This window comes from Streptomyces catenulae, from assembly GCF_000718015.1.
GTDB lineage: Bacteria > Actinomycetota > Actinomycetes > Streptomycetales > Streptomycetaceae > Streptomyces > Streptomyces catenulae.
In genome coordinates, this window is sequence record NZ_JODY01000029.1 from 1 (window position 1) to 57,671 (window position 57,671).

Sequence of the window (57,671 nt, forward strand, 5' to 3'; positions counted from 1 at the left end):
GCCCCGCCCCTCCCCCGCACCACCTCGCCCGTCGGCCCCAGGGCCGTACGCTGGCCGGGTGACGAACTCGTACGCGGAGAACGCGCAGGACGGCCGGGACGGAGCCGACGCCACGGGGGCGGCGGATGCCGCCGATTCCAGGGGGGCGGCGGATGCGACGGATGTGCCGGGGGCGTCCGATGCGGACGGTGCGGCCGAGGCGGCGGCTACCGCGCGGCTCGCGGTGGCGGTGCGCGCCGCGGAGCAGGCGTTGATCGAGTTCGAGATTGCGGTGGAGACGTTCCGGGTGGAGGTGGAGAACTTCTCCCGCCTGCACCATCAGCGGCTCGGCCCGATGTATGCCCGGCTCGACGAGTTGGACGCGCAGATCGCGGAGGCGGTCGCCGCGCGGTCCGGTGACCCCGAGGACGTACGGAAGGCCCAGGAGGCGCGGGCGGCGGTGTTGCCGATGCCCGAGGTGGAGGAGTTGTTCCACGGCTGGATGGGGTCGGACGGGCTGTTCCCGGAGGCGCAGGCGATGCTCACCGAGCAGCCGGTGCAGCCGCCGCAGAAGGTGCGGCCGAGTGAGGAGGCGCGCCGGGCGTACCGCGATCTGGTGCGCAAGGCGCATCCGGATCTGGCGCGGGACGAGGCGGAGCGGCTGCGCCGGGACGAGTTCATCGCGCGGGTCAACGCCGCGTACGCCGCGGGGGACGAGGCGACGCTGGGCGCGCTGACGCGGGAGTGGGAGGCCGGTCCGGCCCCCGCCGAGGAGCGGCTGAGCGCGAGCGAGGAGCTGTACGCGCGGCTGGAGTGGCTGGCGGAGCGCAAGGAGATGCTGGCGGCGGTCGCGTCCGAGCTGGAGGAGAGCGCGATCGGCGCGATGATCAAGATGGCGCCGCAGGATCCGGACCGGTTGCTGGACGAGATCGCCGAGAAGCTGCTCGCCGATGTCGCCGAGCGGGAGGCGCACCTCTCCCAGCTGGTCGGGTAGCGTCGGGGGCATGCACACAGGTTCTCTGCCCACGGTTGGTGTCGACGCGCTCACGTCCGAGGATTTCCTGCTGGACGTCCGTGAGGACGACGAGTGGGCGGCGGGGCACGCCGAGGGCGCCCTGCACCTTCCGATGAGCGATTTCGTGGCCCGTTACGGCGAGTTGACCGAGGCGGCGCCGGCCGACGGCAAGGTCTATGTGATCTGCCGCTCCGGTGGACGTTCCGCGCAGGTCGCGCAGTATCTGATCCAGCAGGGCATCGACGCGGTGAACGTCGTCGGCGGGATGCAGGCGTGGGAGTCCGCCGGTCGTCCGGTCTCGGACGGCAAGGGCGGCACCGGCTCCGTCATCTGAGGTTCATGGGCGGGCCGGGCACTGTGCTCGGCCCGCTTTTCGGTTTTCCGGCCGTTCTTGTCCGGCCGTTTTCGGCCACGGCGGTTGCCCTCGGTCAGCTGCCCTCCCGTAGCGGGTGGGTGGCGAGGAGGTCGCCGAGGGTTTCCTCGTGGGCGGCGGCGGGGCCGAGGGCGAGTTCCAGCTGTTTGGCCCAGGCGTGGTAGCGGTGCAGTGCGTAGTCGGTGTCCGCGCCGAAGCCGCCGTGCAGATGCTGGGCGGTCTGCACGGTGCGGCGGATGCCGTCCGACGCCCAGATCTTGGCGACCGCCACGTCTCCTTCCGGCGGCAGTGCGCCCGCCGTGTCCGTTCCGATGCGCCAGGCGGCCTGCCAGAGGGTGGCGGCCATCGCGCGGAGGTCGATGAACCGGTCGGCGGTCTGTACCGCGACCGCCTGGAACGTGGCGAGGGGGAAGCCGAACTGTTCGCGTTTCCCGGTGTAGTCGGCGGTCATCGCGAGCACCGCCTCGCCCAGGCCCAGTGCGAGGGCGCAGGTTCCGCAGGTCAGCAGCTGTTGCAGCGCCTCGGCGGCGCCGGGGGCGGTCAGTACGTCCGAGGCGGTGAGCCGTACCGAGGTGAGCCGTAGTTCGGCGTGGCGTTCGCCGGTGGTCGGGATCTGCTCGTGGCGGGTGAGTCCGGGGGCGGTGAGCGGGGCGAGGGCGAGGACCGTTCGGCCGTCGGGGGTGTGGGCGGGCAGCAGGACCCGGTCGGCGCCGTAGGCCCAGGGGACGGCGGTCTGGACGCCGTCGAGGAGCCAGTCGTCGCCGTCCTGGTGTGCGGTGATGGCGAGGTGTGCCGCGTCGTGGCCGGTGCGTCCGGCGGAGGCTGTGGTGATCACGAGTTCGCCGCGGCCGATGCGGGGCAGCAGGTCGGCGCGGACCGCTTCCGGCGCATGGTGTTGCAGCAGGTGGGAGGCGGCGGCGCACTCCAGGAGCGGGACCCGGGCGAGGACCCGGCCGGCTTCGCGGAGCACCAGGCAGAGGGCGATCGGGTCGAGTCCGGCGCCGCCGTGTTCGGGTGCGGTGAGCAGGCTCAGCAGGTCGGCGTGGGCGAGGGTGCGCCACAGGTCCCGGTCGAAGTCGTCGGCTACGGCGCCCGCGGTGAGCGCCGGGCTGGGGACCGCGTCGGGCGCCACGTGCGCGAAGACGGCTTTTGCCGCCTCGGTGGCGGCCTGCTGCTCCTCGGTGAAGGTGAAGTCCACTGGTTGTCCTTCCGCGGGCGGCGACCTGACGGAGCGTCAAGGTAGAACAGGTTGCAGGAATTGGGAATGCGTACGGCCGCGGGGTGCGGTTCCCGGCCCGGTGGGGGCGGGGTGCGTACGGGCGGATGCCCGACAGGTGTGCGGCGGGTCCGGTCCCGGGCGTCGGCCCCGGGCCGCGTCCGGGGCGTCGTCGGCCGGGGGAAGCTGTGCCCGGTCGGGGTCTCTGGGTACGGTTCCGGGGCGTAGTGGGCCGATCGGGAATCTGGGAACGGGGCGGGAATGCAGTCAATCGGGGACGAATCGCGGCCGGTGGCCGCGCTCTCGCTGCCCTCGCGGATCGTCATATGCATGGCGGTCAGCGCCGTGGCCGTGGCCGTGGCGGTTCATCTGGCCATGATGTTTCTGCACATCGCGCCGGAGAACACGCTCACCAAGGCGCAGGGTTCGGCGATCAGTGAGTACGTCTACCCCGAGTACGAGCAGAACTGGAAGCTGTTCGCGCCCAATCCGATGCAGCAGAACGTCGCCGTCCAGGTGCGCGCGGAGCTGCGGACCGGCGACGGTGGGCTGCGGACCACCGGCTGGACCGATCTCACCGCGCGCGACAGCCGGGCGATCCACCACAATCCGGTCCCCAGCCACACGGAGCAGAACCAACTGCGGCGTGCCTGGGAGTACTTCGGCAGCACGCACAATGCGCAGAACGTCCCGATCGGGGTGCGCGGTGAGCTGTCCGAGCAGTACATCCGGCGGATCACGGTGCGGCGGATGGAGCCGGAGTGGTCGCGGCTGGGGCGCCTCGAACGGCTTCAGGTCCGCTCGGTGACGACGCCGGTCGCCCCGCCGCACTGGAGCAGCGAGAAGATCAGCGACAAGCCCGCGTTCCGTGTGCTGCCCTGGTGGCCAGTCACCACGGCCGACCTGCCCGAGGGGACGGAGAGCAAGTGACCGCAGCACCTGACGCACCACGGGATCAGCAGGACCGGCGGGAGCAGGAGCACCGGGAGGACCGGGACCGGCGGGTCCCGGCGGCGCGGGAGGAGGCCGCACCGGCTTCCGGGGCCGCACCGGCTTCCGGGGTCGCGCCCGCCGCCCCGGCCTCGTCCCCGCCCGCCGAAACCCGTATCGAACGCCTCGTGGGGCACGGATTCCGGCTGGTCACCGGGCGGGCGATGGCGCCGTACCAGACGGCGGTGGTCCGGATCGGGTTCGCGGCGACATGGCTGCTGTTCCTGCTCCGGGAGTGGCCGCACCGCGCGGAGCTGTACGGGCCGGACAGTCCGTTCAGCCTGGACATGGCGCGGCAGTTGCTCGACGGCAACCACGCCTTCTCGGTGCTGCCGTGGTCGGACGGGCGCGGCTGGTTCGAGGTGGTCTATCTCCTCGCGGTCGTCTCCGCCGCGCTGCTGATGCTGGGCTGGCGTACCCGCACCATGTCGGTGCTGTTCATGCTCGGTGTGCTGTCGCTGCAGAACCGCAGCATTCTCATCGGCGACGGCGGCGACAACATCATCCATCTGATGTCGATGTACCTGGTGCTGACCCGGTGCGGGCAGGTGTGGTCGCTGGACGCCCGGCGTGCCCGGCGCGCGGCCGAGCGGGGCGAGGGCGCCGGGCGTGATCTGCCGGGTGTCGTGCTGTGGGCCGTTCTGGGGCTGGCGCTCGCTGTGGCGCAGCTGTTCGGCTGCTCCGGTCTGAGCTGGTTCGGGCACGGCCCGTTCCCGTACGTCGGCTGGGGGCTGGCGCTGTGGCTGCTGTGGGCCGCGCACGGGCTGCGGTGGGTGGTGGACCGGCGGGCGCCCGGGGAGCCGCGGATCGTGCTCGATGTGCTGGGCGCGGTGCTGCACAACGGCGCGCTGCTGGTGATCATGGCCCAGGTCTGTCTCGTCTACGCGACCGCCGGCTGGCTCAAGATCCAGGGCTCGCGCTGGCAGGACGGCACCGCGGTCTACTACCCGATGCATCTGGACTACTTCTCGCCGTGGCCGGAGCTGTCCGTGCTGCTCGGCACCAGCGGGCTGCTGGTGCTGCTGATCACCTACGGCACGGTGATCGTGCAGGTCGCCTTCCCGTTCACCGTCTTCAACCGGCGGCTGAAGAACGTTCTGCTGGTGGTGATGGTCTGCGAGCACCTGTCGATCGCGTTCCTGCTGGGGCTGCCGTTCTTCTCCCTGGCGATGGTCGCCGCCGACCTGGTGTTCCTGCCGACGCCCTTCCTGACCTGGATCGGCGGCCGGATCTCGGAGCTCCGCGCCCGCCGCACCGGGCGGGGCGGTCCGGCGGAGCCGTCCGCCGCCGAGGAGGGGGAGCGGGCACCGGCCGGTACGTAGCGCTCCGGCGGGGTTCTACGCTCGTGGGGTGAGCAGCGAGACAACCATCCCGGCCGAGCAGGGCCCCGACGCCGCGGCGGAGCCGTCCGCCGCGGCCGAACCGCTCCAGTACGACGAGGGCTACGGCCCGAAGATCGGCGTCGGGCCGCACCCCGAGCCGTGGCCGGAGGACGACCGGTACGACCCGGAGCTGCTCGCCGGGGGCGACCGGCGCAATGTCGTCGACCACTACCGCTACTGGACGCGGGAGGCGATCGTCGCGGATCTCGACACCCGGCGCCACGACTTCCATGTCGCGGTCGAGAACTGGGGCCACGACTTCAACATCGGCTCCGTGGTGCGGACCGCCAACGCCTTCCTCGCCAAGGAGGTCCATATCGTCGGGCAGCGGCGCTGGAACCGCCGCGGTGCGATGGTGACCGACCGCTATCAGCACGTCCGGCACCACCCGGGCACCGAGGAGCTGACCGCCTGGGCCGCCGCCGAGGGGCTGCCGATCATCGGGATCGACAACCTTCCGGGCGCGGTGCCGCTGGAGACCACCGCGTTGCCGCGCCGCTGTGTGCTGCTCTTCGGCCAGGAGGGTCCGGGGCTGACGGATGAGGCGCGGCGGCACGCCTCGGTGGTCTGCTCGATCGCGCAGTTCGGCTCGACGCGGTCGATCAACGCGGGCGCCGCCGCGGCCATCGCCATGCACGCCTGGATCGGCCGCCATGCCGTCATCGAGCCGCCGGTCGCCCCCTGACGCGGAAGCGCCAACGCCCCGGCCGGAGGCGAACGGTGCCTCCGGCCGGGGCGTCGGGGTGCGGGCCGCGGACGGGCGGCCCGGACCGGTTCGACGTTTCACGTGAAACATGACCGGCGGACCGCCCCGCCCGCCGGGCTTCACGCCGGGCGCCGTACCTCCACCGTCCGGAAGCGGTTGGCGACGAACGCGCCGTCGCACAGGGCCGCGTTGGCGGACGGGTTGCCGCCGGAGCCGTGGAAGTCGGAGAACGCCGCGGTCTGGTTCACATAGACCCCGCCGGTCAGGTTGAGCGACAGCTGGGCGCACTCGTCCAGGCAGACGTCCTGCACCTGGCGCTCCACCTCGGGCGAGGTGGTGTACGCGCCGACCGTCATGGCGCCCTGCTCGCGGACGGTGTCCCGGAGCAGCGCCACCGCGTCGTCCGCCGAGTCGACGGCGACCGCGAAGGAGACGGGGCCGAAGCACTCCGTCCGGCAGACCGCCTCGGACTCCGGCTTCGCGCCGTCCAGCTTGATGATCGCGGGGGTGTGTACCGTCGCCCCGGGGAACTCCGGATGTGTCACCGTCCGGGAGGCCAGCGCCACCTCACCCAGCTCGCCTGCGCCGTCCAGACGCGCCTTGACCTGCGGGTTCACCAGCGCGCCGAGCAGGGCGTTGGCGCGGGCGTCGTCGCCGAGCAGCCCGCTGACCGCGCCCGCCAGATCCGTGACCACCTCGTCGTACGACTTCGGTCCGGCGTCCGTGGTGATGCCGGCCCGGGGGATGAGGAGGTTCTGCGGGGTGGTGCACATCTGGCCGCTGTAGAGGGAGAGGGAGAAGGCGAGGTTGCCGAGCATGCCCTTGTAGTCGTCGGTCGACTCGATGACGACGGTGTTGACCCCGGCCTTCTCGGTGTACACCTGCGCCTGGCGGGCGTTGCTCTCCAGCCAGTCGCCGAAGGCGGTCGAGCCGGTGTAGTCGATGATCCGGATCTCCGGGCGCACGGCGAGTGTCTTGGCCAGGCCCTCGCCGGGACGGTCCACCGCCAGGCATACCAGGTCGGCGGGGAACCCGGCCTCGGTCAGCACCTCGCGGGCCACCCGCACCGTGAGGGCCAGCGGGAGCACGGCCTGGGGGTGCGGCTTGACCAGGACCGGGTTGCCGGTCGCCAGGGAGGCGAAGAGGCCCGGGTAGCCGTTCCAGGTGGGGAAGGTGTTGCAGCCGATCATCAGGGCCACACCGCGCGGTACGGCGGTGAACGCCTTGGTCAGCTCCAGCGGATCGCGCTTGCCCTGCGGCTTCGACCAGGGCGCCTGCTCCGGGACGCGCGCCTGCTCGGCGTACGCGTACGCCACCGCCTCCATGCCGCGGTCCTGGGCGTGCGGCCCACCGGCCTGGAACGCCATCATGAACGCCTGCCCGCTGGTGTGCATCACGGCCTGGGCGAACTCATGGGTGCGGGCGCTGATCCGGGCCAGGATCTCCAGACAGACGGCCGCCCGCGTCTCGGGGCCCGCGTCCCGCCAGGTCGGCAGCGCCGCGCGCATCGCGGGCAGCAGCACCTCGGGGTCGGGGTGCGGGTAGGTGATGCCCAGCTCCGGGCCGTACGGGGAGACTTCCTCGCCGACCCAGTCGTCGGTGCCGGGCTGGTCGAGGTCGAAGCGGGTGCCGCGCAGCGCCTCGAAGGCGGCGAGGCCGTCCGGCGCCGCGGTCTCGCCGTACGCCTTGGGGTGCTCGGGGTGCGGCGACCAGTAGGCACGGGTGCGGATGGTCTCCAGCGCCTTGTCGAGCGTCGGGCGGTGCTTCTCGATCAACTGCGCGGGGGTCATGTCGGCGGCCATCGAAGACCAACTCCTCGTCGAACCGGGCGGAGGGGGAACAGGGTGCGGAGCGCAAAGGCTGGGCGGACGGAGTAACGGAGTTAGAGTAACCGAACGATCGGTCGGGGCAAGGGGGTCCGATGAGCCTGTGGAGAACTCGGCCGGGAAGCGCCGGGCGGTGGACGGCGCGCGGCGCGTGCCCGTACGGAGAAAACGCCGGTCAGGCGGGTGCGGCCCGCCCGCGCGGGGCCGGTCCCGGGGGCCCGGCGGGAATTCCGCACGCCGTCGGCGGCCTGCGGAAACGGCCGATTGGTGCCGTCCGGTTTCCGAGGCGCCGTGCGCGGGCGGCGGAAGGGGTGCTGTAATCATGACCATGGCCAAGCGCGACACCTACACGCCCGATTCGCTGCTCGCGGTCGCCGTCGAGGTGTTCAACGAGCGCGGGTACGACGGCACCTCCATGGAGCACCTCTCCCGGGCGGCCGGTATCTCCAAGTCCTCGATCTACCACCACGTCCGCAGCAAGGAAGAGCTGCTGCGGCGGGCCATAAACCGTGCGCTGGACGGGCTCTTCGGCGTCCTGGAGGAGCCGGGTGCCACCGGCGGCCGGGCGATCGAGCGCCTGGAGTACGTCACCCGCCGGGTGGCCGAGGTCCTGCTGGACGAGCTGCCCTATGTGACGCTGCTGCTGCGGGTGCGGGGCAACACCGACACCGAGCGGTGGGCCATGGAGCGCCGCCGTGAGTTCGACCACCGGGTCGCCGCACTGCTGAAGGAGGCCGCCGCCGACGGCGACCTCCGCCCGGACGTCGACATCCCGCTGGCCACCCGGCTGCTCTTCGGCATGATCAACTCGATCGTCGAGTGGTACCGCCCGGGGCGCGGCGCCGGTCGGGACGAGGTCGCCGAAGCCGTCGTCCGTACCGCCTTCGCGGGGCTGCGCACCTCCTGACGGGGCCGCTCACCCGCTCTGCGGGCCGAGCCCGGTCTCCTCGAAGACCAGCAGGGTGCGGGTGCTCAGCACCTCCGGCATCGCCTGGATCCGGGTCAGCACCAGCTCCCGCAGCTCGCGGTTGTCCTTGGTGTGCACCAGCAGCAATACATCGAAATCCCCGCTGACCAGCGCGATGTGGGAGGCGCCGGGGAGCGCGGTGAGCTGTTCGCGCACGGTGCGCCAGGAGTTCTGGACGATCTTCAGCGTGATGTAGGCGGACGCGCCCTGGCCCGCCCGTTCCTGGTCGACACGGGCGCTGAAACCGCGGATCACACCGTCGTCGATCAGCCTGTTGATGCGCGCGTACGCATTGGCGCGCGAGACGTGGACGCGCTCGGCGACCGACCGTATCGAGGCGCGTCCGTCGGTCTGCAGCATGTGCAGGATCGACCGGTCGATGGTGTCCAGCGGGCGGGCCGGGGGCGCCGTCGGCAGGGGTGGCGGGGGCGGTCCCGTCGCCCCCGACGGCGCTGCGCCGGGATGGGCCATCTGTTCGTCCGGCATATGGTCCCGCCTCCCCTTCGTGGACGCCCTGTCTTCATCTGAAGCTGTGGAGAACCGTTTGTCCACAGGCTGGGCCCGCCTGTAGCCAAAATGCATCAGCGACCGAACAATCGGTAGGGAAGGGCTGCGCGCCCCGACCCGTTTCATCCTGCCCACCCGTCGCCCGCCCCCATCCCACGAGGCGCTCCGCGCCACCCCTTCGATTCGAGGAGGTGCTCGTCATGACGGTCCTTGAGCAGCCCGGCAGCAGCAGGCGCAAGGGCGAGCTGCCCGGCCCGCCGCCCGCCTGGCACCCCCGCGTCGCCCCGGCGCCGCTCCTGCCCGACGCGGAACCCCACCGGGTGCTCGGCACGGACGCCGCCCGGCAGCTCGACGCCGCGCTCCTGAAGCGGCTCTACGTCCAGCTCGTGCGTGGCCGCCGGTACAACACCCAGGCCACCGCCCTCACCCGCCAGGGGCGCCTCGCGGTCTACCCGTCCTCCACCGGCCAGGAGGCGTGCCAGGTCGCCGCCGCGCTCGCCCTCCAGGAGCGGGACTGGCTCTTCCCCAGCTACCGCGACACCCTCGCCGCCGTCGCCCGCGGTCTCGACCCCGTCGAGGCGCTGACCCTGCTGCGCGGCGACTGGCACACCGGCTACGACCCCCGCGCCTGCCGCATCGCCCCCCTGTGCACCCCGCTCGCCACCCAGCTCCCGCACGCCGTCGGGCTGGCCCACGCCGCCCGTCTGAAGGGCGACGACGTGGTCGCGCTCGCCCTGGTCGGCGACGGCGGCACCAGCGAGGGCGACTTCCACGAGGCGCTGAACTTCGCCGCCGTGTGGCAGGCACCGGTCGTCTTCCTGGTGCAGAACAACGGCTTCGCGATCTCCGTCCCGCTCGCCAAGCAGACCGCCGCGCCGTCCCTGGCCCACAAGGCCGTCGGTTACGGCATGCCGGGCCGCCTGGTGGACGGCAACGACGCCCCCGCGGTGCACGGCGTGCTCACCGAGGCGGTCCGCCGGGCCCGGGAGGGCGGCGGACCCACCCTCGTCGAGGCCATCACCTACCGCGTCGAGGCCCACACCAACGCCGACGACGCCACCCGCTACCGCACCGCCGACGAGGTCGAGACCTGGCAGGCGCACGACCCGATAGCCCTGATGGAGCGCGAGCTGACCGCCCGGGGTCTGCTCACCGACGACTTCGCCGCCGAGACGCGGGACGGCGCCGAGGAGATGGCGGCCGACCTGCGCGAACGGATGCACCAGGACCCGCCGCTCGACCCGGACGACCTCTTCACCCATGTCTACGCCGAGCGGACCAGCCAACTCCGGCAGCAGTCCGACCAGTTGCGCGCCGAGCTGGCCGCCGCAGCCGCCACCGACGAGCCCGCCCAGGAGGCCCGGCCATGACCCCGACCGCCGCCACCGCGCGCAAGCCCGCCACCATGGCGCAGGCACTCACCCGCGCGCTGCGCGACGCCCTGGCCGAGGACCCGACCGTCCATGTGATGGGTGAGGACGTCGGCACGCTGGGCGGCGTCTTCCGCGTCACCGACGGACTGACCGCCGAATTCGGCGAGGACCGCTGTACGGACACCCCGCTCGCCGAGGCGGGCATCCTCGGCACCGCGGTCGGCATGGCCATGTACGGCCTGCGGCCGGTGGTCGAGATGCAGTTCGACGCCTTCGCCTACCCGGCGTTCGAGCAGCTGGTCAGCCATGTCGCCAAGATGCGCAACCGCACCCGCGGCGCCCTCCCGATGCCGCTGACGATCCGCATCCCCTACGGCGGCGGCATCGGCGGCGTCGAGCACCACAGCGACGCCTCCGAGGCGTACTACCTGGCGACTCCGGGGCTCCAGGTCGTCACGCCCGCCACGGTCGAGGACGCGTACGGACTGCTGCGCGCCGCCATCGCCTCGGACGATCCGGTCGTCTTCCTCGAGCCGAAGCGCCTCTACTGGTCCAAGGCCGACTGGTCGCCCGAGGCGCCCGGCGAGGTGCCGCCCCTGGGACGCGCCGCGGTACGCCGCCGGGGCGCCGACGCCACGCTGATCACCTACGGGCCGTCGCTGCCGGTCTGCCTGGAGGCGGCGGAGGCGGCGCGGGCCGAGGGCTGGGATCTGGAGGTCGTCGATCTGCGGTCGCTGATGCCGTTCGACGACGAGACGGTCTGTGCGTCGGTGCGGTGTACCGGGCGGGCGGTCGTCGTCCACGAGTCCAGCGGGTTCGGTGGCCCGGGCGGCGAGATCGCGGCGCGCATCACGGAGCGCTGTTTCCACCACCTGGAAGCCCCGGTGCTGCGGGTGGCGGGATTCGACATTCCCTATCCGCCGCCGATGCTGGAGAGGCATCATCTCCCTGGAGTGGACCGCATTCTCGACACCGTCGCCCGCCTCCAGTGGGAGTCGGACTGGACCGAAGGGAGGGGCGTGTGATGGCTGTGGTCCGTGAATTCACCCTGCCCGACCTGGGGGAGGGCCTCACCGAGGCCACCATCGTGCAGTGGATGGTCGAGATCGGCGAGGTGGTCTCGGTCGATCAGCCGGTCGTCGAGGTCGAGACGGCCAAGGCGATGGTCGAGGTGCCCTGCCCGTACGGCGGTGTGGTCACCGCGCGCTTCGGGGACGAGGGCACCGATCTGCCGGTCGGCGCCCCGCTGATCACCGTCGCGGTCGGCGCGTCCAGCTCGGTGGCGGAGCCCGCGGATCTGTCCCCGGACGCGGCGCCGGAGGCCGCCCCCGCCGCGGAGGAGACCGTTCCGGCGGAGTCCGGCGAGGGCTCGGGGAACGTCCTGGTCGGCTACGGCACGAGCGCGGCGGCCGCCCGCCGACGCCGGGTCCGGCCCGGTGGCGCCACCAGGAGCGGCAGCACGGCGGACGGTTCCGCCGCCGCCCGGCCGGAGACCGCCGCACCCGAGGAGCCCCGGGACCCGGAGGAGTCCGACGCGAGCCGTACGGTGGCGGTCATCTCCCCGCTGGTCCGCCGGATGGCCCGGGAACACGGCCTGGACCTCGCCACACTGCGCGGCACCGGGCGGCACGGGCTGATCCTGCGGACGGACGTCGAGCGCGCGGTCCGCGAACGGCAGGCCCCCGCGGTCACCGCTCCCGCAGGTCCGGTCGTCGCGGACGCCGGGCGGGCCCGGGCCGAGGGCGAGCGGATACCGCTGCGGGGGATGCGCGGGGCGGCGGCCGAGAAGTTCAGCCGCAGCCGCCGGGAGATCCCGGACGCCACCTGCTGGGTCGACGCCGACGCCACCGAACTCCTCGCCGCCCGCCGGGCGATGAACGCACCCGGCGCCCCCAAGGTGTCGCTGCTGGCGCTGCTCGCCCGGATCTGCACCGCGGCGCTCGCGCGCTTCCCGGAGCTGAACGCCACGATCGACACCGAGACCCAGGAGATCGTCCGGCTGCCCGAGGTCCATCTGGGCTTCGCCGCGCAGACCGACCGTGGCCTGGTGGTGCCGGTGGTGCGCGACGCCCACACCCGTACGGTCGAGGGCCTCTCCGCGGAGATCGCCCGGCTCACCGAGAGCGCCCGCTCCGGCGGACTCTCCCTCGCCGATCTGACCCGCGGCACCTTCACCCTCAACAACTACGGCGTCTTCGGCGTGGACGGCTCCACCCCGATCATCAACCACCCCGAGGCCGCGATGCTCGGAGTGGGCCGGATATCCCCCAAACCCTGGGTGCACGACGGTGAACTGGCGGTACGCCAGGTCGTCCAGCTGTCCTTCACCTTCGACCACCGGGTGTGCGACGGCGGCACGTCCGGCGGTTTCCTGCGCTACGTCGCGGACTGCGTGGAGCAGCCGGCGGTGTTGCTGCGCGGCCTGTGAGCCGACCCTCCGGGAGCCGGGCGGCGCCGCGGCTCCCGGAGCGGTGAGGACGGGCGAACCGGGCGCCGGGTTCCGGCCGTCTCCCGGTGGCCGGAAGGGGCCGCGGGGTGCGGCCGGTCCGTGCCGGGGGCCGCTCCCGGGCGGTGTGCGCGCCGCGGACCTGGCGATACTCAAGAGGTGAGCGATACGCGACGGCCGCCCGCGGGCCGCACCGGGGCACCCGAGGCCCTCCCCGTCCATGACGTCCTCGTCCTGGCCGGGGGCGCCGCCCGACGGCTCGGCGGCGCGGACAAGCCCGCGCTCTCCGTCGGCGGCCGACCACTGCTCGACCGGGTGCTGGCCGCCTGCCCCGCCGCGGCGACCACCGTCGTCGTCGGGCCCGTACGCCCGACCACCCGCACCGTGGTGCACGCCCTGGAGGACCCGCCGGGCGGCGGCCCGCTGGCGGCACTCGACGCGGGCCTGCGGCACACCACCGCCCCGACGGTGCTGGTTCTCGCCGCCGACCTGCCCTTTCTCACCCCGGCCACGGTGCGCACGCTGCTGGCGGCGGTGGCCGGTGCGCCCGCGGACGGCGCCGCCCGTGTGGACGGCGCGCTGCTGCGGGACGCCGGGGGCCGCGATCAGCCGCTGGTGGCGGCGTACCGACGGGCGGCGCTCCACCGGGAGTTGACGGCGCTGCGCGCGTCCCACGGCACGCTCTCCGGGCTGCCGCTGCGCGCGGTGACGGCCGCTCTGGCGCTGGAACGCGTCACGGACGTACCGGCCGAGGCGTCCTTCGACTGCGACACCTGGGAGGACGTCGGCGCGGCCCGCGCCCGGATCAGGGAGCATGGAGGCGTGTTGGACGAATGGATCACCGCAGTCAAGGCCGAACTGGGCATCGAGCTGGATGTCGACACCAAGGCGCTGTTGGACCTCGCCCGGGACGCGGCACACGGTGTGGCCCGTCCGGCCGCGCCGCTGACGACGTTTCTGATCGGGTACGCGGCGGGCCGTCAGGGGAGCGGCGGTGATGTGACGGACGCGTCCCGGCGGATCGCCGCGCTCGCCGAACGCTGGGCGGCGGAGAACGCGTCCGGCGACGCTCCCTCCGGCGGCGCGGGGCGGCCCGAGCCGAAGTCCGCTCCATGACCGAGGGCGATTTCGACGACGCCTTCGCCGACGCCCTGGCCGTCGCCAACGGCGACCGGTACGCGCCGACGGCAGCCGGTCCGGACGGCGGCGTGGGGGGCTCCGGCTCTCCGGACAACGGTGATTCCGCAGAAGACGAGGAGCCTCGGGCGGCTGCGGCGGACGCGTCATTCGCGGCGGCGGACGGGGACGGGCCGGGCCCGGCTGCGGCCCCTGCCGCGGCCACCGCTTCGGCTCGCGCCCCGAAGCGTGCCCGGTCCACGGCGGCGAAGCGGGCACGGGCGGCGGATACGCCCCCGGCTTCCGCCCCGGAAGCGGCCGGGGCCCCGGCCGCCGATCCGGACCTGGCCACGCCCCTGCCCTCCGCCTCCGTCCCGGCCCCGTCCCCGGCGCGCGAACCTGCCTCGGACCTGGATCTTCTCGTCCGGCTGGTGGGAGAGGCGGGCACGGCACGGCGGACGGCGCCGGAGCGGGCGACGGTCCGGGTCCCGGGCCCCGCGGAGCCCGTTCCGGTGGAGTGCGGCGCCGCGGTTTCCCGTGCGTCCTCCGGCGTGCCGACCGCCGCGGCCGTCAGCCGGAGCGGCGACGGCCCGCTGGACTCCTGGGTGTCGGTCCTCGGCCCGATGGCACTCGGCCCGGCGCAGCCCGGCCGGGCGGGGCACGGCGGCGCCGGTGCGGCGGCTTCGGCGCCGGTGGCGTCGGACGGTTCCGCCACGGGCGGCCCGGGGGCGGCGGGGCACAGCGGCTCCGGCACGGCTTCCGGGCCCGCGGCCACCGGCGGTTCCGGTACGCGGCCCGGCGGTGCGGCACCGGGCGGCACCGCGTCTCCGGCGGCGGACGGCCCGGTCTCCGGCCGCGCCACCGACGCTCTCACCGGCAGCGCCGACGACAGCAACGCCGCTTCCGCCGGGAACGCGCGCACCGGGAACGGCGCGGACGGCCCCATGCCGCCCGCGGACCGCCCTGCCTCCGGCAGCTCTTCCGCCGCCGACGCCCTCCCGACCTCGGGCGACGGCCCCACGCCCGGCACCCGTCGCCCCCGGCGCCGGACGGCCGCCCCTGTCCCCTGGCCGGTCGCCCGGGAGCGGGCCGCGCGGGCGGCCGACGGACCCCGGGCTCCGGAATCCTGTGTGCCGGAGGACGCGCTGGGGCGGACGCTGGCGGAGCCGCTGACCGCGCTGACCGACCTGCCGCCGTTCGACACCTCGGCCATGGACGGCTGGGCCGTCTCCGGACCCGGGCCCTGGGACCTCGACCGCGCGGCCGGTGGCGACGGTTCCGACCGGGGAATCCTTGCCGGTCACGCCGCCACGACGCTGGCCGACGGGCACGCCGTCGCCATCGCCACCGGGGCGCGGGTCCCGGACGGCGCCACCGCGGTGCTGCGCAGTGAGCACGGCGAGGTGCACGACCGCGGCGACAGGCGGGTCCGGCTCGCCGCATCGCGTGCCGTCCCGCTCGGCCAGGACATCCGGCCCCGCGGCCAGGAGTGCGGCCACGGCGAACCGCTGCTCCCGGCGGGTGTGCCGGTGACGCCCGCCGTACTCGGGCTGGCCGCGGCCGCCGGGTACGACCGGCTGACGGCCCACCCCCGCCCCCGCGTCGAGGTACTGGTCCTGGGCGACGAACTGCTCGGGCACGGGCTGCCGCGGGAGGGCCGGATCCGGGACGCCCTCGGTCCGATGCTCGGCCCCTGGCTGCGGGCACTGGGCGCCGACGCCCTCGCACCCCGGCCGCTCGGCGACGACGCCGACGCCCTCCACGCGGCGATCACCGGCTCCACCGCCGATGTCGTCCTCACCACCGGCGGCACCGCTTCCGGCCCCGTCGACCACGTCCACCCGGCGCTGCACCGGATCGGCGCCGAGGTGCTGGTCGACGGTGTGGCGGTCCGCCCCGGGCACCCGATGCTGCTGGCCAGGATCGCCCCGGGACGGCACCTCGTGGGGCTGCCCGGCAACCCGCTCGCCGCGGTCTCCGGACTGCTGACCCTGGCCGAGCCGCTGCTGCGGACCCTCGCCGCCCGGCCGCCCGCGACGCCGTCCCGTGCCCCGCTGGGCGCGGCGGTGGCCGGGCATCCGCACGACACCCGGCTCGTCCCGGTCGCCTACGCCGACGACCCCCGCCACGGCCGTACCGCGACGCCGCTGCCGTTCCACGGACCGGCCATGCTGCGCGGTATCGCCGCCGCCGACGCGCTGGCCGTCGTCCCGCCCGGCGGCGCCGACCGGGGCGACCTGGTCGACCTACTGGAGCTGCCCTGGCCGACGGGGAGCGCGGCGTACGGCCCGGAGGGTGCCGGGCCGTCGTACGGACCCGGCGCACACCCCGGCGACGGCCGTCCCGTACGCTCCACCTTTTCCGCACCCCCGACCGGAGGCGCCGCGTGAAGCTCCCCTCCTACGACGCCGCGGCGCGCGAGGTCCCCGAGGACAACTCCCGCCGGGTCATGCTGCCACGCCGGACACCCGTGGAGCCGATCCGGCAGGTCGCCAGACGGCTCCTGATGGCGCTGCTCGTCCTCATCGCGACGGTCTTCATCGTCTGGATAGACCGCGACGAGTACCACGACAGCGCCAACAACACCGTCGACTTCCTCGACTGCGTCTACTACGCCACCGTCACGCTCTCCACCACCGGATACGGCGACATCGTCCCGTACGGCGACACGGCACGGCTGCTGAACATCGTGCTGATCACGCCGCTGCGGGTGCTCTTTCTGATCATCCTGGTCGGCACCACACTGGAGGTGCTGACGGAACGCACCCGTGAGCAGTGGCAACTGAAACGCTGGAGAAGAACCTTGCGTGACCACACCGTCGTCGTCGGATTCGGCACCAAGGGCCGGTCCGCCGTCCAGACTCTCTGCGCCACCGGACTGACCCGCGAGCGCATCGTCATCGTCGACCCGAGCCCGAAGGTGATCGACTCCGCCGTCGCCGAGGGGTTCGTGGGCGTGGTCGGCGACGCCACCCGCAGCGATGTCCTCGTCCGCGCGGAGATCCAGCGTGCCCTTCAGGTCGTCATCGCCACCCAGCGCGACGACACCGCGGTGCTCGTCGCGCTCACCGCGCGGCAGCTGAACAAGAAGGCCAACATCGTCGCCGCGGTACGGGAGGAGGAGAACGCCCCGCTGCTGCGGCAGTCCGGCGCCGACTCCGTGATCACCTCGGCCAGCGCCGCCGGGCGGCTGCTGGGCCTCTCCGTCCACAGCCCCAGTGCCGGAACGGTCATGGAGGACCTCATCCAACAGGGCAGCGGTCTCGACCTGGTCGAGCGCCCGGTCGTGAAGTCCGAGGTCGGCAAGTCGGTACGGGAGACCGATGACCTGGTCGTCTCCGTGCTGCGCGGCCACCGGCTCCTCGGATACGACGACCCGGCGGCCAGCCCGCTGCAGGCCGCCGACCGGCTGATCACGATCGTCCGTGCCGCCGCCGCGGAGGAGAGCGATCTGTCGGGCAAGCCGGGTGCGCCCAAGGCGCCGCTGCCGGGCTCCGGCGTCTCCCCGATGCGCCGCGCCGACGACTGACCGCTCACCCCTCCGGCCGGGTTTCCGGCTTGCGATCCGGCTCGTTTCACGTGAAACGAGCCGTTTCACGTGAAACACGGTGGGCCGGAGGGCCTGTCAACTCCCTTACCGCTCGGCCTGTTTCACGTGAAACAGGCCGAGCGGTTTCGTCGTGGGGCGTCCCTTCGGGGGCCGTACGGGCGTCGGCGGTGCGTGCACTGTCGCTGCGGGCACCCTCGGCGAGTAGCCTCGCGGCCATGCGAGCGATCACCATTCCCGAACCCGGTGGCCCCGAAGCCCTCGTCTGGGCCGAGGTGCCCGATCCGCAGCCCGCCGAGGGCGAGATCCTGATCGACGTCGCGGCGAGCGCCGTCAACCGCGCCGATCTGCTGCAACGCCAGGGCTTCTACGACCCGCCGCCCGGCTCCTCCCCGTACCCCGGACTGGAGTGCGCGGGCCGGATCGCGGCCCTCGGCCCGGGCGTGCACGGCTGGGCGGTCGGCGACGAGGTCTGTGCGTTGCTGGCCGGTGGTGGTTACGCGGAGAAGGTGGCGGTCCCGGCCGGTCAGGTCCTGCCGCTGCCGGACGGTGTCGACCTGGTGACCGCTGCCGCGTTGCCCGAGGTCGCCTGCACCGTGTGGTCCAACGTTTTCATGATCGCGCACCTGCGTCCCGGCGAGACGCTGCTGGTCCACGGCGGGTCCAGCGGTATCGGCACCATGGCGATCCAACTCGCCAAGGCGGTCGGCGCCCGTGTCGTGGTCACCGCGGGGAACGCGGAAAAGCTGGCGCGCTGTGCGGAGTTGGGCGCCGATGTGCTCATCGACTACCACCAGCAGGACTTCGTGGCGGAGGTGCGTGAGGCCACCGGTGGCAAGGGCGCCGATGTCATCCTCGACATCGTCGGCGCGAAGTACCTGGAGCGGAATGTGAAGGCGCTGGCCGTCAACGGCCGCCTCGCCATCATCGGTATGCAGGGCGGGGTGAAGGCGGAGCTGAACATCGGCGCCCTGCTGGCCAAGCGCGCCGCGATCACCGCTGCCGGACTGCGCGCCCGTCCGCTGCAGGAGAAGGCGGCGATCGTGGCGGCGGTCCGCGAACACGTCTGGCCGCTGATCGGTAACGGCCAGATCCGCCCGGTCGTCGACCGCACCCTCCCGATGGCGGACGCCGCCGAGGCCCACCGCGTGGTCGACGCGAGCAGCCATATCGGCAAGGTCGTCCTGACGGTCTGAGCGACGGCCGCAGCGGCAGCGCTATCGCGACGGGCGGCGGCGCGGCCGGTTCCTGAGCCCGGTGCCGGTGCCGGTGCCGAACCCCCTGGCACCGGCACCGGACGTATCGGTGCCAGGGCTCCGGCCTCGGCGTGGGTCTCCGCCCGTACTCCGTCCCCGGCGCACGGCCCGCCGCCCGCCGTCACCCGGCTGCCACCGCCCGATGGCCCGCCTCCCGGCCCGATCCGGGCCGGTCCATGCCCCGCCCCTCCCCCACCCGGACCGCCCGAGATGCCGGAATTGTGGTGACGTGTGACGCTGAGTTGGTCACATGGCGGCTCGGCACGGGAGGGGCACATCCGTGGCTCGAATCCCTACGCGTATCCCCGGCGGCCTGCTGGTGGTCACGGTGGTCCTGCCCTTCTCCCTGGCGCTCGGCACGGTGACGGCCCATGCAGCCGCGCCCCTGGGGCAGGGAGCGCTGCGCACATCCCGGGCCCTCGCGCCCGGGACACCGGAGGTCCGGGACCCCCAGCTCGCCGAGCGGAGGCACCTCCCGGGTGAGAGGCCCGGCCTGTTCGGCCTCCCCGACGCCTTCGGGGCCACCGGCATCGGAGACCTCGCGTCGGACTTCACCGAGCTGCCCGGACAGGACGCGCTGCCCGGCGGACCCCCACGGCCACACCACCCCGCCAAGGACACGGCAGGCCCACCACGGCCACACGTACCGCCGCACAAGCCGCACCGGCCACCAGCTCCCACGCCACCCGCCCCGCCCGCGCCGGGCTCCGCCGCCCCACACCCACCAGCCCCGCCCACGCACACACCCGCCCCCCCCCGCCCCCCGGACGACCGCCCGGCCAGCGCCACCCCGCACCACGAAGCAGCCCCGTCGCACCACCCCACACACCGCCGCCCCGCCGCCCCGCCACACCGCCCGAAGCGGGTGCCGGTCTCCGTACCGCGTCCGGTCCCGGCGGAGGAGCCCCCCGCGCCGAGCTCCCGGACGGTCCAGGAGGCGGACGACCACCAGGCGCCGGACGCCCAGGCCGAACCGCAGTCCGACGGCAGCACGTACCCCTTCGCCGGGACGGGCACCCACGCCGAGCGGGTGCTCCCGATGGGCGCGGGGATGGCGCTCACCGGCCTGGGGCTGGCCTTTCTCGGGCTCCGGCTGCGGCGCGGCTGACCCGGCGGCCCGGACCGGTACGCCGTTTCACGTGAAACACCACCGGCGGCCCCCGCCCCGACCGGCCGCGCACCCCCGAAACGCGCTCTCCCCCGCACACCGGCCCGCGCTCACCGCCGCTCCCGCAGCCCCGGCCCGGCGCCCCGGCCGACCGTTGCGGCGTGGTGGGGTCACCGCCTCCGGCGTACCCGTGTACGAGAGAATGGCGGTATGGATATGCCGATGAACGAACGGTCGCAGGAGAACCAGCACGTCCTGGTAGTCGGCCCGGACGGCATGGCGCTGGGCAGCGCCGCCGCCGGAGGCGGCGAGGGCGACGGGGAGTCCCGGGAGACCCCCGTGACGGACATGGTCGAGCAGCCCGCCAAGGTCATGCGGATCGGCAGCATGATCAAGCAGCTGCTGGAAGAGGTGAAGGCCGCGCCGCTCGACGAGGCCAGCCGGGTCCGCCTCAAGGAGATCCACGCCAGCTCGGTGAAGGAGCTGGAGGACGGGCTCGCGCCCGAGCTGGTCGAGGAGCTGGAGCGGCTGTCCCTGCCGTTCACCGACGAGTCGGTGCCCACCGACTCGGAGCTCCGTATCGCCCAGGCGCAGCTGGTCGGCTGGCTGGAGGGGCTCTTCCACGGCATCCAGACCGCGCTGTTCGCCCAGCAGATGGCCGCCCGTGCCCAGTTGGAGACGATGCGCCGCGCGCTGCCGCCCGGCGCCGCCCCCGTCGACGAGAGCGAGCAGCCCGGCCACGGCGGCGCCCGCTCCGGCCCCTACCTCTGAGCGGCGGCGGGACCGCCGGGGAACCACGAAGGGCCGGGCACACACTCCGTGTGCCCGGCCCTTCGGCGTCCGTGTGGCCGCCGCTCAGTCGCTGTGGCCGGTGGAGACCGTCAGCTCCAGCGGCTCGCCGCTCTCCGGGTCCCAGGTGCTGAAGCCGGTCGGCGTCTGCTTGGTGATGGTGTTCTTCCCCCAGAGGGAGTCGTTCTGCTCCTTGACGGTGTACTTCCAGTCCGCCGCGTCCATGCACGCCTTCACCGATTCCAGGTTCCGGAACAGGAAGGACGGGACGTAGATCTTGCGCTTCTCGCCGTAGGGGTGTGAGGGGTTGGTGCAGAGGCTGGTCTGGACCGTCGCGGACTTGTCCTCGGGCCGGGTGCTGGCCGTCGAGGTGGCCTCGGGGGCGGAGTACGCCGAGGTCGAGGAGTCGTCCGCGACGTTCTTGTTGTTGTCGCTGCCGTTACCGGCGCTCAGCCCGATACCGATCGCGATGGCGGTCACCACCACCACACCCACGATCGTCGCGACGATGATCACCGGGGTGTTGCTCTTGCGGGGGCGCGGTCCGCCGTTCGCCGGCGGCATCGTCGGCGGCGCCCCGGGCGGCGGGGTGAACGGTGCCGGGGTCGGCGCCTGCGCCGGGTATCCGCCCGCGTTGTACGGCGCGGGGCCGGGTGCCGGGGTCGGGAAGGCGTTGTTCACCGGCGGCGGCGTCGACGGGCCGTACCCGGGCGTCGGCATCGGCTGGTACGGCTGCTGGACGTTGGGCGGCGCGGGGGTGGCCGGGGTGCCGGTCGCCATCGGGAAGACCGCCGAGGAGACGGACGAGCCGCTGGTGCGCGCCCGCGGGCCCTCGCTGATGATCAGCGGCGAACCGCCGGACTGCGCGGAACCGGCGATCCGCAGGCACTCGTCCTGCATCGCCTCCGCCGTGGGGAACCGCTCGTTGGGGTTCTTCTTGAGCGCCCGGGCCACCAGCGCGTCCACCGCCGGGGGGATCGACTGGTTGATGCTCGACGGGAGCGGCGGCTCCTCCTGCACATGCGCGTAGGCGATGGCGAGCGGGGAGTCCGCGTCGAACGGCAGCTGCCCGGTGAGCAGCTCGAAGAGCATGATGCCGACGGAGTAGAGGTCCGAGCGGGCGTCCACGCCGCGGCCCAGCGCCTGCTCCGGCGAGAGGTACTGCGGGGTGCCGACGACCATGCCGGTCTGTGTCATCGATGTCACACCGGACTGCATGGCGCGGGCGATGCCGAAGTCCATGACCTTGACGACGTTCCGCTTGGTCAGCATGACGTTGCCCGGCTTGATGTCCCGGTGGACCAGGCCCATCTCATGGCTCGCCTCCAGCGCGGCGAGCACATCGGCGGTGATCTTCAACGCTTTCTGCGTCGGCATCGCGCCGTGCTGGGCGATGTCGCCGTCCAGCTCCGAGCGGAGCGGCTGGCCGGAGACGTACTCCATGACGATGTACGGCACCATGCCGCCGTCGAGCTCGTCCTCGCCGGAGTCGAAGACGGAGACGATGTTGGTGTGGGTCAGCTTCGCGACGGACTGCGCCTCGCGCCGGAAACGCTCGCGAAATGCCTGCTCACGGCCGAGTTCGCTGTGCAGGGTCTTGATCGCGACCTCGCGGTCGAGGACGCTGTCGTAGGCGAGGTGGACGGCGGCCATGCCGCCCTCGCCGAGAAGATCACGAAGCTGGTAACGTCCCCCGCCGACCGAACGGCCCTCGTATGGGCCCTGAGCGCCGTCCTGGCTCATCGTTCCGCTTCCCCCTCGGCGCAGTGCCCGCACGTATGGCGATCAAATCCGGTGATTGCGCAGCCAAGTCTGCCCCAGGGCAGTGACACGTCAAGCTGTGTGCCCGTTCCGTGACAGTTGCGCCCGATGCCGATGGGGCGGCCCGAAGCGGTCCGCCGATGGTCAACTTGCGACGTGGGGCGGCCGGAAGGTTTGATGGCCGGTCCGCTCGGACCGGCGGGCGTTCCCGAGCCTGTAGCGTGCTCCGGAGGGGCGGTGCGATCAGCGCGTCCGTCCCGGCGAGGACCGAGACCTTACCGCTCAGGCGGATCGATTTCGACGGCGAGGACCGATGGCACCGACGCAGGGCCCCCAGGGCCCGTCCGACCCTGACGCCACCGGCTCCCACACCTCCGACGCACCGGAGACGTGGGGCAACGGCGGCCTGGTCGGCGACGGCCGCTACCGCCTCACCCACCGCCTGGGCCGCGGCGGCATGGCGGAGGTGTTCGCCGCCGAGGACGTACGGCTGGGCCGCACGGTCGCCGTGAAGCTGCTCCGCGCCGACCTGGCCGAGGACCCGGTGTCCAAGGCCCGTTTCACCCGTGAGGCACAGTCCGTCGCCGGGCTGAACCACCACGCCGTCGTCGCCGTGTACGACTCCGGCGAGGACTTCGTCGGCGGCAACACCGTGCCGTACATCGTGATGGAGCTGGTCGAGGGCCGCACCATCCGTGACCTGCTGCTCAACGCCGATGCACCGCCGCCGGACCAGGCGCTGATCATCGTCTCCGGTGTGCTGGAGGCGCTGGCCTACAGCCATCAGCACGGCATCGTGCACCGTGACATCAAGCCCGCGAACGTGATCATCACCAACAGCGGCGCCGTCAAGGTCATGGACTTCGGCATCGCCCGTGCCCTGCACGGCGCCCAGTCGACGATGACCCAGACCGGCATGGTCATGGGCACCCCGCAGTACCTCTCCCCGGAGCAGGCGCTCGGCAAGACCGTCGACACCCGCTCCGACCTGTACGCCACCGGCTGTCTGCTCTACGAACTGCTGGCGCTGCGGCCCCCGTTCACCGGTGAGACGCCGCTGTCGGTGGTCTACCAGCACGTCCAGGACATGCCGGTGCCGCCGTCGCAGGTCGCCGATGTGCCGCCGGAGCTGGACGGCCTCGTCATGCGCTCCCTGGCCAAGGACCCGGACGACCGGTTCCAGACCGCCGAGGAGATGCGCGGTCTGGTGCAGTACTCGCTGCAGATGCTGCACGAGCAGGGCGGCCACACCGGCACCTGGAGCACCGGCCCGGTCGCCGCGCACGAGGGCGCCACCTCCGCGATGGGCGTCGCCGCGACCACCGCGATGCCGCACGCGGACGCCGGGCAGACCGCCGCCAACCCGATCCTGCCGCCCGGTATGCACGCCGACGACGGGGGCTTCGAGGGCGGTCACCGGCCCGCCCGGCGCAGCCGCGGAAAGATCTGGCTGATCGCCGCGCTCGCGCTGATCGCCATCGCGGTGGGTGTGGCCTTCGCGGTGCGCAACAGCGGCAGCGGCGGCGGTTCCGCGCCCGAGACGACCAAGTCGCCCACGTCCACGTCCACCACCAAGGACGAGCAGACCGAAGAGCCCAGCGACGAGCCGACGGACGAGACCACCGAGCCCGGTGGCATCGGCGGCTACACCCCGCCGACGGAGGACACCCCGCCGCGGACCCAGGAGCCCACCACGCAGTACCCGACCGCTCCGACCACGCCGCCGCAGACGCCGCCGCCGACCACGTCGAACGGCGGCAGCAGCAACGGCGGCGCCTCCAACGGCGGTACGGACACCGGCGGTACGGACAACGGCGGTACCGACACGGGCGGTACGGACACCGGCGGCGGCACCGACACCGGTGGCGGCACCGACACCGGCGGTACGGACGCGGGCAGCACGGACGCGGGTACGGCGGCCGGCACCACCCCCTGACCGCGCCGGAGGCCCGTACCTCCCCGCACGGCCGCACGGCCCCGGACGGCGATCGCCCGTCCGGGGCCGTCGTTCATCCTGTGAACGCGTCCCGGACCGCCTGGTACTCGCGGGTCCACCACACCGCCAGCGCGGACGCGGCGGGGAACTGCGGGTCGGTACGCCGGTCGCCGAGGCGGTAGCGCCAGGTCAGCATCCAGAAGTCGTTCAGCCGCTCCCACCACACCCGGTGGACGGCCGCGGCCAGCTCCCCGGCGTCCGCGCCGCGTGCGCCGCGGTAGGCGCCCGCGTACGCCGCCACCTTCGCCAGGTCCAGCGTGCCGCAGGGCCGGACGAAGAAGATCGCGGCGGCGCGGACCGCCTCCTCGGCGCGCGGCTGGACGCCCAGCCGGTCCCAGTCGATGATCGCGGCGGGCGCGGTCCCCCGGTAGAGGACGTTGAGCGGGTGGAAGTCGCCGTGCACCCAGCCGACGGCGGCGGCGCCCGGGTCGGCGGGGCGGCGGTGGGCGTGGCGTTCCAGGAGGGCCCGGCGCTCGCGCAGCCGGTGCTCGGCCAGCTCCTCGAAGCTGGTGCGCGGGCGGGTGACCCGGGCCAGCGCCAGCAGTTCGTCGATGACGTCGAAGGTCTGCGCGGGCTCGGCGCTGGGCTGGGCGTGCGGGGCGGGGCCCGGTCGTCGCTGGGCGGGCATGACCCGTTCCAGTGCGGTGTGGACGAGGCCGAGCAGTGCGCCGAGGCGGCGGGACTGGGCGAGGGTGAGTGCGGTGCCGCCGAGGTGTTCGCCGTCGACCCAGGGGTGGAGGGCGTAGCAGCGGCCGTCGAGCACGGTGACGGTGCGGCCGTCGGCGCGGGCGAGGGGCGGGGCGAGCGGCAGTCCGAGCGCGGCGAGCCGGAGGGTGGCGCGGTGCTGGTGGGAGATGGAGCCGCGGTCCCCGTCGAGGTGGTGCTTGAGGAAGTATCTGCCGTCCGTGGTGACCAGCGTGTATCCGCGGTTGAGCAGGCCCTCGGCGACGGGCTCGCAGGAGAGCGGCTCCCCGGCGTCGGCGTAGTGGGCGAGTAAGGAGCCGAGCGTGCGGCCGTCGGGGGCAGCCGCCGTCCGGACTACAGATGAGCGCAGCACGCGCCAGATGTTAGATCACTGGCCAGGGGTCCAAGGGACGGTTCGGAAATCCGGTACATCGGTCAGGTGGTGCAAGGCGATGAATTCCGGCTCAATCCGCAGGAAAACCGGGTCGAACGGAACACCGTCCGCCAGCCGTGGCGTGCGGCCGAAACGCTGCCGTTCGACGTCGGTCGGCTCGGTGAGCCGCGCCGTTCCGGTCAGATGCACCGACCAGGCGTCCTCGGCCCCGCTGTGCAGGGTGTCCGCCTCGTACGCGACGACCGCGCCGTCCATGGCGCGGTGGTATCCGTAGCCGCTGTGCAGACGCACGAGCAGCCGGTCGCCGGTGACCAGATGCCGGGAGATCGCGGTGAAGGGCAGCGCGCGCAGGCTCGACGAGACCCGCCCGTAGGGGGTGCGGTCGAGCAGTTCCGTGGCGCGGGGGTCGTCGCAGGGCATGGCTCCCAGCCTGCCGCCGCGCGGACCGCCGCCGACAGGGGCAGCGGCCCTCACCTGGCCGGGACGTTGGTCCCGCCGGATCCGCGCGGCGGCTGCCCTCAGCGGCGCTCGGCCTGGCGCCGGGCGACATAGGCGGCGGCCTGGGAGCGGCGCTCCATGCCGAGCTTGGACAGCAGGCTGGAGACGTAGTTCTTGATCGTCTTCTCGGCGAGGTGGAGGCGCTCGCCGATGGCGCGGTTGGTCAGGCCCTCGCCGATGAGGTCGAGGATCCGGCGTTCCTGGTCGGTGAGGGAGGCCAGCTTGTCGTCGCTCTTGGTGCCGCCGCCCCGCAGCCGCTCCAGGACCTGCGCGGTGGCCACCGGGTCGAGGAGGGACTTCCCGGCGGCGACGTCGCGTACGGCGGCGAGGAGTTCGTTGCCCCGGATGGCCTTGAGGACATAACCGGCCGCACCGGCCATGATCGCATCGAAAAGGGCCTCGTCGTCCGCGAAGGACGTCAGCATCAGGCAGTTGATCTCGTCGTTCTGCGAGCGGATCTCGCGGCAGACCTCGACGCCGCTGCCGTCCGGTAGCCGGACATCGAGCACCGCGACGTCCGGTCGGGTGGCCGGGATCCTGACCAGGGCGTCTGCGGCGGTGCCGGCCTCGCCGATGACCTCGATGTCCGGTTCACCCGCCAGCATTTCGTGGACGCCACGCCGCACCACTTCATGATCGTCGAGCAGGAATACCCTGATTTTTCCATCCTCGTGCACGGCTCCAGTCTCACACACCGACCCTTCCCGTGCTCCAGGTCACCGATATAACGTGCCGGTGTCCCGGCGGCCTGCAACGCTGTGACCAGGAGTTGTTCCCAGCTTTCGCGATTTACTTGGAAATCCAAGCAAAATCGCAGGTCAGGGCCGTTTCCGCTTAGGCTTTGACAATGGGTAACGTGCGATGAGCAGGCCACTTCCGGGGCGCTTTGTTCCACCCGGATCCGGCCGCGTTCGCACACACCCCGTGCGCCGTATCGGATACCGGGTGAGCCGCAATACGGCCACCGGCGGACCCCGGGGGCCGGACAGACGGAGGAGCAGCACGTGACCGTGGAAGGCACTGCCCAGCGGAAAACCACCCGCGGCGGCAGCAAGCGCACCACCGCCAAGAAGGCGTCACCGGCCAGGAACAAGGCCACGCGCCCGGCGGAACAGGACGAGCTCGTACAACTGCTGACCCCCGAGGGGAAGCGGGTCGAGCACCCGGATTACGCGATCGACCTGTCGCCCGAGGAACTGCGCGGTCTCTACCGCGACATGGTGCTGACGCGGAAGTTCGACGCCGAGGCCACCACGCTGCAGCGCCAGGGCGAACTGGGCCTGTGGGCCTCGCTGCTCGGCCAGGAGGCGGCCCAGATCGGCTCCGGGCGGGCCCTGCGCGACGACGACTACGTCTTCCCGACCTACCGCGAGCACGGCGTCGCCTGGTGCCGCGGGGTCGACCCGACGAATCTGCTCGGCATGTTCCGCGGCGTGAATCACGGCGGCTGGGACCCGAACAGCAACAACTTCCACCTCTACACCATCGTCATCGGTTCGCAGACGCTGCACGCGACCGGATATGCGATGGGGGTGCAGAAGGACGGCGCGGATTCCGCGGTGATCGCCTATTTCGGTGACGGCGCCTCCAGCCAGGGAGATGTCGCCGAGTCGTTCACCTTCTCCGCGGTCTACAACGCCCCGGTGGTCTTCTTCTGCCAGAACAACCAGTGGGCGATTTCCGAGCCGACGGACCGCCAGACCCGGGTGCCGCTCTATCAGCGCGCCCGCGGTTTCGGATTCCCCGGCGTCCGCGTCGACGGCAACGACGTGCTGGCCTGTCTGGCCGTGACCCGGGCGGCGCTGGAGCGGGCCCGCACCGGCGAGGGTCCGATGCTGGTCGAGGCGTTCACCTACCGGATGGGCGCCCACACCACCTCCGACGACCCGACGAAGTACCGCGCCGACGAGGAGACCCGCGCCTGGGAGGCGAAGGACCCGATCCTGCGGCTGCGCCGGTACCTGGAGGCCGAGGGGCTCGTCGACGACGCCTATCTCGCCGCCGTCGAGGAGGAGAGCGAGGCGCTGGGCAAGCGGGTGCGGGACGCCGTCCGGGCGATGCCCGACCCCGACACCATGGCGATCTTCGAGAACGTCTATGCGGACGGGCATGCGCTCGTCGACGAGGAGCGCGCGCAGTTCGCCGCGTACCAGGCGTCGTTCGCCGACGCCGATGCCGCCGCGGAGGAGAACTGACCATGGCCGTCCACGAGAAGATCACCATCGCCAAGGCGATCAACGCCTCGCTGCGCGCCTCCATGGAGGCCGACCCCAAGGTCCTCGTGATGGGTGAGGACGTCGGCAAGCTCGGCGGCGTCTTCCGCGTCACCGACGGCCTCCAGAAGGACTTCGGCGAGGACCGGGTGATCGACACCCCGCTCGCCGAGTCCGGCATCGTCGGTACCGCCATCGGCCTGGCGCTGCGCGGCTACCGCCCGGTCGTGGAGATCCAGTTCGACGGGTTCGTCTTCCCCGCCTACGACCAGATCGTCACCCAGCTGGCGAAGATGCACGCCCGGGCGCTGGGCAAGGTCAAGGTGCCCGTCGTCATCCGCATCCCGTACGCGGGCGGCATCGGCGCGGTCGAGCACCACTCGGAGTCCCCGGAGGCGCTGTTCGCGCACGTCGCGGGCCTCAAGTGCGTGACGCCGTCGAACGCGTCGGACGCCTACTGGATGCTCCAGCAGGCCATCGCCGGGGACGACCCGGTCATCTACTTCGAGCCCAAGCGCCGCTACCACGACAAGTCGCGCCTGGACACCGAGGCGATCCCGGACCCGCTGCACACCGCCCGGATCGCCCGCAGCGGTTCGGACCTCACGCTCGCCGCGTACGGCCCGATGGTGAAGGTCTGCCAGGACGTCGCCAACGTCGCGGCGGAGGAGGGCAAGTCGATCGAGGTCGTCGACCTGCGGTCGCTCTCCCCCATCGACTTCGACACCGTCCAGGCGTCGGTCGAGCGGACCGGTCGGCTGGTCCTGGTGCACGAGGCGCCGGTCTTCCTGGGCGTGGGCGCCGAGATCGCCGCCCGGATCACCGAGCGCTGCTTCTACCACCTGGAGGCCCCGGTGCTGCGGGTCGGCGGCTTCCACGCGCCGTACCCGCCGTCCCGTCTGGAGGACGAGTACCTGCCGGGCCTGGACCGGGTGCTCGACGCCGTCGACCGCGCGCTGGCGTACTGAGGGGGAGAGGAGAGCCGTGACCATGACCGCAACCACCGCCTCGGCGCAGCGTTTCCGCGAGTTCAAGATGCCCGACGTGGGCGAGGGCCTCACCGAGGCCGAGATCCTCAAGTGGTACGTCCAGCCCGGTGACACCGTCACCGACGGCCAGGTCGTCTGCGAGGTCGAGACCGCGAAGGCCGCCGTCGAGCTGCCCATTCCGTACGACGGGGTGGTGCACACGCTCAACTTCGACGAGGGCACCACCGTCGACGTCGGCACCGTCATCATCTCCGTGGACACCGACCCGGGCGCCGGTCCCGCGCCGTCGGCCGGTCCCGCGCCGACCGCCGCGCCGGAGCCCGCCGAGGCCGAGGAGCCGCAGGGCCGCCAGGCGGTGCTCGTCGGCTACGGCGCCGCCCCGGCGTCGACGAAACGGCGGCCCCGCAAGGCGCAGCCGCAGCCCGCGGAGCAGTCGGTGACCGCCGGGCTCCAGGCCGAGCTGAACGGGCGGGCCGCGGTGCCCGCACCGGCCGCGCCCGCGCCCGCCCCGGTCGCCCCGGCACCGCCCGTGCCCGCCCCGGCGGTGCCCGGCGCGCCCCGGCCGCTGGCCAAGCCGCCGGTGCGCAAGCTCGCCAAGGATCTCGGCATCGACCTGGCCACGGTGGTGCCGACCGGCGTCGACGGGATCGTCACCCGCGAGGACGTGCACGCCGCCGCGGCCGCCGCGGCGCCTGTTTCACGTGAAACGACGCCGGTCTCGGCCGCGCTGCCGGAGGCGGTCGCCGTACCGTCGGCCGGGGAGACCCGGATCCCGGTCAAGGGTGTCCGCAAGGCCACCGCGCAGGCGATGGTCGCCTCCGCCTTCACCGCGCCGCATGTCACGGAGTTCGTCACCGTCGATGTGACGCGCACGATGAAGCTGGTCCAGGAGCTGAAGCAGGACCCGGACATGGCGGGGCTGCGGGTCAACCCGCTGCTCTTCGTCGCGAAGGCGTTCCTGGTCGCCCTCAAGCGGCACCCGGAGGTCAACGCCGCCTGGGACGAGGCGAACCAGGAGATCGTGCTGAAGCACGAGGTGAACCTCGGCATCGCCGCGGCCACCCCGCGCGGGCTGATCGTCCCGAACATCAAGGACGCGGGCGCCAAGACGCTGCCGCAGCTCGCCGAGGCGCTGGGCGAGCTGGTGGCGACCGCCCGCGAGGGCAAGACCTCCCCGGCGGCGATGTCCGGCGGGACCGTCACCATCACCAACGTCGGCGTCTTCGGCGTCGACACCGGTACGCCGATCCTCAACCCGGGGGAGTCGGCGATCCTCGCCTTCGGCGCGGTCAAGCTCCAGCCGTGGGTCCACAAGGGCAAGGTCAAGCCCCGTCAGGTCACCACGCTGGCGCTCTCGTTCGACCACCGGCTGATCGACGGCGAGCTGGGATCGAAGCTGCTCGCCGACATCGCGGGCGTCCTGGAGAAGCCGAAGCGGCTGATCACCTGGGGCTGACCCGGTAGCGCACGGAGAACGGCCGACCCCCGCAGCGGCGGAGGTCGGCCGTTGTGCTGTGCGTACCGCGGCGGCCGTCCGGCGGTGCGGATCAGCCGCGGATGAGTTCGACGGCGTTCCGGAGGTGGGCGACCGGGCCGGTCGGCGCGGAGGTGTCCGCGTGCGAGGCGTTGCGGACCACCGTGGTGCCGGCCCAGACGGCGGCGGCGATCAGCACCACCACGGCGGTGGTCCGGACACGGCGGGTGGTGTTCGTCCTGCTCTGCATGGTCTCTCCCCCTCGGGTGCCGGAATCTTCCCGGCGTCGTGCCTCCATTCACCCATGGATTTCGGGCCCGCCCGTACGCGTCAGGTACGGACTCGGCTCCGACTTGAGAGGGATCCCGTACCGCACCTCCGGAGGACCACCGCGTACGGAACCCCCGGCGCGGGCGGGGGCCCGGAGCGGTCAGGAAAGGACTTGCCGCAGGCCAGGGCGGTGTTTAGCTTCGGTGCCATGAGCAGCAGCGACTTGATCATCCGGCGCTACCGGCAGGACGACGAGAGCGTCGTCGTCGACCTGTGGTCCCGTTCCGTCCGCCAGGCCCACCCCTTCATCCCCGGTGAGGGCGGTGGTGAGCGGGCCCGCATGCTGCGGGAGGTGTATCTCGTCCAGGCGGACAACTGGGTCGCCGAGCGGGACGGCGCCGTCGTCGGGCTGCTGGGGCTGATGGGCGCGGAGATCGGCGGGCTCTTCGTCGACCCCGCGGCGCAGGGACACGGCGCCGGACGGGCGCTGGTGGAGCACGCCGCGGCGCTGCACGGCGGGCTGACCCTGGAGGTCTACGAGCGCAACGACCGCGCCTGCCGCTTCTACGACCACCTCGGCTTCACCGAGAGCTCCCGCCGCTACGAGGAGGAGACGGGCGAGACCGTGCTCACCCTGGACCGCGTCGCGCCGCTGCGGTCGGTGTCCTGGCTGCATGTGCGCGAGGGGCGGCTGCTCAGCGTGCGGACGCGCGGCAACGACACGTTCTACCTGCCCGGCGGCAAGTACGAGGACGGCGAGACCGCACCGGAGGCGCTGTCGCGGGAGCTGGCGGAGGAGCTGGGCCTGACGGTTCCGGCGGCGGAGCTGACCGAGGCGTTCGTCATCCATGACGTGGCCCACGGGAAGGGCGGCCGTCGGCTGCACATGACCTGTTTCACCGGTGGCCCGCAGGACATCGTCCCGCGCCCCGGTCGGGAGATCGCCGAGTACGCCTGGTTCGACCGCGCGGAGGCGCGGGAGCGCTGTGCCCCGGCCCACGGTCAGGTCGTCGACCGGCTGGTCGCCCAGGGGCTGATGGCGGGCTGACCGGGCGGGCCCGGCCCTGGTCCCGGCTCCGCCGACGGCCCGGGGCCGGGCCCGGAACAGCCTCTGACCAGCGCCTTCGGTATCGCGCCCAGGGCCGCCCCCTGTCCGCATTCTGGATGCCCCGACGCACGCATACCTGTTGTATCTATCCTGTGTGCATGCCATCTGCCTCCGCACCCGCCGCTCCCGGCCGGCAGTCAGCCGGGACCCCGCACGCCAAACAGCCACCCGCCGCCGAGCGCGTCTACACGCATGTGAAGGACGCCGTGCTCCAGCGCCGCTACGAGGGCGGCATGCTGCTCACCGAGGGCGAGCTGGCCGAGGCGGTCGGGGTGTCGCGGACGCCGGTGCGCGAGGCGCTGCTCCGGCTGGAGGTCGAGGGGCTGCTCAAGCTCTACCCGAAGAAGGGCGCGATGGTGCTGCCGGTCTCCGCACAGGAGATCGCCGATGTCGTCGAGACCCGGCTGCTGGTGGAGCAGTACGCCGCGGGCCGAGCCGTTCCGGCGTCCGAGGCGCTCCTCGACGAGCTGGCCGAGCATCTGCGGACCATGCGGGAGCGGTCCGCGGCGGGCGATCTGGCGGCGGTCTCCGTCGCCGACCGCTGCTTCCACGCCGCCCTGGTGCGCAACACCGGCAACCAGATCCTCAACCGCCTCTACGAGCAGCTGCGCGACCGTCAGCTGCGGATGGGCGTCGCGGTGATGCACGCCCATCCGGACCGCATCGCCAAGAATGTCGCCGAGCACGCCGAGATCCTGGAGGCGCTGCGCACCGGTGACTCCGAGGCGGCCACCGCCGCCGTGCACCGCCACGTCAGCTGGGTCCGCAACCTCGCGCAGGGAGACGTCCGATGAGCGGCGATTCCGGCACCACCACGGCACGGTCCCTGCCCGGCGACCCACCCGGCGGCGTCCGTGCCGTGGCCGTCTGGGGCATCGGCGTCGCCGTCTACTTCGTCGCCGTCACCTACCGCACCAGCCTGGGCGTCGCCGGTCTGGACGCCGCCGACCGCTTCCACATCAACGCCTCGGCGCTCTCCACCTTCTCGATCCTCCAGCTGCTGGTCTACGCGGGCATGCAGATACCCGTCGGCCTGCTCGTGGACCGGCTCGGCACCAAGAAGGTGCTGGCCATGGGCGTCGTCCTCTACACCGTCGGCCAGTTCGGCTTCGCGTTCTCCGACTCGTACGCCATGGCGCTCGGCTCGCGGGCGCTGCTCGGCTGCGGTGACGCGATGACCTTCATCAGCGTGCTGCGGCTGGGGTCCCGCTGGTTCCCCGCCCGCCGCGGGCCGCTGGTCGCGCAGATCGCCGCGCTCGTCGGCATGGCGGGCAACCTCATCTCCACGCTGCTCCTCGCCCGGCTGCTGCACTCCGCGGGCTGGACGGTGACCTTCGCCGGGAGCGCGGCGGGCGGTGTGGTCGTCCTCGTCCTGCTGCTGCTCTTCCTCAAGGACCACCCCGAGGGCTTCGCCCCGGCGCCCGCGCCCGCCACCCACACCGGCGCCGCCTTCGTCCGTCGGCAGATCGCGGACGCCTGGCGCGAGCCCGGTACCCGTCTGGGCATGTGGATCCACTTCACCACGCAGTTCCCCGCGATGTTCTTCCTGCTGCTGTGGGGGCTGCCGTTCCTCGTCGAGGCGCAGGGTCTGTCCCGGGCCACCGCGGGCGCCCTGCTGACCCTGATCGTCCTCTCCAACATGGTGGTCGGCCTGGTCTACGGCCAGATCATCGCCCGCCACCACGCGGCCCGGCTGCCGCTGGCACTGGGCACCGTCGGCGTCACCGCCGCACTGTGGGCCACCACCCTCTTCTGGCCCGCCACACATGCGCCGATGGCGCTGCTGATCGTGCTCTGTGTGGTGCTCGGCGCCTGCGGTCCCGCCTCGATGATCGGCTTCGACTTCGCCCGTCCGGCCAACCCGCCGGAGCGCCAGGGCACCGCCTCCGGCATCGTCAACATGGGCGGCTTCATGGCCTCGATGTCGACGCTGCTCGCCGTCGGCATCCTGCTGGACGCGACCAACGACGACTACAGCACCGCGTTCTCGTCGGTCTTCGTGCTGGAGGCGCTCGGCGTCTCGCAGATCCTGCGGCTGCGCCGCCGTGCGGTGCTCCGGGAGCGGGAGCGGCAGGCCGTCAGCCGCGTCGAGGCGGTCCACGTCCCCGCCTGATCCCGGTACGCCACCGGTCCGAGGCCCGGTCCGTCAACGCCCCTGCGGGGAGGGCCGGTTGAGTGCCCTCGGTGTTTCACGTGAAACGCACGCCGCGTTTCACGTGAAACACCGCGGCGGCGGTCCTGGCGACCGGCCGCCGGACTACGGCGTGACGGCGAACCGATCGAGGATCGTCGCGGCCAGCTCGGCGTCACCGTCGATCTTGACCTGGTCCGCCACCGCCTGCCGACGGCTCCGGCCGCAGGCCAGCCGGGCGAAGACGTCCCAGTCCAGCGCGAAGGTCACGGTCGGCCCGAGCGACACACTGCCGTCGACGGTGCCGCGGCCCTCGGCGTCCACCCGGACCGTCCGCATGAACTCCAGCGGACCGGTGACATCGAAGACCACCGCGGAACCCGCGGGCGCCTGCGCCCTCTTGGCGACGACGATCGGCAGCGTCTTCACCAGGATGTCCCGGGCCACCTGCGCGCCGGGGGAGTCGAGATTGCCCGGCTTCCCGAGCGCCCGCCGCAGGTCCTGCTCGTGCACCCAGACGTCGAACGCCCGCAGCTGGAGTACGAACTCCAGCGTGCGGTCCTCGTCGAACGGGCTGCGCACCAGCGCGTCCGGCTGCCGGGTCTCGTTACGCAGCTGCCGCGCCCGCCGGATGACGGTGTACTCCAGTTCGGAGACCATCTCCAGGGCGGTGTGGTGACGGCGGACGTCGACCTGCACCTCCATACGCCGGGCCGACTCGCTCTGCACGTGGTAGAGATCGCGCGGCAGCGAGTGGATCGGCCGCGGGTCGCCGAGCATCTCGCACTCCAGGCCGATGATGTGCGAGACCACATCGCGGACCGACCATCCCGGCAGGTCCGTCGCCCTGCTCCACTCACCCTCGGCGAGCGGTGTCACCAGCTCGGTTATCGCTTCTATGGAGTGGGTCCAGGCATCGATGGAGGATTGAAGGCTGGGATGGACGGTCACGTGACCCCTCGGACGATTCGTACGCGGGCTGCTGTCTGGCAGTTAAGTTACGCTGCGCACGGGCACCCCGGCAGTGCTTTCGGGTGACCATCGTAGGCACTTTTCCGGCGGCAGCCAGGTCTTCCGGCAGCCGCGGTGGTACTGTGCCCCGCCCTTGCCACCGCCCGTGTCACGGCGGGCCGTCAGTCGTCCTCCCGCTCCCGCTCCGCCATCCTGATCACGCAGACCGCGACCCCGATCAGCAGCGTCGGGTCGGCGTCCTCGCGGACGACTTTGAGGCCGTAGGTGTCGCGCAGCGTCAGCCAGCGCCGGGAGATCTCGGCGAGCAGCTCCCCCTCGTACTCGACGGCGAACTCGCGGTCCAGGATCTTGCCGCTCACATCGAGTTCGGTGCCGTCGACCAGCTCCACGCGGTAGTGGTTGCGCAGCAGCGACAGCCGCTTGCGGCGGATGGTGGCGAGCGGCTGGTCGTCCCGCTCGATGGTCATCGCATCGCGCAGGCTCAGCATCTTCTTGCGCAGGGTGATCAGCACCCGGCCGTCGGTGTCCTTCAGCTCGAAGGTCTCCCGCAGCCGCAGCGCCTTGCCGTCGACGAGGAAGGCGTGGTGACCGTGTTCGTCGTCGATCCAGTAGTCGTCGCCGATCCCGAAGATCCGGTCGCGGACGAGGTAGGTGCGGGAGGACGGGGCGTGGCCCCCGGAGAAAGGATGCATTGCTGACGTGTTCCCCGCCGACCCGCCGGAATGCGTGGTCAGGTGGGTGACGTTGAATGGAGTCATGGCTTCACGTGCACGCGTCAGGGCCCCCGAGCTGATCGGCAAGGGCGGCTGGCTGAACACTGGCGACAAGGATCTGACCCTCGCCGATCTGCGGGGACGCATCGTCGTCCTCGACTTCTGGACCTTCTGCTGTGTGAACTGTCTGCATGTGCTCGACGAGCTGCGGGAGCTGGAGGAACGCCACCGCGACACCGTCGTGATCATCGGCGTGCACTCCCCCAAGTTCGTGCACGAGGCCGATCACCAGGCGGTCGTCGACGCGGTCGAGCGGTACGGCGTCGAGCACCCGGTCCTGGACGACCCGGAGCTGGCCACCTGGAAGCAGTACGCGGTCCGCGCCTGGCCCACCCTCGTCGTCATCGACCCCGAGGGGTACGTCGTCGCCCAGCACGCCGGTGAGGGCCATGCCCACGCCCTCGCGACGCTGGTCGAGAAGTTGATCGGCGAACACGCCGCCAAGGGCACGCTGCGCCGCGGCGACGGCCCGTACGTCCCGCCGGAGCCCGTCGCCACCGATCTGCGCTTCCCCGGCAAGGCGGTGGCGCTGCCGTCCGGGAACCTCCTCGTCTCGGACACCACCCGCCACCAGCTCGTGGAGCTGGCGCCCGACGGTGAGCGGGTGGTCCGCCGGATCGGCAGCGGCGAGCGGGGCTTCGGTCCCGACGCCTTCAACGAACCGCAGGGGCTGGCGCTGCTGCCGGACGGCACGGTCGCCGTCGCCGACACCGTCAACCACGCCCTGCGCGTCTTCGACCCGGAGACCGGCACCGTCGAGACCGTCGCCGGTACCGGCCACCAGTGGTGGCAGGGCTCGCCGGTCTCCGGCCCGGCGCGCGAGGTCGATCTCTCCTCGCCGTGGGACCTCGCCTGGTGGGGGGAGCGCCTCTGGATCGCGATGGCCGGTGTCCACCAGCTGTGGACGTACGACCCGGCCACCGGCACCGTCGAGGCGGTCGCGGGCACCACCAACGAGGGGCTGGTCGACGGGCCCGCCGCCGAGGCGTGGTTCGCGCAGCCGTCCGGGCTCGCGGACGGCGGCGACCGGCTGTGGATCGCCGACTCGGAGACCAGCGCGGTCCGCTGGGTGGAGCGCACGGACGACGGCGGCCACGCGGTGCGGACGGCCGTCGGCACCGGGCTCTTCGACTTCGGCCACCGCGACGGTGCGGCGGAGCAGGCGCTGCTCCAGCATCCGCTGGGCGTCACCGCGCTGCCCGACGGCTCGGTCGCCGTCTGTGACACGTACAACCACGCGCTGCGCCGCTTCGACCCGGAGAGCGGTGAGGTGACGACGCTCGCGACGGATCTGCGCGAGCCGTCCGGTGCGGTGCTCGTCGGCGACGACATCGTGGTGGTGGAGTCGGCGCGGCACCGGCTGACCCGGCTGCGGCTGCCCGAGGAGGCGGTCCGGGTCGCGGCGGTCGCGCACCGCACCCAGCGCACGGCGACGGAGGTGGCGCCCGGTGCGCTCCGCCTCGACATCGTCTTCCAGGCGCCGGACGGGCAGAAGCTGGACACCCGCTACGGACCGTCGACCCGGCTCCTGGTCAGCGCCACCCCGCCGGAACTCCTGGCCGACGGCGCGGGCGCGGGCACCGATCTGACCCGGGAGCTGACGCTCGCGGACGGCGTCACCGAGGGCGTGCTGCATGTCTCGGCGATGGCCGCGTCCTGCGACGACGACCCGGCGATCGAGTACCCGGCCTGCCATGTGCACCAGCAGGACTGGGGCGTTCCGGTGCAGGTCACCGAGGGTGGCCGGGCCCGTCTCGGGCTGGTGCTCGCGGGGCACGACGCGGAGGGCTGACGGCGGGCCGGTGACCGGCGGCGCGGAGCCGTCCGGTCACCGGCCGCGGCTCACCGGGAGACGCCCGCCTTGATCCGGGCCTCGGGAAGGCTGGAGTACCAGTGGCCGACCTTCGCCTGCTGGGTGGCGTACCGCGGCTGGTACTGCGAGAAGGAGAGGTACGCCCCGCCGCCCCGCTTCACCCCGCGGCTGTCCGTGAGGCTGACCGTCAGCTTGCCGAGCGGCCTGGTGCCCTTCGTCGCCGGGGTGGTGGTGGGGATCAGCGCGTATGCGTCGGAGCGCGGCCGGACGGTGACCTGACGGCCGATGAAGTCGTCCTTGGGGTCGCCCTCCAGGAAGCCCAGCGGCGTCGTGGAGTCGTTGACGAAGATCTGCGGGGCGCCGTGCAGGATGCAGGGGCGGCCGAGCGGGTTGTGGTACGTGAGCACCAGCACGGACGGATCGGTCTCGGACGTCGCCTTGATCTTGGTGGGTCCCGCCACGCACTGGGTGGGCCGGGCCCGGTGGGCCGCCGCGCCCGCACCGACGCCCGCCGCCCCCGCGCCGATGAAGCGGTGCTTCTTCTTGTTCTTCTTCCTGTCCTTGGAGACCGAGGAGTACGAGGAGGACGAGGAGTGCCTCCGGGACTTCGAGGACGTGGAGTGGGTGCAGCCCGTCAGCGCGAGCGTGCCGCAGAGCGCTGTGGCCAGCGTCGCGGCGGCGACGGAACGGCGGCGTGCGGTCATGAGTGGTTCCCCCAGTGGTTCGCTGCGCACAGCGAGCTGTCTGTCATGGCACCGCCACGATATCGATTCGCGTCCACCACGCCAGGGCCTTCGGGAACCGGCCCGGATCAGTGGTGGCACACCGGCAGATCGATGTTCTGGAGCTGTTCCGGCCGGATGCGGATGCCCGGCATCCACGCCTGACCACCGGCGTGGTCGACGCGGAGCCAGATGCTGCTGTGCCCGCCCGCCTCGTCCGTGACGGAGACCCCGTCGGCGATCCGGCAGCGGGCGTGCAGCGCGTCGTCGTGCCAGACATGACCGGCGACGTTGGGGCGGCGGTAGAACTCGTACGGGTCGCGGGCCAGCCCCAGCGCGCAGTTCGGGCCGCGGTCGGCGCGGCAGTCGCGTTCCACGTTGAACACGTTGACGGTGGCGCCCGGGCCGGACGGGGCCTGCGGCGGGGTGTTCCGCGCCGCGGTGCCGGTGGCGTCCGCCGTCCCGGCATCCGTACCGGAGTGCCGCCCGGTGCCGGTCAGCGCGAGGACGGTGAGCGTGGCGGCGACGGCGGCGCCGAGCCCGAGGAGCAGGGACCGGGGCCACCAGGTGCGGACGGCGGCGGGCCCGTCCGGTGCGGGCGCCGGGACCGGCGGGGCCGGTCGAGGTCCGGGGACGGCGACGGTCCCGGGCGGCTGCGGCGGGGCGACGGCGGGCACGTCCGCGACCGGCGCGGGCACGACGGCGGCCCCGGTCCCGGCGGCCCCGGTCCCGGCGGGCGCCGCGGGCTCCCCCGAGGTCACGGCGGCAGCGGCCCCCTCGGCCGCCCCGCCCTCCGCCACCGTCTCACCCGCCGACTCCTGGGCCGCGCACGCCGCATGGAGCAGGTCGACGAGGGCGGGCAGCCGGTCCTCGCCGGTGAAGGAGAGCTTGCACCACGCCACCAGCAGCCGTTCGTCCGGCAGGCTCTGGCCGCGTAGATACCGGGAGAGCGAGGAGCGGCTGGCGGGCAGCCGGGACTCCATCTCCTTGAGGCTGTAGCCCAGTTCGCCGTGCATCCGCCGGAGGGCCGTGACGAAGTCCCGTACGGGTCCGGTGAGTTCGGCGGGCAGCGGCGCGAGCGGTTTGCGGCGGACGTTCGCGCCGCGGTTCTGGTGGCCAGGCACGCTCTGCATTCCAGCACAGCGACCCCGGGCATGCGAGGGGCACTTCCGCTCCCCTGTGACGGAAGTGCCCCTCATGGCCCGGTTCGGGCCGGAACCTGACCCGGCCCGGGAACCGCCGCGCCGTCGCCCCGTACGGACGCGCCGCACCGATCAGTCGCCGAAGGCCACCGGGCGGTAGGGCTTGAACTCCTGGTCGCCACCGGGCAGCCCGTAGGTCAGGGTGCGGTGGTCGGTGCCGTGGCCGCCGCGCTGCTCGTACGCGGTGTACGAGCTGTGCGCGTCGTCGTTCCACTTCTCGAAGATCACGACATGGCGGTTGTTGTTGTCGCCGTCCGCGTCGATCAGCAGGTCACCGGGGGTCAGCTCACCGAGGGAGATCGGGCGGGTCAGCGAGCGGTCGTTCGCCAGCCCGACCGTGTTGGTGCCCGGCGTAGGCAGGCCGAGCGTCATCGACACATAGCCCGAGCAGTCCTGCCGGTAGCCGTCCTTCCAGTAGTCGGCCTGGCTGTACGGGACCTGCGCGCCGTCGTTCGCGGTCAGCCAGGTCGCCGCGCGCCGCAGCATCTCCGTGCGGGAGGCGCTCGGCTCCTGCGGCGCCGGGCCGTCCTTGACCGGCACGCCCGGCAGCCGGTCCTCGGGTATCGCCACCGCGACGACACTGAGGAAGCCCTCGACGGGGCCGGTCACATGCGCCATGTAGGTGGAGCAGGCGTCGCCCTCGCAGACCTTGCGACCGGTGTCGACCTGGTAGTCGGCGGTGATCCGGTCCTGCCCGGCGGCGGCTTCGTTGAGCATGCCGACGGCGGGGGAACCGGCGTCGGCGGAGGAGTGCACCACCCAGCGGGTGCCCCACGTCGGGAAGGAGGACGCCTCGGCCGCCTGCTGCGTCTGCGCGGCGGCGGGGCGGGCGGAGACGCTCTGGCCGTGGGCCACGCCCGCGAAGGCGGTGATGCCGAGACCGGCGGCGGCGAGCGCGGGCAGCACCCGCCGCAGCACCCGCCGTCCCGTACGCCGGGTGTCCGTCGCCGTGGAACCGTCCGCCGCCGGGCCCCCGCCGTCGCCCGCGAGGGTGGTGCCGTACGCCGTGTCCGTCGTGCTCTGGCCGCGCATCCGATGGTCCCCTTCTGTGCCGTACGTTCCGCGTGCAACGCCGTCGCGGGCGTCCGGCCCGTCGGGGCGCGGCGCCGGGAGTGCGGCGGCGGAGTCATCGTGGAACGCCCCGGCGGGCGGAACGGGCCGTGGCTGTCCCGTGGGACGTCCGGCCGCCGTTCCACCCGGACGACCTGCGGGAACGCGCGGCGCGGCAGGGGTGGAACGGGACGTGGGGCGCGGCGTCCGGGACATGACGGGACGGCGCCGCGCGCCGTCCGGCGCGGTTCCGGACAGCGGTCAGGGCGCCCGCTGGGGGATGCGGGCGCCCTGGTTCTCGGAGGGGCGGATGCCCCGGGGTGGCCTACCAGTTGGCGGCGGTGGCGGCGTCCGACTGCCAGTACGTGACCCACGCGCTGTCGTCGAGGTACGCGGAGCCGCCGGGCAGCGTGACCGGCACCTCGCCGCTGCCGCCCTGCCCGTCACGGTCGGCCAGGCTGACGCTCAGGGAGGTCCGCCGGTGGTTGTTGGTCCCGCTGCCGTCGGCGGACGCGGTCATGATGCTCGCGTAGCCGGACTCGCCGGGCGCGAGGGTGACCACTGCCTGCGGCTTGCTCTCCTCCAGCGGGGCGAGCGGGGACTGCGCCTCGTCGAACCGGAGGTACGGGTAGGCGTACAGGTTGCAGGAGGCGCCGGAGGTGTTCTTGACCCGCAGCAGAAGGTGGTTGACGGGCCGGGGCAGCTCGGTGGCGAGGATGTTCATGTGCATCGGGTCGCAGGCCCGGTCGCCGCTGTCCGCCGGGGGCTGCGCCGTGCCGCCCGTGCCGGAGCCGTTTCCGGTGTGGCCCGAGCCGCCGGTGCCGGACGCGGTGGACTTGTTCTCCTTGCCGGTGGCGGTGCCGTTCGCCTGGCCGCCGTCCGTGTGGACCCCGCCGCTCCTGCCGGGCGTGCCGGTGTCGAGGCTGTCCTGCGGCGCCGCGTCGAAGGGCCGCCCGTCGCTGGTCTTGAGCCGGTCCTCCGACTGGCCGCAGGCGGTGAGGGAGAGCCCGGCGACGGCGACGAGACCCGCCGCCGCGATGCGCATCCCGATCCGCCGGGTGCGCGGTGCCGACTTCGGCTGCGACGTACGTGTCATGGCGGTCTCCCCCGGTGGGCGGTGGCTGATGGTCTCTTGCGAGCTGTCCACCACCTTGCCGACCACCGCTGCCGCACCGCTAACGGACGCCTAACGCACCGGGCCGGTGCCCGGCAGCCTCCGCCGGAGCCGGTCCACCCGGCCGTTCCGGCGGGCCCGCGCCGCCGCCGTTCCGGGCCGGTACGCCGCGGAGGACGGTCACCGAGGGCGGGCCGGTGCGCCACGGGGAACGGCAACCGGCCCGGCGCGCCCCGCCAGGACCCGCCCGACCGGCCCCGGCCCGGGGCGCGGTGCGGCTCAGGCCCCCGGCCCGTCCCCCTCTCCCCGCTCGTCGCGGGCGAACAGCTGGGTGAGCGTGCTGATCGTGTAGACGTCGGTGGACTCCTCGTCCACCAGGTGCATCTCCGCGAGCCGGTCCAGCGCGTCCTGCGTGCGCTCCTGGTCGTACCCGGCGAGGGCGGCCGCCACCGACGAGTTCAGGTGCCCGTCGGCGCTGGTGGCCAGCGCGCTGAGCAGCCGGGCGTCGTCGGCCGACAGCCGGGCCACGGACATCCGCAGCGCGGCGGCGATGCCGGTGTCCTCGGCGGAGAGCAGCGCCAGCCGCCGCCGCTCGTCGCGCAGCGCCGCGGCCAGCCGGGCCAGCCGCCAGCGCGGCCGGGCCGTCAGCTGCGCGGCGGCGGCCCGCAGCGCCAGCGGCAGCCCGTCGCAGAGCGCGACCAGCTCCTGTGCCGCCGCCGGGTCCTCGGCCACCCGCTCGGCGCCGAGCATCGCGCCCAGCAGCGCCGCGCCCTCCTCGTGGCCCATCGCCTGGAGTCCGACGGGCCGGGCCCAGTCGGTGGCGACCAGCCCGTCGAGACGGCTGCGGCTGGTGACGACGGTGGCGCAGTGCGGGCCGCCGGGCAGCAACGGCCGCACCTGCGCCGAACCGCGCGCGTTGTCGAGGACGACCAGCAGCCGCCGCTCCGCCACCAGCGACCGGAACAGCGCGGACGCCGCCTCGGCGGAGGACGGCACCCGCTCCGGCGGAGTGCCCAGCGCCAGCAGGAAGTCGCGGAGGATCTCGGCGGGAGCCGCCTCGTCGCCCTCCCCGAAGCCCCGCAGATCGGCGAAGAGCTGACCGTCCGGGAACGCCCCGGCGTACTGGTGCGCCCACTGCACGACACACGCCGTCTTGCCGACCCCGGCCGGACCGGCGACCACGGCGAGCGGACTCTCCTGCGGCGTACGGGACGTCAGGATCGCGGTGAGCGCCGCGAGCTGGTGCTCCCGCCCCAGGAAGCGGGCCGGGGGCCGGGGCAGCAGCCGCGGCGCCGCGCCGCCCCGCCCGGAACCGCTCGCGCCGCCGGACGGCTGACCGCCCTGCGCGGGCACCCGGGCTTCGGCCGGAGCGGTGGAGGGACCCGCCGCTGTTTCACGTGAAACAGCGGACGGTTTCGCGGCCGGCCGGGCCTCCTCCGCCCGCAGGATCTCCTCGTACGCCCCGCGCAGCCGCTCGCCCGGGTCGACGCCCAGCTCCTCGTTGAGCAGCCGACGGGTGCGGTGGAACCACTCCAGCGCATCGGACTGACGGCCCGTACGGAACAGCGCCCGCATCAGACCGGCGATCAGGCCCTCGCGCAGCGGGTGGTTGACGGCGGCGTTGTAGAGCACCGCAGCGGCCTGCTCATGGGCGCCGAGCGCGCCGTGGGCACGGCCCAGCGCCTCGACGGCGGTCAGCCGCCGCTCCTCCAGCGCATGGGCGGCGGCGGCGAACGGCGGGCTGGTGACCGTGCCGGTCAGCGCCGGGCCACGCCAGAGCCCCAGCGCCTCCCGCAGCAGCGGCACCGCGTCGGCGGGCGCCTCCTCGGGACGGGCCAGCGCGACGAGTTCACCGAAGCGGTGGGCGTCGATCAGCTCCTCGGGCAGCCGCAGCAGATAGGCCGAGCCATGGGTGGTCAGCTCGATGCCGTACGCGTCGGCGCCGCCCTGGGCCAGCGTGGCGCGCAGCCGCGAGACATGGCCCTGGACGACCGTACGGGCGTGTTCGGGTGGCTCGTCCTCCCAGAGCGAGTCGATCAACTGCTCCAGGGGGACGGTGGTGTTGGGCTGGAGCAGCAGCAGCGCCAGCACACTGCGCCGTTTCGCCGGCCCGAGCGACAGCTCCCCGGAGCCGGTGGTGACGGCGATCGGGCCCAGCAGTGAGAAGTCCAACTCAGCCCTCCAGGAAGGCCGTCAGGGCGTTCGCGAGCAGGTACGGGTCCTCGGCGCCGCACAGCTCACGTGCCGAGTGCATGGAGAGGATGGCGACGCCGACATCGACGGTGGTGATGCCGTGCCGTGCGGCGGTGATCGGTCCGATCGTGGTGCCGCACGGCATCGCGTTGTTCGAGACGAACGACTGCCAGGGCACCCCGGCGCGCTCACAGGCGGCGGCGAAGATCGCCCGCCCGTCGCCGTCGGTGGCGTACCGCTGGTTGACGTTCACCTTCAGGATCGGGCCGCCGTTGGGCACCGGGTGGTGCCCCGGCTCGTGCCGCTCACCGTAGTTGGGGTGGACGGCGTGCCCGGTGTCGGAGGAGAGGCAGAGGGTCCCGGCGAAGGCGCGGGCCCGGTCCTCGTACGCACCGCCGCGGGCGAAGACCGAACGCTCCAGGACCGAGCCGAGCAGCGGGCCGTCGGCGCCGGTGTCGGACTGGCTGCCGTTCTCCTCGTGGTCGAAGGCGGCCAGCACCGGGATGGTGGTCAGCTCGCCGCTCCCGGCGGCGGCGATCAGCGCGGCGGTCCCCGCGTGCACGGACAGCAGGTTGTCCATCCGCGGCCCGGCGAGCAGTTCGCGGTCGCGGCCCAGGTAGGCGGGGGGCTCGATGCTGTGGACCATCAGGTCCCAGCCGCGGATCTCCCCGGCGGGCAGCTCCGCCTCCTGCTCGACGAAGGCGATCAGATCGCCCTCGGCGACCTCGCCCAGGCCCCAGATCGGCGTCATGTGGCGCTGCTTGTCGAGCTTGAGGCCGTCGGTGTTGACCGAGCGGTCCAGGTGGATGGCGAGTTGCGGCACCCGCAGCAGCGCGCGGTCGACGGTGACGAGGCGGTGGCTGCCGTCCCGCAGCGTGACCCGGCCGGAGAGGCCGAGGTCCCGGTCGAGCCAGGTGTTGAGCAGCGCGCCGCCGTAGACCTCCACGGCGACCTGCCGCCAGCCGTGCGCGCCGGTGTCCGGCAGCGGTTTGACCCGGAGGTTGGGGGAGTCGGTGTGTGCGCCCAGGATGCGGAACGGGGTGGCGGGCCCGGCGCCTTCGGGGACGTACCAGGCGATGAGCGCTCCGCCCCGCAGGACGTACCTGCCGCCGTGGCCGCCGTCCCAGGCGTCGGTCTCCGCGACCTGCCGGAACCCCGCCGCATCCAGCCGCGCCGCAGCGTTCGCCACCGCGTGGTACGGCGACGGGCTCGCGGCGAGGAAGGACATCAGGTCGTCGGTGTGGCCGCGGTCGAAGCGGGCGGAGTTGGTCATGGCTCCAGCATAAGGAGGAGGGCCCCCGGTGGCCCGCGCCGATGCGGGCGGACCGCGTTCCGCTCCGTCCTGTTCCGGCCAGGATGCGGGTGTTCGCCGGGGTTGCGCCGTGGGACGTGACGGCCCTGCGTACAGCGGTGCCCGCCGCCCCGGGGGATGGGGAGACGGGCACCGCCGGTGGGAGGCGGGTCCGGGTGCGGCCGGACCCGCGGAGGGGTCAGAACGCGGACTCGTCCAGCTCCATCAGGGACTGGTCGATGCCCTCGGCCAGCGAGCGCTGCACGGTGAGGACCGGCAGGACGTTGTGGGCGAAGAACTTCGCCGCGGCGATCTTGCCGGTGTAGAACGGCTTGTCCTTGGCGGAGGCGCCGTCCAGCTTCGCGGCGGCGACGGCCGCGCCCTTGAGGAGCAGGTAGCCGATGACGACGTCACCGGAGGCCAGCAGCAGGCGGGTGGTGTTGAGGCCGACCTTGTAGATGGACTTGACGTCCTTCTCGGTGGCGGCGAGGTCGGTCAGCATCGCGCCGACGATCGCCTCCAGGTCGGCGGCGGCCTTGGCCAGCTCGCCGCGGGCGGCGGCCAGCTCCTCGCCGCCGGTCTCCTGGCCCAGGAACTCCTTGATCTCGTTGGAGAGCACGGTCAGCGCCTGGCCCTGGTCGCGGACGATCTTCCGGAAGAAGAAGTCCTGGCCCTGGATGGCGGTGGTGCCCTCGTAGAGGGTGTCGATCTTGGAGTCCCGGATGTACTGCTCGATCGGGTACTCCTGGAGGTACCCGGAGCCGCCGAAGGTCTGCAGCGACTGCGCCAGCTGCTCGTAGGACTTCTCCGAGCCGTAGCCCTTGACGATCGGCAGCAGCAGGTCGTTGAGGCGGTTGGCGGCGCTCGCGTCCTCGCCCGCGGCCTCCTTGGCGATGATCTCGTCCTGGACGCTCGCGGTGTAGAGCACCAGGGCGCGCATGCCCTCGGCGTACGCCTTCTGCGTCATCAGGGAGCGGCGCACGTCGGGGTGGTGGGTGATGGTGACGCGCGGCGCGGTCTTGTCGGTGAAGGCGGCGAGGTCGGGGCCCTGCACGCGCTCCTTGGCGTACTCCAGCGCGTTGAGGTAGCCGGTGGAGAGGGTGGCGATGGCCTTCGTGCCGACCATCATCCGCGCGAACTCGATGATCTTGAACATCTGGCGGATGCCGTCGTGCTTCTCGCCGAGCAGCCAGCCCTTGGCGGGGTGGTTGGCGCCGAACGTCATCTCGCAGGTGTTGGACGCCTTGAGGCCCATCTTGTGCTCGACGTTGGTGGCGTAGGCGCCGTTGCGCTCGCCCAGCTCGCCGGTCTCCCAGTCGAAGTCGTACTTCGGCACGATGAAGAGCGACAGACCCTTGGTGCCCGGACCGGCACCCTCGGGGCGGGCGAGGACGAAGTGCACGATGTTCTCGGACATGTCGTGCTCACCGGAGGTGATGAAGCGCTTCACGCCCTCGATGTGCCAGCTGCCGTCCTCCTGCTGGACGGCCTTGGTGCGGCCGGCGCCGACATCCGAACCGGCGTCCGGCTCGGTCAGCACCATGGTGGAGCCCCACTGCTTGTCCACCATCAGCTGCGCGATGCGGTGCTGCTCCTCGGTGCCCTCGTCGTACAGGACGCCCGCGAAGGCGGGGCCGGAGGCGTACATCCAGATCGCCGGGTTGGCGCCGAGGATCGTCTCGGCGAAGGCCCAGAGGAGCGAGCGGGGCGCGGTGGTGCCGCCGATCTCCTCCGGGATGCCCAGCCGCCACCACTCGGCGTCCATGTACGCCTGGTAGCTCTTCTTGAAGGTGTCCGGGATCGGCGCGGTGTTGGTCTCCGGGTCGAAGACCGGCGGGTTGCGGTCGGCGTCGGTGAAGGAGTCGGCCAGCTCGTTCTCCGAGAGCCGGGCGATCTCCGACAGCACGCTCTTGGCGGTGTCGACATCCATCTCCGCGAACGGACCGGTGCCGTACACGCTGTCACGGCCGAGCACCTCGAAGAGGTTGAACTCGATGTCGCGGAGATTCGACTTGTAGTGCCCCATGGGTACGGCTCCGTATCAGTTCAGCAAGAGAGTGGCGCGTGGCGCCTCGTCGCGAGGTCCTGTGCGGTGGAGGGCCCCGTCACGCAATTACCAGCAGGTAGCTCCGATGATGCTACCCATCGGTAATAAGAAGCAACCCCTATCCGGCCATCTGTGACGAGCGTCCCCTCGCGACTCAGTACGCTGTGCCGCATGTACGGCTACGACCAGAGCGCGGGTGCAGGGCAGCAGTACGGTGCGCCGCCCCCGCCGCAGCAACCGCCCTCCGGGGGCTACGGCGAGCAGCCGCTGTATCCGGAGCCGTCCCCGCCCTCGCTCGCTGACGCGGTGCGGGCCTTCACGACGGGATCGATGTCCGCCGAGGATTTCCAGGGGATCTTCTCCACCTCGAAGATCTACTGCCCGCGCGGCGACAACCCCGGATTCCTGGCGCTGCACAACACCCAGCAGCCGGTGATCCCGATGTTCACCTCGCTCAAGGAGCTGCGGCGGTACGCGGGCAAGGAGTCCAAGTACTTCGTGATCACCGGCGCCGAGGTGCTCGACCTGCTGCCCACCGGCTACGGCTTCGTCCTCGACATGGAGGGCGACCACCGGATGGTCTTCGACGCGAAGGCCGTGGAGCAGATGGTCGACTTCGCGATGCGCCGGATGTACGGCTGAGTCGCCCCCTCCTCTGACCGGACCCGAAGGGCCGACCCGCATGGCGCGGGTCGGCCCTTCGGTGTGCCGTGGTGCCGAAAATCCCGCGCCGACCTGCGGTGACGCGGTCGGGAATGCAGGGCGTCTTGCAGGTTGTTCAGCATTCAACTAAGTTGAAACCCGAACGACCGAGGAGGCCGTCATGCCCGCAGTGACCGTTGAGAATCCGTTGACCCTGCCGCGAGTGGCGGCACCCGCCGAGGCACGCCCCCGTCCCGTGCTGGCCGTCGCGACCGCGCCGAGCGGTTTCGAGGGCGAGGGCTTCCCGGTGCGCCGTGCGTTCGCCGGCATCAACTACGAGCACCTCGACCCGTTCATCATGATGGATCAGATGGGTGAGGTGGAGTACGCGCCCGGAGAGCCCAAGGGCACGCCCTGGCACCCGCACCGCGGCTTCGAGACCGTCACGTACCTGATCGACGGGACCTTCGTGCACCGTGACTCGCACGGCGGTGGCGGGACCATCAACGGTGGCGACACCCAGTGGATGACCGCCGGGTCCGGGCTGCTGCACATCGAGGCGCCGCCGGAGTCGCTCGTCATGTCCGGCGGGCTCTTCCACGGCCTCCAGCTGTGGGTGAACCTCCCCAAGCGCGACAAGATGATGGCGCCGCGCTACCAGGACATCGGCGGCGGCCAGGTCAAGCTGCTCACCTCCGCCGACGGCGGTGCGCTGCTGCGGCTGATCGCCGGTGACCTCGACGGAAACAAGGGCCCCGGCATCACCCACACGCCGATCACCATGCTCCATGTCTCGGTCAACCCGGGCGCGGAGGTGACCCTGCCGTGGCGGGCCGACTTCAACGCCCTCGGGTACGCGCTGGCCGGGCGCGGCACGGCGGGTGCGGAAGGCCGTCCGTTCCGGACCGGGCAGGCGGTCGTCTTCGGCTCCGGCGACTCGCTCACCATCCGGGCGGACGAGAGCCAGGAGTCCCGCAGCCCGAACTTCGAGGTCGTGCTGCTGGGCGGCGAGCCGATCCGGGAGCCGATGCGGCACTACGGCCCGTTCGTCATGAACACCCACGCCGAACTGGCCCAGGCATTCGAGGACTTCCAGGCCGGGCGGCTCGGGACCGTACCCGCCGAGGAGAGCTGAGCGCAGCCCCCGAAAGGGCGGCGGCCGTCCGGCGTTTCACGTGAAACGCCGGACGGCCGTGCCACGTTTCACGTGAAACGTGGGCCGTGTCCGGCCGGTGCACATGATGGACTGTTCGGGTGCAAAACGACCTGAAACGAGACCGGCCCCGCGGCGAGGCGCCGCTGCTTCCGATCGCCGCCCGCCGGACCGCCGCCTGGTGTGCGGTGGCGCTGCTGGTGGCAGGCGTGATCGCGGTCGGCGTCTGGCTCAGCGTGGAGCTGAGCGCCGCCGTCACGCCCGTACTGCTGGCCCTGCTGGGCAGCGCGCTGCTCGGGCCGCTGTACCGGCGGATGGTGGCGATGAAGCTGAACCGTTCGCTGGCCGCCGGACTGACCTGTGCGGTGCTGGTGATCGTGGTCGGCGGCGCCGGATACATCGTGGTCAGCGCGCTGGTCGACACCGGTGACCAGATCATCGCCTCGCTCAAGGAGGCGGCCAAGCAGCTCTCCCGGCACTTCGGCACCGCCGGGACCTCCCTCGACGACCTCGCCACCAACGCCAAGACGTTCATCGGCAAGTTCGGCACCACCGCCGCCTCGGGGCTGCTGGCGGGCGTCAGCGTCGTCGGCCAGTTCATCGCGGCGGCGGTCCTCGCGCTGCTGCTGACCTTCTTCTTCCTCCGCGACTCGGACAAGGCGCTGAACGCGCTGCGCGACTGGGCGCCCGGCGACTCCGCGCCGCGGCTGGAGGGCATGGCCCGCCGTGGCTTCCAGGCGATCGAGGGCTTCATGCGCGGCACCACCCTCATCGCCCTGATCGACGCCACCTGCATCACCGTCGGACTGCTGATCCTGGGCGTCCCCAACGCCTTCGGGCTGGGCGCGCTGGTCTTCGTCGGCGCCTACATCCCCTACCTCGGTGCCTTCATCTCGGGCGCCGTCGCGGTCCTGGTGGCGCTCGCCGAGGGCGGTTACGTCAAGGCGCTGTGGGCGCTCGGCGTGGTCCTCGCGGTGCAGGTGCTGGAGGGCCATGTCCTCCAGCCGATGATCCAGAGCCGGACCGTCCAGATGCACCCGGCGATCGTCATGCTGGCCATCACCGCGGGCGCCGGGGTCGCGGGCATCCTCGGCATGCTGCTCGCCGTGCCGCTGACCGCCGCCGCCTTCGGCGCACTCCACGAACTGCGCCGCCACTACCTCAACTCGGCCACCGACTCACCGGACGCCACGGAACCGGAGGCGCCCGGCTCCGCCGGGGAGCCGTCGCCCGCGTCCTCGTAGATCTCGAACCAGGTCGACTTGCCGTCGCCGCGCGGCTCCACGCCCCACGCACCCGCCAGCAGCTCCATCAGCACCAGACCGCGGCCCGAGGAGGCCAGCTCGCCGGGGCTGCGGCGGTGCGGCAGCTCGTCGCTGGCGTCGGCCACATCGACCCGCATCCGGCGGTGCCCGGCCGGGCCCGACAACTCGACGACCAGCAGCGCGTCCCCGTCGGTGTGCATCAGCACATTGGTGACGACCTCGGAGACCAGCAGCACCGCGGCGTCCACCTGCTCCGGATCGGCCCAGTCGTGCAGGACGTCGCGGATCTGCGCCCGGGCCTCGGCGATCCGCTCCGGCTCGGCCTGGGCGACGGTCAGCACCGTGCGCCGCACCGGCCGCACCTCCTCCGGACCGCCCGCCCCCACCCGGCACGCGGCGGCGTCCCGGGAGAGCAGCAGCATCGCGATGTCGTCCTCCCGCCGGTCCACCAGCGGCCCGGTCATATGGTGCGAGGGCGGCCCGTGAACCGCCTGGACCAACGCGTCCGCCAGCCGTTCCAGACCCCCGTCGGCCACCCCGTCCGGATGGGACTCGACGACGCCGCGCAGCCGGGCCCAGCCGGTCTCCAGGTCGTGGCCGCCGGTCTCGATCAGCCCGTCCGTGCAGACCAGCATCGTCTCGCCGGGCTCCAGGACCAGCCGGGTGGTCGGGTAGTCGGTGTCCGGTGTGATGCCCAGCGGCAGCCCGCCCGCGGTGGCGCGGACCAGCATGGTGCCGTCGGCGGTGCGGATCGCCGGTTCCGGGTGCCCGGCCCGCGCGATGTCCAGCAGCCCGGTCGCCGGGTCGACCTCGATGTAGAGGCAGGTGGCGAAGCGCGGATCGGCACCCCCGGCGCCCTCGGTGTCGTTGATGCCGGAGAGGAACCGGGAGGCACGGGAGAGCACCGCGTCCGGGTGGTGGCCCTCCGCCGCGTAGGCGCGCAGCGCGATCCGCAGCTGTCCCATCAGCCCCGCGGCCCGTACGTCATGGCCCTGGACGTCGCCGATGACCAGCGCGGTCCGGCCGGACGGCAGCGGGATCATGTCGTACCAGTCGCCGCCGACCTCCAGCCCGCCACCGGTCGGCACGTACCGCGCGGCGACCGTCATCCCGGGGATGTCCGGCCGCACCGTCGGCATCATGGTGCGCTGGAGCCCGACGGAGAGTTCGTGCTGCGACTCCTGGGCACCGGCGCGGGCCAGCGCCTGGGCGAGCATCCGCGCGACGGTGGTGAGCACCGCCCGCTCGTCGGGGGTGAAGGTCACCGGATGGTTGAACCCGGCCATCCAGGCACCGATCGTGCGCCCCGCGTTGACCAGCGGCAGGAACGCCCACGAGGTGCGCGCGAAGCGGGCGGCGAGCGGCCAGGCGGTGGGGTAGCGCGCACGGTACGCCTCGGGCGTCGGCAGATAGATCGCCCGCCCGGTCCGCACGACCTCGGCCGCCGGGTAGTCGGTGTCCGTCGTCATGTCGGTGAACGGCCGCTCGTCCCCGCCCGGCTGGCCGTGGTGGCCGATGACGGTGAGGCGGCCCCCGACGACACCGAAGACCGCGAGGCCATCGGGTATGAACCCGGGCATCGACAGTCCGGCCGCCACCCGCAGCACCTCCGCGGTGGACCGCGCCTCCGCCAGCGCCCGCCCGGCGTCCAGCAGGAACGCCTCACGCGAGCGCCGCCAGTCGCCGGTGACCGGGGTGCGGGCCGTGGCCTCGGGCTGCGGGTCGGGCACCTCCTGGAGCGTGCCCAGCAGGGTGAAGGTGCCGTCGCGGCGCAGCGGGCAGAAGCGGGAGCGGACGGTGCGCAGCACCCGGCCGTCGGCGTCGACGACGCGGAGCCGGGACTCGGCGAGGCTCCGTTCGGCGACGGCGAGCTGCACCACGCCGTTGATCTCGGCGTAGTCGACCGGGTGGAAACGGGACCGCACGGCCGCCCGGGAGAGTTCCACGGCCCGCGCCGGGAGTCCGAGCAGCCGGGCGGCCTCGGCGTCGAGCCGGACCTTTCCCGAGGCGTCGTCCCAGCGCCACAGGCCGGTCGCGAGGGCGGCCAGGAGATCCTTCGTGCGCATTGCCTCACTTTAAGTTGATTCCTCCGACGGCCACCAACGCGGTGCCCCGCCACGGTGCGGCCCACCGGCCGCGGCGCCGCCCGGAAGCGCCCGGCCCGCGCCCGGCCCGGCCCCGTGCCGCCCGCCGCGCGTCCGGTGTCACGTCTATGCCAATCCGGCGCCCGGCCCCGGGACGGTAACCTGGAGCGGTTATCACATACCCGGGGCGGTCCTCCACGGACGGCAGCGGTTCGGCCACGGACGGACAGCGTCCGTGTGCGGCCTCCCCACCTCGACTCGCGACGACTTGGATGAGCGATGCATCGGTACCGGTCCCACACCTGCGGCGAGCTTCGGGCCGCGGACGTCGACACGGACGTCCGCCTCAGCGGCTGGCTGCACAATCGACGTGACCTGGGCGGCATCCTCTTCATCGATCTGCGCGACCACTACGGTCTGGTGCAGCTCGTCGCCCGTCCCGGCACCCCCGCCAACGAGGCGCTCTCCTCGCTGACCAAGGAGACCGTCGTCCGTATCGACGGCAAGGTCTCCGCCCGCGGCGCGGACAACGTCAACCCCGACCTGCCGACCGGCGAGATCGAGATCGAGGTCTCCGACGTCGAGGTGCTGGGCGCCGCCGAGCAGATCCCGTTCACCATCAACGCCGAGGACGGGGTCAACGAGGAGAAGCGCCTGGAGTACCGCTTCCTCGACCTGCGCCGCGAGCGGATGCATCGCAACATCCTGCTGCGCACCGCCGTCATCTCCGCCATCCGGCACAAGATGACCGCGCTCGGCTTCAACGAGATGGCCACCCCGATCCTGTCGGCCACCTCCCCCGAGGGCGCCCGCGACTTCCTCGTCCCCTCGCGGCTGCACGCCGGTAAGTTCTACGCGCTGCCGCAGGCGCCGCAGCAGTTCAAGCAGCTGCTGATGATCGCCGGGTTCGACCGCTACTTCCAGATCGCGCCCTGCTTCCGCGACGAGGACGCCCGCGCCGACCGCTCGCCGGGCGAGTTCTACCAGCTCGACGTCGAGATGAGCTTCGTCGAGCAGGAGGACGTCTTCCGGCCGATCGAGAAGCTGATGACCGAGCTGTTCACCGAGTTCGGTGGCGGTCGCACGGTCACCTCGCCGTTCCCGCGCATCCCGTTCCGCGAGTCGATGCTGAAGTACGGCTCCGACAAGCCCGACCTCCGTGCCGAGCTGGAGCTGGTGGACGTCTCGGACGTCTTCGCCGGTTCCGGTTTCAAGGCGTTCGCCGGGAAGCACGTCCGCGCGCTGGCCGTGCCGGACACCGCGGGCCAGTCGCGGAAGTTCTTCGACCAGATGGGCGACTTCGCCGTCCAGCAGGGCGCGAAGGGCCTCGCCTGGATCCGCGTCGGCGAGAACAACGAGCTGACCGGCCCGATCGCCAAGTTCCTCACCGACGAGGACACCAAGGCGCTCGTCGAGGCGCTGGGCCTGGCCCCCGGCCACGCCGTCTTCTTCGGCGCCGGCGAGTTCGACGAGGTCTCCAAGATCATGGGCGCGGTCCGCGTCGAGGCGGCCAAGCGCACCGGCCACTTCGTCGAGGACGAGTTCCGCTTCTGCTGGATCGTCGACTTCCCGATGTTCGAGAAGGACGAGGACACCGGCAAGATCGAGTTCTCCCACAACCCGTTCTCCATGCCCCAGGGGGGCCTGGAAGCGCTGGAGACCAAGGACCCGCTGGACATCCTCGCCTGGCAGTACGACATCGTCTGCAACGGCACCGAGCTGTCCTCCGGCGCGATCCGTAACCACGAGCCGGACGTCATGTACAAGGCGTTCGCCATCGCCGGTTACGACAAGGACACCGTCGAGGCGGAGTTCGGCGGCATGCTCCGCGCCTTCAAGTTCGGCGCCCCGCCGCACGGCGGCATCGCCCCGGGCGTCGACCGCATCGTGATGCTGCTCGCCGACGAGCCCAACATCCGCGAGACCATCGCCTTCCCGCTCAACGGCAACGCCCAGGACCTGCTCATGGGCGCGCCCAGCGAGGTCGAGGAGGCGCGCCTCAAGGAGCTGCACCTGAGCATCCGCAAGCCCCAGGTGAAGACCCAGGGCTGACGCGCACCGCACACGGCGAAGCCCCCGCGACCTTCCGGAAGGTCGCGGGGGCTTCGCCGTACGGGGCGTCCGGGATCAGGCGTCGTCACCGCCGCCGAAGCGGGCGCGGTACGCCTCCAGGTCGTCCTCGGTGATCTTCGCGAAGAGGACCGGCGGCACCGTGAACGCGGTACCCGCCGGGACCGAGGCCAGCGCCGCCGCCTCCTCACCGGTCACCCACGCCGCGGTGTCGTCGGCCAGCGCGAACGCGCCGCGCATGGCCTTCGCGGACGCCGGGATGAACGGCTCGGAGATCACCGCGTAGAGGTGGATGAGGTTCATCGCGGTGCGCAGCGTCAGCGCCGCGGCGTCCTGGTCGGTCTTGATCTCCAGCCAGGGGGCCTTCTCCTCCAGGTAGGAGTTGCCCGCGCTCCACAGGGCGCGCAGCGACGCCGCGGCCTTACGGAACTGCAGCGCCTCCATGTGGCCCTCGTACTCGGCGAGCAGCCGCGCGATCTCCTCGCCCAGCTTCCGCTCGGCCTCGCCCGCCTCGGCACCGGCCGGAACCTCGTCGCCGAACCGCTTGCGGGAGAACGACAGCACACGGTTGACGAAGTTGCCGAGGGTGTCGGCGAGGTCCTTGTTGACGGAGGCGGAGAACAGCTCCCAGGTGAAGGAGGTGTCGTCGGACTCCGGCGCGTGCGCCATCAGGAAGTAGCGCCAGTAGTCGGCGGGGAGCAGCTCCAGCGCCGCGTCGGTGAAGATGCCGCGCTGCTGGGAGGTGGAGAACTTCCCGCCGTAGTAGTTGAGCCAGTTGAACGCCTTGAGGAAGTCGACCTTCTTCCAGGGCTCACGGGTGCCGAGCTGGGTGGCCGGGAACATCACGGAGTGGAACGGGACGTTGTCCTTGGCCATGAACTCCGTGTAGCGCACGTCCTCCGCCTCGTACCACCACGACTTCCAGTCGCGGTTCTCCGCATCGGCGTCCGCCCACTCCTTCGTCGAGCCGATGTACTCGATCGGCGCGTCGAACCAGACGTAGAAGACCTTGCCCTCGGCGGCCAGCTCCGGCCAGACGTCGGCGGGGACGGGGACGCCCCAGTCGAGGTCACGGGTGATGGCGCGGTCCTGGAGGCCCTCGGTCAGCCACTTGTGGGCGATGGAGGAGGCGAGCGTCGGCCACTCCTTGCTGCCGTTGCCCTCCAGCCAGCCCTCGACCTCGTGCTGGAGCTTCGACTGGAGGAGGAAGAGGTGCTTGGTCTCGCGGACCTCCAGGTCACCGCTGCCGCTGATCGCCGAGCGGGCGTCGATCAGGTCCGTCGGGTCGAGGACCCGGGTGCAGTTCTCGCACTGGTCGCCGCGGGCCTTGTCGTAGCCGCAGTGCGGGCAGGTGCCGACGATGTAGCGGTCGGGCAGGAACCGCTCGTCGGCGTTGGAGTACACCTGGCGGATCGCCCGCTCCTCGATGAAGCCGTTCTCGTGGAGCTTGCGGGCGAAGTGCTGCGTCAGCTCGACGTTCTCCTGCGAGGAGCTGCGGCCGAAGTGGTCGAACTCCAGGCCGAAGCCGTCGTAGATCGCCTTCTGCTTCTCGTGCTGCTCGGCGCAGAATGCGGCCACCGACTGCCCCGCGGCCTTCGCGGCCAGCTCCGCCGGGGTGCCGTGCTCGTCCGTCGCACAGATGTAGAGGACGTCGTGCCCGCGCTTGCGCATATACCGCGCGTACACATCGGCCGGGAGCATGGACCCCACCATGTTGCCCAGGTGCTTGATCCCGTTGATGTACGGAAGGGCGCTGGTGATGAGGTGTCGAGCCATTGCCGGCTGCTCCCAAGTCGCTACGGTGAGTGAGGAATTGCTTTACGGAACGTCAATATCGTACTGGACCGGCCGAGGCCAATTCACAGGCGTTCCGGCGGGCATTTCCGCAGGCAGTACGGGCGGGTACGGGGGCGTACGGCGTCCGTGTCCCGCTCAGCGGGCGGTGTCCGGGGCGGGGGCGGCGGAGCGGTCGGGCGCGGGCCCGTGGCGCGGTGCCCGGGCGGTGATCAGCAGGCCCGCGACGCAGGCGGCCAGCAGCATGATCGCCGCGGAGACGCCGATCGCGACGGTGAAACCGTGCACCACCCCCTCCTTGACGAGCGCGTCGCGCACCGCGGGCGACAGCCGCCCGGCCCGTGCCGCGGCCGTCAGCCGGTCCGCGAGGTACGCCGCCCCGGTCGAGGTCGCGAGGGTGTTGAGCAGCGCCGTTCCGATCGAACCGCCCACCTGCTGCGCCGTGTTGAGCGTCGCCGAGGTGACCCCGGCGTCCCGCGGCGCGACCCCGGCGGTCGCGGTCGCCGTCACCGGCATGAAGATCAGGCCCATGCCCAGCCCGACGAGGAGTTCGGCGGGCAGCACCCGCGGGGCGTACGCGGACCGCGCGGTCAGGAACGTCAGCAGATACAGCCCACCGGACGCCAGCAGCGCCCCGGGCACCATCAGCAGCCGCGGCGGGAGATGGTGCAGCAGCCGCGCCGATATCTGCGTCGCACCGGTGACGATGGCGAGCGTCATCGGCAGAAATGCCAATCCGGCCTTCACCGGTGAATAGCCGAGCACGATCTGGAAGTAATAGGTCAGGAAAAGGAACATCCCGAACAGCGCGAGCGTGGCCAGCGCCATCGTCAGGAATGCGCCGCCGCGATTGCGGTCCCGCACGATGTGCAGCGGCAGCAGCGGATGACGGGCCCGCGTCTGCCACCCCGCGAACGCCGCGAGCAGCGCGACGCCGCCGCACAGCAGCCCCAGCACCAGCGCGTCGTCCCAGCCCCGCGGCCGCGCCTCGCTGCACCCGTAGACGATCGCGACCAGCCCGCCGCAGCCCAGCACCGCCCCGAGGACGTCGAGGCGGGCGCCGCCCCGCTCCGGGCGGTCGTGCAGGAACACCGTGGCGCCGAGGAACGCCAGCGCCGCGATCGGCACGTTCACATACAGACACCAGCGCCAGTCCAGATACTCGGTCAGCACCCCGCCCACGATCAGCCCGATCGCCGCCCCGCCGCCCGCGATCGCCCCGTAGATCCCGAACGCCTTGCCGCGCTCCTTCCCGTCCCGGAACGTCGTCGTCAGCAACGACAGCGCGGACGGCGCCAGCACCGCCCCGAACGCCCCCTGCAGCGCCCGCGCCCCGAACAGCAACCCCGGACCACCCGCGGCGCCCCCGAGC

47 protein-coding genes (1 of these 47 running past the window's edge) are annotated in these 57,671 nt (G+C 72.6%); 27 read left to right on the plus strand and 20 right to left on the minus strand.

The genetic code is table 11. The annotated features are described in order from the left end of the window. Positions 1-58 precede the first annotated feature (58 nt). Together IF23_RS0122570 and IF23_RS0122575 are read left to right on the plus strand one after the other, a co-directional pair. Positions 59-973 (plus strand): J domain-containing protein, encoded by a 915-nt coding sequence (locus tag IF23_RS0122570; RefSeq protein ID WP_169750026.1) that lies wholly within the window; start codon positions 59-61, stop codon positions 971-973. A 10-nt stretch (positions 974-983) separates the two neighbouring features. Further along, positions 984-1,328, plus strand: a complete 345-nt coding sequence (locus IF23_RS0122575; RefSeq protein ID WP_078654183.1) for a rhodanese-like domain-containing protein — start codon at positions 984-986, stop codon at positions 1,326-1,328. A gap of 94 nt (positions 1,329-1,422) precedes the next feature. Here the strand turns inward: IF23_RS0122575 and IF23_RS0122580 are convergent, their stop codons facing one another. Further along, positions 1,423-2,565, minus strand: coding sequence for an acyl-CoA dehydrogenase family protein (locus tag IF23_RS0122580; protein WP_030286495.1), 1,143 nt, complete (start codon positions 2,563-2,565; stop codon positions 1,423-1,425). Between the two features lie 279 nt (positions 2,566-2,844). Here IF23_RS0122580 and IF23_RS0122585 point away from each other — a divergent pair, with 279 nt between their 5' ends. The 3 genes from IF23_RS0122585 to IF23_RS0122595 are packed head-to-tail and all read left to right on the plus strand — an operon-like array spanning position 2,845 to position 5,640. Next, positions 2,845-3,513, plus strand: a complete 669-nt coding sequence (locus tag IF23_RS0122585) for a DUF5819 family protein (protein ID WP_030286497.1) — start codon at positions 2,845-2,847, stop codon at positions 3,511-3,513. Then, positions 3,510-4,895, plus strand: coding sequence for an HTTM domain-containing protein (locus IF23_RS0122590; protein ID WP_425423873.1), 1,386 nt, complete (start codon positions 3,510-3,512; stop codon positions 4,893-4,895). Before IF23_RS0122585 ends, IF23_RS0122590 begins: the two co-directional genes overlap by 4 nt. A 28-nt stretch (positions 4,896-4,923) precedes the next feature. Further along, a complete protein-coding gene (locus IF23_RS0122595) occupies positions 4,924-5,640 on the plus strand; it encodes a TrmH family RNA methyltransferase (protein ID WP_037679321.1) in 717 nt (238 codons plus the stop codon). A 140-nt stretch (positions 5,641-5,780) separates the two neighbouring features. On the opposite strand, the gene paaN is transcribed toward IF23_RS0122595, so the two are convergent. Then, positions 5,781-7,463, minus strand: a complete 1,683-nt coding sequence (gene paaN / locus IF23_RS0122600) for a phenylacetic acid degradation protein PaaN (protein WP_030286503.1) — start codon at positions 7,461-7,463, stop codon at positions 5,781-5,783. 346 nt (positions 7,464-7,809) lie between these two features. Between paaN and IF23_RS0122605 the strand changes: the two genes are divergently transcribed. Further along, positions 7,810-8,394, plus strand: a complete 585-nt coding sequence (locus IF23_RS0122605) for a TetR/AcrR family transcriptional regulator (protein WP_030286505.1) — start codon at positions 7,810-7,812, stop codon at positions 8,392-8,394. 9 nt (positions 8,395-8,403) lie between these two features. On the opposite strand, the gene IF23_RS0122610 is transcribed toward IF23_RS0122605, so the two are convergent. Then, positions 8,404-8,940: an Lrp/AsnC family transcriptional regulator gene (locus IF23_RS0122610; protein WP_030286507.1), complete on the minus strand. Its 537-nt coding sequence runs from the start codon at positions 8,938-8,940 to the stop codon at positions 8,404-8,406. A 221-nt stretch (positions 8,941-9,161) separates the two neighbouring features. Between IF23_RS0122610 and pdhA (IF23_RS0122615) the strand changes: the two genes are divergently transcribed. The 9 genes from pdhA (IF23_RS0122615) (at position 9,162) to IF23_RS0122655 (ending at position 20,578) form a co-directional block, all read left to right on the plus strand. Further along, positions 9,162-10,331 (plus strand): pyruvate dehydrogenase (acetyl-transferring) E1 component subunit alpha, encoded by a 1,170-nt coding sequence (gene pdhA, locus IF23_RS0122615; protein WP_030286509.1) that lies wholly within the window; start codon positions 9,162-9,164, stop codon positions 10,329-10,331. Then, positions 10,328-11,359: an alpha-ketoacid dehydrogenase subunit beta gene (locus tag IF23_RS0122620; protein WP_030286511.1), complete on the plus strand. Its 1,032-nt coding sequence runs from the start codon at positions 10,328-10,330 to the stop codon at positions 11,357-11,359. Before pdhA (IF23_RS0122615) ends, IF23_RS0122620 begins: the two co-directional genes overlap by 4 nt. Further along, complete coding sequence (locus IF23_RS0122625) at positions 11,359-12,762, plus strand: dihydrolipoamide acetyltransferase family protein (protein ID WP_030286513.1); 1,404 nt, start codon at positions 11,359-11,361, stop codon at positions 12,760-12,762. Before IF23_RS0122620 ends, IF23_RS0122625 begins: the two co-directional genes overlap by 1 nt. Before the next feature lie 177 nt (positions 12,763-12,939). Then, the gene (locus tag IF23_RS0122630; RefSeq protein ID WP_030286515.1) at positions 12,940-13,896 is read left to right on the plus strand and encodes an NTP transferase domain-containing protein; all 957 of its coding nucleotides are present in this window, start codon (positions 12,940-12,942) and stop codon (positions 13,894-13,896) included. Positions 13,897-14,519: 623 nt separating this feature from the next. After that, a complete protein-coding gene (locus tag IF23_RS31560) occupies positions 14,520-16,286 on the plus strand; it encodes a molybdopterin molybdotransferase MoeA (protein WP_078654186.1) in 1,767 nt (588 codons plus the stop codon). Then, positions 16,283-17,425: a potassium channel family protein gene (locus IF23_RS0122640; protein WP_030286519.1), complete on the plus strand. Its 1,143-nt coding sequence runs from the start codon at positions 16,283-16,285 to the stop codon at positions 17,423-17,425. The genes IF23_RS31560 and IF23_RS0122640 overlap by 4 nt, the downstream gene beginning before the upstream one ends. 236 nt (positions 17,426-17,661) lie before the next feature. Continuing rightward, positions 17,662-18,639, plus strand: coding sequence for an NAD(P)H-quinone oxidoreductase (locus tag IF23_RS0122645; RefSeq protein WP_030286521.1), 978 nt, complete (start codon positions 17,662-17,664; stop codon positions 18,637-18,639). Between the two features lie 340 nt (positions 18,640-18,979). Then, on the plus strand, positions 18,980-19,807 hold the full coding sequence (locus IF23_RS34160) for a hypothetical protein (protein ID WP_157848063.1): 828 nt from the start codon (positions 18,980-18,982) through the stop codon (positions 19,805-19,807). Between the two features lie 210 nt (positions 19,808-20,017). Next, positions 20,018-20,578: a bacterial proteasome activator family protein gene (locus IF23_RS0122655; protein ID WP_030286525.1), complete on the plus strand. Its 561-nt coding sequence runs from the start codon at positions 20,018-20,020 to the stop codon at positions 20,576-20,578. Between the two features lie 84 nt (positions 20,579-20,662). On the opposite strand, the gene IF23_RS0122660 is transcribed toward IF23_RS0122655, so the two are convergent. Next, on the minus strand, positions 20,663-22,339 hold the full coding sequence (locus IF23_RS0122660; RefSeq protein WP_030286527.1) for a protein kinase domain-containing protein: 1,677 nt from the start codon (positions 22,337-22,339) through the stop codon (positions 20,663-20,665). A gap of 331 nt (positions 22,340-22,670) precedes the next feature. Here IF23_RS0122660 and IF23_RS0122665 point away from each other — a divergent pair, with 331 nt between their 5' ends. Further along, positions 22,671-24,293 (plus strand): protein kinase domain-containing protein, encoded by a 1,623-nt coding sequence (locus tag IF23_RS0122665; RefSeq protein ID WP_030286529.1) that lies wholly within the window; start codon positions 22,671-22,673, stop codon positions 24,291-24,293. Between the two features lie 73 nt (positions 24,294-24,366). Here the strand turns inward: IF23_RS0122665 and IF23_RS0122670 are convergent, their stop codons facing one another. The 3 genes from IF23_RS0122670 to IF23_RS0122680 form a co-directional block, all read right to left on the minus strand. Further along, entirely contained in the window at positions 24,367-25,410 is a 1,044-nt protein-coding gene (locus tag IF23_RS0122670) for a phosphotransferase (protein WP_030286531.1), read from the minus strand. 15 nt (positions 25,411-25,425) lie between these two features. Then, entirely contained in the window at positions 25,426-25,851 is a 426-nt protein-coding gene (locus IF23_RS0122675; protein WP_030286533.1) for a pyridoxamine 5'-phosphate oxidase family protein, read from the minus strand. Between the two features lie 98 nt (positions 25,852-25,949). After that, positions 25,950-26,606 (minus strand): response regulator, encoded by a 657-nt coding sequence (locus IF23_RS0122680; protein WP_030286535.1) that lies wholly within the window; start codon positions 26,604-26,606, stop codon positions 25,950-25,952. Between the two features lie 327 nt (positions 26,607-26,933). On the opposite strand from IF23_RS0122680, the gene pdhA (IF23_RS0122685) reads away from it, so the two are divergent. Genes pdhA (IF23_RS0122685) through IF23_RS0122695 form a run of 3 tightly spaced genes read left to right on the plus strand, consistent with a single transcriptional unit; the run spans position 26,934 to position 30,587 of the window. Further along, on the plus strand, positions 26,934-28,124 hold the full coding sequence (gene pdhA / locus IF23_RS0122685; protein WP_030286537.1) for a pyruvate dehydrogenase (acetyl-transferring) E1 component subunit alpha: 1,191 nt from the start codon (positions 26,934-26,936) through the stop codon (positions 28,122-28,124). 2 nt (positions 28,125-28,126) lie between these two features. Then, the gene (locus IF23_RS0122690; protein ID WP_030286538.1) at positions 28,127-29,110 is read left to right on the plus strand and encodes an alpha-ketoacid dehydrogenase subunit beta; all 984 of its coding nucleotides are present in this window, start codon (positions 28,127-28,129) and stop codon (positions 29,108-29,110) included. Positions 29,111-29,132: 22 nt separating this feature from the next. Next, positions 29,133-30,587 carry a dihydrolipoamide acetyltransferase family protein gene (locus tag IF23_RS0122695; protein ID WP_030286540.1) on the plus strand — a complete coding sequence of 485 codons (1,455 nt, stop codon included), beginning with the start codon at positions 29,133-29,135 and terminating at the stop codon, positions 30,585-30,587. A 91-nt stretch (positions 30,588-30,678) separates the two neighbouring features. Here the strand turns inward: IF23_RS0122695 and IF23_RS34525 are convergent, their stop codons facing one another. Further along, entirely contained in the window at positions 30,679-30,855 is a 177-nt protein-coding gene (locus IF23_RS34525) for a hypothetical protein (RefSeq protein ID WP_169750027.1), read from the minus strand. A 228-nt stretch (positions 30,856-31,083) separates the two neighbouring features. Here IF23_RS34525 and IF23_RS0122705 point away from each other — a divergent pair, with 228 nt between their 5' ends. The 3 genes from IF23_RS0122705 (at position 31,084) to IF23_RS0122715 (ending at position 34,096) form a co-directional block, all read left to right on the plus strand. After that, the gene (locus IF23_RS0122705; RefSeq protein ID WP_030286542.1) at positions 31,084-31,923 is read left to right on the plus strand and encodes a GNAT family N-acetyltransferase; all 840 of its coding nucleotides are present in this window, start codon (positions 31,084-31,086) and stop codon (positions 31,921-31,923) included. Positions 31,924-32,081: 158 nt separating this feature from the next. Continuing rightward, on the plus strand, positions 32,082-32,777 hold the full coding sequence (locus IF23_RS0122710; RefSeq protein ID WP_030286544.1) for a GntR family transcriptional regulator: 696 nt from the start codon (positions 32,082-32,084) through the stop codon (positions 32,775-32,777). After that, positions 32,774-34,096 (plus strand): MFS transporter, encoded by a 1,323-nt coding sequence (locus IF23_RS0122715; RefSeq protein ID WP_030286546.1) that lies wholly within the window; start codon positions 32,774-32,776, stop codon positions 34,094-34,096. Before IF23_RS0122710 ends, IF23_RS0122715 begins: the two co-directional genes overlap by 4 nt. Before the next feature lie 144 nt (positions 34,097-34,240). Here the strand turns inward: IF23_RS0122715 and IF23_RS0122720 are convergent, their stop codons facing one another. Together IF23_RS0122720 and IF23_RS0122725 are read right to left on the minus strand one after the other, a co-directional pair. Beyond that, positions 34,241-35,065, minus strand: a complete 825-nt coding sequence (locus IF23_RS0122720; RefSeq protein ID WP_030286548.1) for a maleylpyruvate isomerase family mycothiol-dependent enzyme — start codon at positions 35,063-35,065, stop codon at positions 34,241-34,243. Between the two features lie 182 nt (positions 35,066-35,247). Continuing rightward, a complete protein-coding gene (locus IF23_RS0122725; RefSeq protein WP_051739824.1) occupies positions 35,248-35,778 on the minus strand; it encodes an LURP-one-related/scramblase family protein in 531 nt (176 codons plus the stop codon). Positions 35,779-35,842: 64 nt separating this feature from the next. Here IF23_RS0122725 and IF23_RS0122730 point away from each other — a divergent pair, with 64 nt between their 5' ends. Next, entirely contained in the window at positions 35,843-37,651 is a 1,809-nt protein-coding gene (locus IF23_RS0122730; protein ID WP_030286552.1) for an NHL domain-containing thioredoxin family protein, read from the plus strand. 50 nt (positions 37,652-37,701) lie between these two features. Here the strand turns inward: IF23_RS0122730 and IF23_RS0122735 are convergent, their stop codons facing one another. The 7 genes from IF23_RS0122735 to IF23_RS0122765 form a co-directional block, all read right to left on the minus strand. Beyond that, a complete protein-coding gene (locus tag IF23_RS0122735) occupies positions 37,702-38,376 on the minus strand; it encodes a hypothetical protein (protein WP_051739825.1) in 675 nt (224 codons plus the stop codon). Positions 38,377-38,483: 107 nt separating this feature from the next. Then, complete coding sequence (locus tag IF23_RS0122740; RefSeq protein WP_030286556.1) at positions 38,484-39,527, minus strand: helix-turn-helix domain-containing protein; 1,044 nt, start codon at positions 39,525-39,527, stop codon at positions 38,484-38,486. Positions 39,528-39,668: 141 nt separating this feature from the next. Further along, positions 39,669-40,628, minus strand: coding sequence for an NlpC/P60 family protein (locus IF23_RS0122745; RefSeq protein ID WP_030286558.1), 960 nt, complete (start codon positions 40,626-40,628; stop codon positions 39,669-39,671). A gap of 343 nt (positions 40,629-40,971) precedes the next feature. Beyond that, positions 40,972-41,742, minus strand: a complete 771-nt coding sequence (locus tag IF23_RS0122750) for a DUF4232 domain-containing protein (protein WP_030286560.1) — start codon at positions 41,740-41,742, stop codon at positions 40,972-40,974. Positions 41,743-42,039: 297 nt separating this feature from the next. Then, the gene (locus tag IF23_RS0122755) at positions 42,040-43,932 is read right to left on the minus strand and encodes an AfsR/SARP family transcriptional regulator (protein WP_030286561.1); all 1,893 of its coding nucleotides are present in this window, start codon (positions 43,930-43,932) and stop codon (positions 42,040-42,042) included. A gap of 1 nt (position 43,933) precedes the next feature. Then, on the minus strand, positions 43,934-45,226 hold the full coding sequence (locus IF23_RS0122760) for a M18 family aminopeptidase (protein ID WP_030286563.1): 1,293 nt from the start codon (positions 45,224-45,226) through the stop codon (positions 43,934-43,936). Between the two features lie 217 nt (positions 45,227-45,443). Continuing rightward, entirely contained in the window at positions 45,444-47,270 is a 1,827-nt protein-coding gene (locus IF23_RS0122765; protein ID WP_030286564.1) for an acyl-CoA dehydrogenase, read from the minus strand. Positions 47,271-47,462: 192 nt separating this feature from the next. Between IF23_RS0122765 and IF23_RS0122770 the strand changes: the two genes are divergently transcribed. The 3 genes from IF23_RS0122770 to IF23_RS0122780 all read left to right on the plus strand — a co-directional run bounded on the left by IF23_RS0122770 (position 47,463) and on the right by IF23_RS0122780 (position 50,330). Beyond that, the gene (locus IF23_RS0122770) at positions 47,463-47,933 is read left to right on the plus strand and encodes an SseB family protein (protein ID WP_030286565.1); all 471 of its coding nucleotides are present in this window, start codon (positions 47,463-47,465) and stop codon (positions 47,931-47,933) included. Positions 47,934-48,114: 181 nt separating this feature from the next. Then, entirely contained in the window at positions 48,115-49,068 is a 954-nt protein-coding gene (locus IF23_RS0122775) for a pirin family protein (RefSeq protein WP_030286566.1), read from the plus strand. Positions 49,069-49,187: 119 nt separating this feature from the next. Next, a complete protein-coding gene (locus IF23_RS0122780) occupies positions 49,188-50,330 on the plus strand; it encodes an AI-2E family transporter (protein WP_051739826.1) in 1,143 nt (380 codons plus the stop codon). Here the strand turns inward: IF23_RS0122780 and IF23_RS0122785 are convergent. Further along, positions 50,243-52,417 carry an ATP-binding SpoIIE family protein phosphatase gene (locus tag IF23_RS0122785; RefSeq protein ID WP_030286568.1) on the minus strand — a complete coding sequence of 725 codons (2,175 nt, stop codon included), beginning with the start codon at positions 52,415-52,417 and terminating at the stop codon, positions 50,243-50,245. The genes IF23_RS0122780 and IF23_RS0122785 overlap by 88 nt on opposite strands. A 297-nt stretch (positions 52,418-52,714) precedes the next feature. On the opposite strand from IF23_RS0122785, the gene aspS reads away from it, so the two are divergent. Next, positions 52,715-54,487, plus strand: a complete 1,773-nt coding sequence (gene aspS / locus IF23_RS0122790) for an aspartate--tRNA ligase (RefSeq protein ID WP_030286570.1) — start codon at positions 52,715-52,717, stop codon at positions 54,485-54,487. A gap of 75 nt (positions 54,488-54,562) precedes the next feature. Here the strand turns inward: aspS and metG are convergent, their stop codons facing one another. Continuing rightward, positions 54,563-56,281: a methionine--tRNA ligase gene (gene metG / locus IF23_RS0122795; protein ID WP_030286572.1), complete on the minus strand. Its 1,719-nt coding sequence runs from the start codon at positions 56,279-56,281 to the stop codon at positions 54,563-54,565. Between the two features lie 156 nt (positions 56,282-56,437). Next, a protein-coding gene (locus IF23_RS0122800; protein ID WP_030286574.1) for an MFS transporter crosses the window boundary here: on the minus strand, positions 56,438-57,671 show its 3' portion. 233 nt of this gene lie beyond the right edge of the window; the window shows 1,234 of its 1,467 coding nt (coding positions 234-1,467); its start codon lies beyond the right edge, outside the window; its stop codon occupies positions 56,438-56,440.

Coding starts and splice junctions, on each gene's coding strand:
- IF23_RS0122775 (WP_030286566.1), top strand. CDS start 48,115: ATGCCCGCAGTGACCGTTGAGAATCCGTTGACCCTGCCGCGAGTGGCG.
- IF23_RS0122785 (WP_030286568.1), bottom strand. CDS start 52,417: ATGCGCACGAAGGATCTCCTGGCCGCCCTCGCGACCGGCCTGTGGCGC.
- IF23_RS0122695 (WP_030286540.1), top strand. CDS start 29,133: ATGACCGCAACCACCGCCTCGGCGCAGCGTTTCCGCGAGTTCAAGATG.
- pdhA (WP_030286509.1), top strand. CDS start 9,162: ATGACGGTCCTTGAGCAGCCCGGCAGCAGCAGGCGCAAGGGCGAGCTG.
- IF23_RS0122665 (WP_030286529.1), top strand. CDS start 22,671: ATGGCACCGACGCAGGGCCCCCAGGGCCCGTCCGACCCTGACGCCACC.
- IF23_RS0122605 (WP_030286505.1), top strand. CDS start 7,810: ATGACCATGGCCAAGCGCGACACCTACACGCCCGATTCGCTGCTCGCG.
- IF23_RS0122765 (WP_030286564.1), bottom strand. CDS start 47,270: ATGGGGCACTACAAGTCGAATCTCCGCGACATCGAGTTCAACCTCTTC.
- IF23_RS0122660 (WP_030286527.1), bottom strand. CDS start 22,339: ATGAGCCAGGACGGCGCTCAGGGCCCATACGAGGGCCGTTCGGTCGGC.
- IF23_RS0122705 (WP_030286542.1), top strand. CDS start 31,084: ATGAGCAGCAGCGACTTGATCATCCGGCGCTACCGGCAGGACGACGAG.
- metG (WP_030286572.1), bottom strand. CDS start 56,281: ATGGCTCGACACCTCATCACCAGCGCCCTTCCGTACATCAACGGGATC.
- IF23_RS0122655 (WP_030286525.1), top strand. CDS start 20,018: ATGGATATGCCGATGAACGAACGGTCGCAGGAGAACCAGCACGTCCTG.
- IF23_RS0122745 (WP_030286558.1), bottom strand. CDS start 40,628: ATGCGCGGCCAGAGCACGACGGACACGGCGTACGGCACCACCCTCGCG.
- IF23_RS0122750 (WP_030286560.1), bottom strand. CDS start 41,742: ATGACACGTACGTCGCAGCCGAAGTCGGCACCGCGCACCCGGCGGATC.
- IF23_RS0122620 (WP_030286511.1), top strand. CDS start 10,328: ATGACCCCGACCGCCGCCACCGCGCGCAAGCCCGCCACCATGGCGCAG.
- IF23_RS34525 (WP_169750027.1), bottom strand. CDS start 30,855: ATGCAGAGCAGGACGAACACCACCCGCCGTGTCCGGACCACCGCCGTG.
- IF23_RS0122730 (WP_030286552.1), top strand. CDS start 35,843: ATGGCTTCACGTGCACGCGTCAGGGCCCCCGAGCTGATCGGCAAGGGC.
- IF23_RS0122735 (WP_051739825.1), bottom strand. CDS start 38,376: ATGACCGCACGCCGCCGTTCCGTCGCCGCCGCGACGCTGGCCACAGCG.
- paaN (WP_030286503.1), bottom strand. CDS start 7,463: ATGGCCGCCGACATGACCCCCGCGCAGTTGATCGAGAAGCACCGCCCG.
- IF23_RS0122625 (WP_030286513.1), top strand. CDS start 11,359: ATGGCTGTGGTCCGTGAATTCACCCTGCCCGACCTGGGGGAGGGCCTC.
- IF23_RS0122715 (WP_030286546.1), top strand. CDS start 32,774: ATGAGCGGCGATTCCGGCACCACCACGGCACGGTCCCTGCCCGGCGAC.
- IF23_RS31560 (WP_078654186.1), top strand. CDS start 14,520: ATGGCACTCGGCCCGGCGCAGCCCGGCCGGGCGGGGCACGGCGGCGCC.
- IF23_RS0122610 (WP_030286507.1), bottom strand. CDS start 8,940: ATGCCGGACGAACAGATGGCCCATCCCGGCGCAGCGCCGTCGGGGGCG.
- IF23_RS0122710 (WP_030286544.1), top strand. CDS start 32,082: ATGCCATCTGCCTCCGCACCCGCCGCTCCCGGCCGGCAGTCAGCCGGG.
- IF23_RS0122585 (WP_030286497.1), top strand. CDS start 2,845: ATGCAGTCAATCGGGGACGAATCGCGGCCGGTGGCCGCGCTCTCGCTG.
- IF23_RS0122690 (WP_030286538.1), top strand. CDS start 28,127: ATGGCCGTCCACGAGAAGATCACCATCGCCAAGGCGATCAACGCCTCG.
- IF23_RS0122725 (WP_051739824.1), bottom strand. CDS start 35,778: ATGCATCCTTTCTCCGGGGGCCACGCCCCGTCCTCCCGCACCTACCTC.
- IF23_RS0122645 (WP_030286521.1), top strand. CDS start 17,662: ATGCGAGCGATCACCATTCCCGAACCCGGTGGCCCCGAAGCCCTCGTC.
- IF23_RS0122675 (WP_030286533.1), bottom strand. CDS start 25,851: ATGCCCTGCGACGACCCCCGCGCCACGGAACTGCTCGACCGCACCCCC.
- IF23_RS0122575 (WP_078654183.1), top strand. CDS start 984: ATGCACACAGGTTCTCTGCCCACGGTTGGTGTCGACGCGCTCACGTCC.
- IF23_RS0122760 (WP_030286563.1), bottom strand. CDS start 45,226: ATGACCAACTCCGCCCGCTTCGACCGCGGCCACACCGACGACCTGATG.
- aspS (WP_030286570.1), top strand. CDS start 52,715: ATGCATCGGTACCGGTCCCACACCTGCGGCGAGCTTCGGGCCGCGGAC.
- IF23_RS0122740 (WP_030286556.1), bottom strand. CDS start 39,527: ATGCAGAGCGTGCCTGGCCACCAGAACCGCGGCGCGAACGTCCGCCGC.
- IF23_RS0122770 (WP_030286565.1), top strand. CDS start 47,463: ATGTACGGCTACGACCAGAGCGCGGGTGCAGGGCAGCAGTACGGTGCG.